The following is a 55,187-nucleotide window of genomic DNA, read 5'->3' as shown; positions in this document are numbered from 1 at the left end:
CGCTCGGCGTCGGCATCGACGTCAAGGTCTACGGCACCAAGGAACTGGAGGAGCTCGGCCTGCTGGAGGAGTTCCGGGCGATATCCGTCGACGCCAAGGACTCGATCTTCTACAACAAGTACGGCCAGGAGATCTACGCCGAACTGTGCGGCGTGCACATGGGCTACCTCCACGAGCAGCGCTTCGTCCACCGCGGCCGACTGCAGATGCTGCTGTACCGCACGGTGCTGGAGCGCCTCGGCGAGGACGCCGTGGTGCTGGGCCTGCGCTGCACCGGCTACACCAACCACGACGACCGGGTCACCCTCGACCTGGAGGACCTGGACGGCAACGCCTCGCAGGTCACCGCCGACCTCGCGGTGGCCGCCGACGGCATCAAGTCCGCGCTCCGCCGGCAGATGCACCCGGACCACGCGGAGCCCGTCTACTCCGGCATCACCATGTGGCGCGGCACCACCCTGATGGAGCCCTTCGGCAGCGGCGGCACCATCCTGCACATCGGCGCGCCGCAGCACTCCAGCATGATCGTCTACCCGATCGCGAACGACTGGGAGGGCACCGGCAAGGTCCTGGTCAACTGGGTGGTCGAGGCGACCCGCAGCGAGTCCGTCGAGGACTGGAACCAGCTCGGCGGCATCGAGGAGATCCTCCCCTACTACGAGAGTTGCGACGTCGTGCACCTGGACGTCCGGGAGATGCTCCGCGAGGCGCGCGAGGTCTACCTCTTCCCGCTGATCCGCCACGAGCCGCTCGACACCTGGACCGACGGCCGGGTCCTGCTGATCGGCGACGCCGCGCACGCCATGTACCCGCGCGGCGGCAACGGCGCCTGCCAGGCGATCGTCGACGGCGGCGCGCTCGCCGAGAAGCTCGCCACGATCCCCGACGTACCCACCGCCCTCGCGGCCTTCGAGGAGCAGCGGCTGCAGGCCGTCAACGGCATCGTGATGGCCCACCGCGGCGAGGGCTACGAGGTGATCCGCCGCATGGTCGAGGACCGCACCGGCGGCGAGCGGTTCACCGACATCGAGGACGTCCTGCCGCTCGCCGAGGCCGACGCCATCTTCAGCAAGTACCACGCGCTGGTCGGCCAGCCCCGCCCCGGCCACGAGGCCGGCGACACCACCGGGTTCCGCACCGAGCACGCGTACCGCTGACCCCCCGGGGTCCCGCTGACCGGCGGCCGGCCCGTTGCCGTCATCGACGGGTCGGCCGCCCCCACCCCGCTTCGAAGGAGCCCTCCCATGAGCACCGTCGCGTACGCCGACGACACCGTCCGGGCGGAGATCCTCGCCGTGGAGGAGCGGCGCCGCGCCGCCCTCCTCGCCGTCGACGTCCCCGCCCTCGACGAGCTGTTCGACGCCACCATCGTCCACACCCACGCCCCCGGGGTGACCCACGACAAGGCGCAGCTGCTGGAGCACGTCGCCACCCGCAAGGCCTACCTGGACATCGCCCGCGGCCCCCTGACGATCCGCCTGGTCGGCGAGGTGGCGATCGTCACCGGCCGGATCCGCAACCGGCTCGACAGCCCGGACGGCACCGAGCGCGTCCTCCAGGGCCAGGTCGTCCAGGTGCTGCGCCGCTGCGAGGACGGCGCCTGGCGCTACCTCAGCTTCCAGATGACCCCGGACGGCGAGCACGTGTGGCCCGCCACCGACGCCGAGAAGGCGTCCATCGCCGCCACCACGATCGAGCAGAAGGGCTGACCGGCATGAAGCTCGCACGGTTCCACCTCCCCACCGGTCCGGTCCGCCTCGGCCGGGTCGACGGCGACCTGGTCACCGACCTCTCCGAGGAGTTCGGCACCTCGCTGCGCGCCCTGCTGCCCGAGTTGCCCGCCCTGCGGCAGCGGATCGAGGCGGCGCGCGGCCCGCGGCACCACCTGTCGGAGGTCGTGCTGGACGCGCCCGTCGACGACCCGCAGAAGTTCCTCGGCATCGGCATGAACTACCGCGAGCACGCGGAGGAGGCGCGGCAGGCGGGCATCCCCGTCCCGACCAGCCAGCTGTGGTTCAACAAGCAGGTCTCCTGCATCGCCGGCCCGACCGACGACATCGTGAAGCCGGACCTCTCCGAGCAGCTGGACTACGAGATCGAGCTCGGCGTCGTCATCGGCCGGCGCTGCAAGAACGTCTCCGCCGAGGACGCCCCCTCGGTGATCGCCGGCTACCTGGTGGCCAACGACGTGTCGGTCCGCGACTGGCTGCAGAAGCGCTCGCCCACCTTCACCCTCGGCAAGTCCTTCGACACCCACGGCCCGATCGGCCCCTGGCTCACCACCGCCGACGAGGTGCCCGACCCGCACGCGCTGCGGATGACCCTGAGCGTCAACGGCGAGGTCCGGCAGGACTGGCCCACCAACGACATGATCTACAACATCTACGAGCAGATCGCCTACCTGACGCAGGTGTTCACGCTGATGCCCGGCGACGTCCTGGCCACCGGCACGCCGTCCGGCATCGGCGCACCGACCGGGAACTTCCTGCGCGTCGGTGACCTGGTGCACGCCGAGATCGAGGGCCTCGGCGCCCTGGAGAACCGCATCGTCGCGGAGGGCTGAGCCGTGCCCGAGCGGACCAGCATCGACCTGCCGGGCTTCCGGCACGTCAACCCGATCCCGGCCGCCGCCCGGATCGGCCCCTTCCTCGCCTCCGGTGCCCTCACCGGCCGCGACCCGCTGACCCGGGCCATGCCGCCGACCCTGGACGAGCAGTGCGCCAACCTCTTCGCGCACGTCCGCGCCCTCATGGCCGCCGCCGGCGGCAGCCCCGACCACATCCTCCGGATGACCTTCCACCTGGCCGACCCGGGCGACCGCAAGGCGCTCAACCGCGAGTGGCTGGCCATGTTCCCCGACCCCGCGCACCGACCCGCCCGCCAGGCGGTCGCCGCGCACCTCGACGGCTCCGCACGGATCCACTGCGACCTGCTCGCCGTCCTGCCCGACGACCCGGCCGTGTGACGCAGGAGGACCACCCATGCCCCGGCAGCCCGCCACCGACTTCGAAGCACCCCGCGCCATCAAGCGGATGCTGTTCTCCGCCTGGGCCCTGCTGGACTCGCTCGGCCCGGAGTTGCGCGCCGCGATGCACATCCCCGCGATGGACGACCCGCGCCGCCTCGACTGGGACTTCATCCCCAAGCCCGACCGCACCGGCGTCCCGCTGAGCAAGCTCGACGCCCACCAGCGCACCCTCGCCCACACCCTGCTCAAGTCCGGCCTCAGCACGCGCGGCTACAGCCAGGTGCTGGCCGTCATGGCCACCGAAAACATCCTGCGCGAACTCGACGTCATCGAGCGCGAGTTCGGCGTCTTCGCCGGTGACTTCCGGAGCCCCGACGCGTACTGGATCACCGTCTTCGGACGCCCCGGCTTCGAGGACACCTGGGGGTGGCGGATCATCGGCCACCACCTCTCCCTGAGCTTCACGATCGTGGCGCAGCGGTACCTGACCATCACCCCGATGGCGATGGGCGCGATGCCGATCCCGGCCGGCGTCCTCGACCCGCTCGGCGAACACGGCCGACGGGCCTTCGAGATCCTGCACGACCTGACCCCCGACCTGCGGGCCCGGGCGATCGTCCACGACACCGCCCCCGCCGACTTCGTCACCCGCCAGGTGCCGCTGGTCGGCGCCGAGGAGTGGTCCGACCCGGTCGACCTCGGCATCGTCGGCTACACCATCACCGACGAGGACCGCCGCCGGCTCCGCTTCGTCAAGGCCGCGCCCAGCGGGGTCAGCGGCGCCGACCTCGACGGCAGCCAACTGGCCGCCGTCCGTGAGCTGTTGCTGCGCTACGTGGAGACCGGCCCGGAGGAGATCACCGCCCGGTACCGGGAGGCCGTCCTGCGCGAACACCCCTCCACCCTGCACTTCGCCTGGGCCGGCGGCACCAGCCCCGACACCGCCCACTACTACCGGATCTCCACCGCCGGACTGCTGGTCGAGGCGGACAACGCGGTCGCCGCCGGCCAGCACGTCCACACCGTCTGGCGCGACCTCACCAACGACCTCGGCCACGACCTCCTGCTCGACCACTACGCCCGGCACGGCGCCAACGGCGAGCACCTCAACCGCCGGCTGACCTCCAACCGGCCCACCCCCGACAGCCCCCTGACCACCGACGCCTGGTACCCGCCGCAGGCGTACGCGCCCCACCGCCCCCGAGGAGCCTCATGACCCAGCGTCCGGCCCGCAAGCCCCGGAAGCCGCACACCGCGCACGTCGTCCGCACCGAACGCCTCACCCCCCACATGCAGCGCGTCGTCCTCGGCGGCGACGGCCTCGCCGAGTTCACCGCCGGCGCGTACACCGACCACTACATCAAGATCCTCTTCGCCCCGGCCGGGGTCAGCTACCCCGAGCCCTTCGACCTGGAACGCATCCGCGAGGACCTCCCCCGCGAGCAGTGGCCCGTCACCCGCACCTACACCGTCCGCGCCTGGAACCCCGAACAGCGCGAACTCACCGTCGACTTCGTCATCCACGGCGACGAAGGACTCGCCGGCCCCTGGGCCGCCCGCACCCGGCCCGGCGACCCCGTCCGCTTCCTCGGCCCCGGCGGCGGCTACACCCCCGACCCCACCGCCGACTGGCACCTGCTCGCCGGCGACGAGAGCGCCCTGCCCGCCATCGCCGCCGCCCTCGAAGCCCTCCCCACCGACGCCCACGTCCACGCCTTCGTCGAGGTCGCCGGCCCCGAGGAGGAACAGAAACTCGCCACGACCGCCGAGGTCACCTGGCTGCACCGCGGCGACCGACCCGCCGGCGAACTCCTCGTCCAGGCCGTCCGCACCCTCCAGCACCCCGAAGGCCGGATGCACGCCTTCGTCCACGGCGAGGCCGGCACCGTCAAGGACCTCCGCGCCCACCTCCGCGTCGACCTCGCCGTCCCCCGCGAGGACCTCTCCATCTCCGGCTACTGGCGCCTCGGCCACAACGAGGACGGCTGGCAGGCCTCCAAGCGCGACTGGAACGCCCAGGTCGAAGCCGAACAAGAGAGCCCGGCACCCTGAGCGCCTCCGGGCAACGGACTGAACGCCGCCGGCGGCGCACGCCGACGCGGGGTCGGGGTACGCCGCCGTGGGCGGGACGGGGCCGGTCACTTGGGATCGCGGTTGAACACCGCCTGCGACCAGCGGTAGCCGAGGACGGTCAGGCCCAGGCACCACAGCAGGGCGATCCACCAGTTGTTGCCGATCTCCGTGCCCAGCAGCAGGCCGCGCAGGGTCTCGATGGCCGGGGTGAACGGCTGGTACTGGGCGACCGGCTGGAACCAGCCCGGCATGGAGTGGACCGGGACGAAGGTGCTGGAGATCAGCGGCAGGAAGATCAGCGGCATGGCGGTGTTGCTCGCGGCCTCGGCGTTGGGGCTGATCAGGCCCATGCCGACGGCGATCCAGGTCAGTGCCAGGGCGAACAGGACGAGCAGCCCGAAGGCGGCGAGCCACTCCAGCGCCGTGGCGTCGACCGAGCGGAAACCGATCGCGACGCCGACGGCACCGAGCACGACCACACTGGCGACGGCCTGCAGGACGCTGCCGACGACGTGCCCGATCAGGACCGACCCGCGGTGGATCGCCATGGTCCGGAAGCGGGCGATGATGCCTTCGCTCATGTCGGTGGCAACCGAGACCGCGGTGCCGATGGTGGTGCTGCCGATGGTCATCAGCAGGATGCCCGGGACGAGGTAGGCGATGTACGCGGAGCGATCGCCGCCGCCGATGCCCGCACTCATGGTGTCGCCGAAGATGTAGACGAAGAGCAGGAGCAGCATGACGGGTGTCAGCAGCAGGTTCAGGGTGAGTGACGGGTAGCGGCGCGCGTGCAGCAGGTTGCGTCGGAGCATCGTGGACGAGTCGCGCACGGCGAGGGACAGGGAGCTCATCGGGCAGCCTCCTCGGGCTGGGTCTGGGTGGTGGGGCCGCCGGTCAGGGCGAAGAACACGTCGTCGAGGTCGGGGGTGTGCACGGTGAGCTCGTCGGCCTGGACGCCCGCCGCGTCCAGCCGGTCGAGGATCGCGCGCAGGTCGCGCTGGCTTCCGTCGCTGGGGAGTTGGAGCGCCAGTGCCTCGGCGTACTCGGCGGCGTCGGGCAGCGCGGTGGCGGCCGAGCGGTACGCCGCCGGGTCGAGGAAGCGGAGCCGGACGTGTCCGCCGGGGATCAGCCGCTTCAACTCCTCGGCGGTGCCCTCGGCGACGATCCGGCCGTCGTTCAACACCGCGATGCGGTCGGCGAGTTCGTCGGCCTCCTCCAGGTACTGGGTGGTGAGGAAGACGGTCACGCCGTCGGCGACCAGTTCGCGGATGATCCCCCACATGGTGTGGCGGGAGCGCGGGTCGAGGCCGGTGGTCGGTTCGTCGAGGAAGATGATCCGCGGGCTGCCGACCAGGGTCATCGCGATGTCCAGGCGGCGCTTCATGCCGCCGGAGTAGGTGGAGGCGGGCTTCTTCGCTGCCTCCACCAGGTCGAAGCGCTCCAGCAGTCGGGCGACGACCTGCTGCCCCTCCCGCTTGGACAGGTGGTGCAGGGAGGCCATCAGCAGCATGTTCTCCTCGCCGGTGATCAGCCCGTCCACGGCGGAGAACTGGCCGGTGACGCCGATCGCGGCCCGTACGGCCTGCGGCGAGCCGGCCAGGTCGTGGCCCGCGACCTGGGCCGTCCCCTCGTCCGCGCCGACCAGGGTGGAGAGGATCTTCACGGTGGTGGTCTTGCCGGCACCGTTCTGCCCGAGCAGGGCGAACACGGAACCGGCCGGGATCCGCAGGTCGATCCCGTCGAGGACGACCTTGTCGCCGTACGACTTGCGCAGGCCGGAGGCGGTGATGGCGGCGGGCGGCTGCGGGCCGCCCTGCTCGCGCGGCGCGGGCATCACAGACGAAGGCATGGGGGTTCTCCCGTTTCCGAGGTGGTGGTGGGCAGTGCTCAGAGGCTGCGGGCGGTGATGTCGCCGCGCGTGGTGGTGGCGCGGATCCGCAGCTCGGCGTCGCCGTCGCTGCGCAGGGAGTTGCTGATCCGGCCGAGGGTGGTACCGGCGTCCAGGGCGGCGGACGCTCCCGCGGCGGCGGCGACCGTGATGTCGCCGCTCAGGGTGGAGAGCACGACCGTGCCGCGCACGGCCTCCGCGATCCGGATGTCGCCCCGGGTCGTGGAGATCTCCGCCGGGCCGGCAAGCCGGCCGACCTCCACGTCCCCGTCGACGGCGGCGAGGCGGACGGCCGCGGCCTCGTCGATCGCGATCCGGCGGTACGCTCCCTCGACGGCGACCTCGCCGATCCGGCCGGTGCTGCTGAACTCGCAGGCGGCGGAACGCAGTTCGATGCCGGAGTCGGCGGGAAGCAGGACGGTGACGTCCAGCGCCCCGGTGGGGCCGACGAGCGAGGCGTCCGACTGCGGGAGGTGGATCCGCAGGATCCCGTCGGCGTACGTGACGACGGCCTGCTCGGCGGCCCGGACGTCCCGCTTCCGGCCGGGGTCGGCCGGCCGGACCTCCACCACGGTGTCGGCGCGGTCACCGGCGACCAGCTGGAGACGGCCGGCGGGGATCTCGACGACGGCGGCGACCGGGGCGGGGGTGGCGAACTTCTGCATGACGAGCTCCTTGGGCTTCGCTGTTTCTGATGATGGAAACGCTACGTTGCTTTTCACGATGCGGCAATCAACTCGACGCGATGAATCGCTATCACTGCAGTTCAGGGCAGAGAATATGTTGCAATGGGCGGCGAAGTAACGCAACGTCAGTCGATGGAGCGTTGCAATGGATGGCGAGTGAACGCTACGCGGACGACGGCCCGCAGCCGAGCCGGTCGGCGATCACGGCCAGCACCTGCCGCAGGTCGCGGGACATCCGGGTCCGCAGGCCCACCTCGGCGATCCCGGCGGTGAACCCCGGATGCCCGGGCCGGACCCGGTGGACGCGGTGGACCACCCGGGTGCCGACGGGACAGACCTCGACCGAGTGCACGCCGGCGTACCAGCTCTGCACCGCCAGCCGCGACCGGAGCCGGTCCACCTCGATCTCCACCGGCTCCACCGAACCGGCGAGTTCGGCGCGGTAGCAGCCGGCGGCGGCCCCGGGCACCAGTGTCATCGCGCCCTGCCGCGCCGCCGGAGCCCGGGCCAGGACCAGCAGGTTGTCGTCGCCGACCCGCCCCTCGGCGACGGCGAGCAACAGCGCGGCGACGGCGTCGGGCGGCGCGGGGAGCGTCCCGTCGACCTCCCAGCGGGCGGGCAGCGTGTCGAGTACGGCGAGCAGAGCGGGAGTTGCGGGTGCGGAGTCCATGCCGGAGAGCCTGGCCCCGGCGCACGGACCGGAACAGCCGGCACCGCGCCGCCCGGGACAGCGCCCGCACCGCCCACGCCTTGGCGCAGCCGCGCCCCGCCCGGTTCGCCCGACCGGTCATCGGCTGTCCCGGGACGGGACGGGACAGCTCCGCGCCGCCAGGAACGGGACCGTCACCCTGCGCGGGACGGCTCGGAGGCCGAAGTCGAACTCCTGGTGTGCCAGGATCTGCTGCTGTGACTAGCGACCCTCTTGCCGGCCTGGACGATGTGCCCTGGGTTGAACTGCAGCACTCCTACGGCAAGGCCGACGACGTCCCCGGACATCTCCGGGCGATGCAGGCCGGGGACTGGGAGGGCCAGTACCCGCCGAGCGCGCAGCTCGCGAACCACATCGTGCACCAGGGCACGCGATCGCAGGCTGCGGTGCACACCGTTCCGTTTCTCGTGCGGATGGCGCTCGACCCGAGACTGGTCAACAGGTACCGGTTCGTCCGCCTGCTGGTCGCCATCGCGATCGGGCTGGACAACAACTACCTGCCGAACAGCTACGACCCCAGGCAGGACCGCGACAACCTGGCAGACCTGCGAGGTGAAGCCGAAGACTGGGCCCAATGGATCGCCGAAGCCACGGACGACGATCAGCGCAAGCAGCGCGAGGGGAGCTGGGAGCAGGCACTCATCGACGCCGAGGCGATCGTGCTGTCCTACAACGCCGTTCGGGAGGCGCTTCCCGCCCTCGCCGTCCTACTGACCTCGGACAGCCCTGAGCTGCGCGCCGAGACGGCGAAGCTGTTCGCGTGGTTCCCCGAGTCCGCGGCGACCTCGATTCCGCTGCTGAAGGCGTTCGTCGCCGATGAAGCCTCGCCGGGTGCTGCGGCAACGGGCTTGGTCGCCCTCGGGCTGCTCGGCGATCCGGCGGCCGTCCCCTTCATCCAGGACTACCTGGACAGCCCTGTCGTCGAGTTGCGCTGGGCCTCCGCCTTCGCACTGACGCAGCTCGGCATCGCAGGCCCGGCCGTCGTCGACGTGCTGATCCAGGTCGTCGCCCGGCCGCCGGAGAGGGCTGAGACCATGTCGTTCCTGAGTGGCTCCTACCGCAGCCTCGCGGCGATGGCCCTGGCCGAGACGTCCGGGGCCACGACGCTGCGGGCGGTGGAGGCCATGCTCGCGGGTCTGGCTGACTGCAGGGGCGTCGAGACGTACTACGACAGGTACTACACGGCGCAGAGGCTGTTCACGTCGGTCTTTCCGGGCGAACCCGCCGAAGCGCCGCAGTCCTTCGGAGACCTGAGCGACATGCAGCAGCGGGTCGTGCGGTTCATCGCCGACCAGAACGCCGACGGCTGGCCCACCGGCGGAATGGACGCTCTGCGCCGGTGGAAGGTGCCGACCGGGCGCTCCGAGCTGCGCGTATACGTCGGGAGTGTCTAGCCGACCGACAGGCCGACATCCGATGTCGGGTGCCGTGAGGCCAAATCGGCTGACGGGCGGCGGGGCGGTGGCAGCATGGTCGCCGGACACGTGCCGCAGGTGGGACCGGGCCGCCCGGCTCACGTCGCGGCGGACCCGGGCGCGGAGCTGGTCTCGGATCCGGCCGATCGCCCCGGCCTCAGCCCAGCAGGCCATGAACCCGAAGACGGTGCGCCAGGGAGGTGCTCAGGACACCCGGGCCAGACCCGAACGTGCCGCCGGCACCAGGTAGTCGAGGGCGTGCGCGGCCGCGAGGTCCAGCGCCGCCGCGAACTGCGGTGCGGCCGCCTCCCGGTCGCCCGCAGTCAGGCAGGACTCCCCGTACGCGAGGTGGCTCCGGGCCAGCCAGTGCGGCTCGCCGATCCGCTGGAGGATCCCGACGGCGTCGGCGTGCCCGGCGGCCGCCTCCGCGGACCGGCCGAGCCGGCGCAGGGCGACGGCGGCGTCCGTGAGGCTCACCGCCTCGAACACCGCGTGCCGGGTGGTCCGGTTGATCCCGGTGGACCGCTCGGCGAACGCCAGGGCGCCCTCCGCATCGCCCTCGCCGAGGGCCGCCCAGCCGAGCACGTCCAGGCACATCCGCTCGGTCTGCCCGTCCAGTCCCCGCGCGGTGCCGATCGCCTGCGTGACGGCCTCGCGCGCCTCCGCGAACCTGCCCAACTGCACCAGGGCCTGACCCAGGCCGCCGAGCACCCGGACGCGCACCGCGACCGCGTCCGGCGGAACCAACTCATCGGCCTGCCGCAGGAGTTCCACGGCCTCCGCCGCACGGTCGACATACACCAGGCTCTCCGCCAGCTGGTGAAGGGCCATCACCTCGCCGATCGTGTCGCCCTCCGCGGCCATCAGCCCGCGGGCCGACCGCAGTTCGGCCACCGCCTCGGCCGGCCGACCGACCCGCATCAGCGTGACGCCCAGCAAGTACCGGTGCGAGGCAAGCATCCGGCGGTCGCCCAGCCGCTCCGCGGCGGGCAGGCTGAGCTCCAGCCCGCGGCGCTGCTGCGCCACGCCGCCGCGGCGCGCGTTGGAGATCGTGCCGAGCTGGGCCAGGCCGACCGCCATGGCGTCGATCCGCAGCTCCACGGCGAGGGCGAACGCCGCGGTGAGGTTGACCCACTCGGCGTCCACCCAGTCGAGTGCCCGGTCGTGGTCCGCGAAGCCGGGGAGCGCGGGCGGCGGCTGGGTCACGGCGACCGGCAGCGGGACGAGGACCTCGGTCAGCGCCTTCGCGGCGAGCAGGCCGCTCAGGTAGTAGTCGCCGAGCCGGGCGACCGCCGACCCGGGATCGGCCTCCTCACCGTCCGGGGTGGCGTCCGCGCGGGCGGCCTGGCGCAGCAGGTCGTGCATCCGGTAGCGGCCCGCCGCCGGCTCCTGGAGCAGGTGGACGTCGACCAGGTCCTCCAGCAGGGAGCGGGCGTTGCCCAGCGGGATCCCGGCCAGGGCGGCCGCACCGTACGCGTCGATGTCCTCGCCCGGCACCAGGCCGAGCAGCCGGAACATCCTGCGCTGCGCCGCGTCCAGCTGGCGCAGCGACATCGCGAACACGTCCGAGACCGCCAACTCCCCCTCACGCAGGCGCTCCACCAGGGTGTCGACGGTCCACGCCGGGCGGTGCCGCAGGCGGGCGGCCGCGACCCGGACGGCCAGCGGCAGGTTGCCGCACCGGCGCAGCACCTCGCCGACGTCACCGGGCCGGCTGCCGCCGGCGGACTCCACGAACAGCTCCGCCGCCTCCCCGGCCGACAGGACGTCCAGCGAGACCGGCCGGACGCCGTCCAGCTCCACCATCCGGCGGCGGCTGGTGACCACGGCGAAGCAGCGGCCCGCGCCGGGCAGCAGGTCGCGCACCTGGGCGGCGTCGGCGGCGTTGTCCAGCAGCACCAGCGCCCGCCGGGTCGACAGCTCCGACCGCCAGAGCGCGGCGCGCTCGGCGACCGCCTCGGGGATCCGGCCCGGCGGCAGCCCGAGGGCGGACAGCAGCACCCGCAGCGCCTCTGCGGGCTCCAGCGGCTCCCGTCCGGGGGTGAAGCCGTGCAGGTCCAGGTAGAGCTGTCCGCCGGGGAAGTCGGCGGTCAGCCGGTGCGCGGCGTGCACCGCCAGCGCGGTCTTGCCCACCCCACCCATGCCGTCGACCGCCACCACCGACGACTCCCGTGCGGCGGCCAGGAGTTCGTCCAGCGCCTCGCGCCGGCCGACGAACGGGGTCACGTCGTGCGGGAGTTCGTTGCGCACCGGCGGAGCGGCGGGCGCGCTCGGCTCCACCGGCCCGCTCCGGGCCCGTTCCCACACCTCGCGCAGCGGCCGGGGGTCGCGGCCGGCCACCCGGCACAGCGCCACCACCGTGGGCCACGGCGGGACGGTCTGCCCGGAGAAGTACCGCGACAGCGAGGAGCTGCTGCCCCGGACGTCCCGGGCCAGCTCGCGCAGACTGCGCCCCGTCAGATCGCGCAGCTGCCGCAGCTGCTCCGCCAACTCCTCGGCCATCCCCGCCCGCCCCTCGTCCGGTCGACGCCCCGATCGTAGGCGTTGCGATCTTCGACGGGCGCAGCCGGACCCCCGGGCATCGAGGCGGCGGACGTCAGGGCGCGGGCGGCGCTTCGCCGTGCAGGCTGGGCAGGTTGACGACGATCGCCTCTGGGTGGAGCGGGCGATCACCACCACGGCCTCGTGCTCGGGGTCGGGGTTCTCCTCGCGGTGCGGGACGAACGGCGGGACGAAGATGTAGTCGCACGGCCCGGTGCACAGCCTGACCTCTACCGGTTCGCCGGAGGAGTGGTCGAGGAAGACGAACTCGGGGTGGCCGCTGATCACGTGGATCGCGGTCTCCGACTCGCCGTGGTGGTGGTCGGAGGAGGCGGTGGCGGGGGCGACGTGGGTCTGGCCCATCCAGAGCTCGCAGGAAGGACTCCGCCCATGACCGCCGTCGACGAACGGCCGCCCGCCACCGCGCCGGCCGAGCTGCTCCGCTGCACCCTGCGCCGGCACGCCGCCGGCGTGGTGGTGATCGCCGCGCCGGGGCCGGGCGGTCTCACCGTCACCTCGTTCACCTCGGTGAGCCTCGATCCCGCGCTGGTCTCCTTCTACCTGTCGACCACGGCGTCCACGGCGCCCGCGGCGGACGCGTTCACCGTGCACCTCCTGCACCGGGGGCAGGAGGAGCTGGCGCGGGCCTTCGCCCGCAGCGGCGTCGACCGGTTCGCCGGCGTCCCGTGGACCGCCGGCCCGCACGGCACCCCGCTGCTGGAGGGCGTCGCCGCCCGCCTGACGGCCCGCCGGGTCGGCCTGCACCCGGTCGGCGACCACCTGCTGGTGGTGGGCGAGGTGGTGGCGGCCGACGCCGAGGGCGGCGAACCGCTGGTGCACCACGACGGCGGGTTCGGCGGCTTCGCGCCCGGCGCCGGGGAGGGTCCGTGGCGCTGAGCGTGCACTGGTTCCTGCCGACCACCGGCGACAGCCGCCAGGTGGTCGGCGGGGGCCACGGCTCGACCCCGGGGGTGGCCGGCTCCGACCGGCCGCCGTCCCTCGGCTACCTCGGGCAGATCTCGCGGGCGGCCGAACAGCTCGGCTTCGCCGGGGCACTCACCCCGACCGGGCCCTGGTGCGAGGACGCCTGGCTGACCACCGCGATGCTGACCGGCCTGACCGAGCGGCTGACCTTCCTGGTGGCGTTCCGGCCCGGCCTGGTCTCCCCGACGCTGGCCGCCCAGATGGCGACCACGTACCAGAACCTCTCGGGCGGACGGCTGGCGCTCAACGTGGTCACCGGCGGCGAATCGCCGGAGCAGCGCGCGTACGGGGACTTCCTCGACAAGGACGGGCGCTACGCGCGCACCGACGAGTTCCTGTCGGTGACCGGGCGGCTGTGGCGCGGCGAGCGGGTCGACCACGACGGCCCGCACCTGCGGGTCGAGGGGGCCCGGCTGAAGCGGCTGCCCGACCCGGTGCCGGAGGTGTACTTCGGCGGTTCGTCGCCGGCGGCGGAGCAGGTCGCCGCCCGGCACGCGGACGTCTACCTCACCTGGGGCGAGCCGCCCGACCGGGTCGCGGAGAAGATCGACCGGATCCGGACGCTGGCCGCCGCGCACGGGCGTCGGCCGCGGTTCGGCATCCGGCTGCACACCATCACCCGCGACACCTCCGCCGAGGCCTGGTCGGAGGCCGACCGGCTGCTCGCCGGGATGGACCCGGCACGGATCCGCGACACCCAGCAGGCCCTGGCGCTGAGCGAGTCGGAGGGCCAGCGGCGGATGCGCGAGCTGCACGGCGGCGAGGTCGGGCGCCTCGAGGTGTACCCGAACCTGTGGGCCAGCTTCGGCCTGGTCCGGGGCGGCGCCGGAACCGCCCTGGTCGGCAGCCACACCGAGGTCGCCGACCGGATCGAGGAGCACCACCGGCTGGGCGTCGACGAGTTCATCCTCTCCGGCGTGCCCCACCTCGAGGAGGCCTACCGGGTCGGCGAGGGCCTGCTACCCGTCCTCACCGCCCGCGGCCTCCTGACGGCGGACTCCCTTACACCGCAGTTGACCTGATCGCACATCAGTCGATTAGCCCGCCTGTCGAGGCACCGGTTTCCAACTGCTCGACGTCTCGCCGCCGGAAGGACGACGGGCAGGCCGACTGGCCGGCGCCTGTCGCTCAGGCACGTGCTCACGATCGCAGGACAGCCGATGGGCGTGAACCCATTTCCGCAGGTCTCAGGCGCGGGTGGAGACCGACATCACGAGTTCAGGTTCAGCACTGCTCGGCCTCGTGGACGGCGTGCGGTCCCGCATCGGTGGCCCTGCGGGTGCCGGTTGCCACCCATCGGCAATGTTCAGCCCTGACTGCCCCTTGGAGATGGCTCGGGGAGAGAGACGCAAGTAGGCGGTCAGCTGCTGCTTGTCCAGGTCAACCCGCAGGTCCAATACTGACTTCGGCACATCAGGGTGACCAGATGACGGCGAGCCGGCCGCGGGCTCTGTTGCTCATTTCCGTTCATCTTCGTATCAGTCACTATCGTGGCGGCATGACCTCTCCCGTGAGATTCCAGATCGCCGTGGACGCCGCCGACCCGCACCGCCTGGCCGACTTCTGGGCCGCGGCCCTCGGCTGGGCCGTCGAGGACCACGAACCCGCCGTCCGCGCCGCGCTCGAGGCCGGGTACGCCGACGACACCGACGTCGTCACCCACAACGGCCGGCTCGCCTGGTCCGTCGCCGCGGCCGCCGTACTGCCGGGCAGCACCCGCGAGGACTCGGGCCGCCGCCTGCTGTTCCAGACCGTGCCCGAGGCGAAGGCCGGCAAGAACCGGCTGCACCTGGACCTCAACGTCGGCCGCGACCGCCTCGACGCCGAGATCGAGCGGCTCACCGCCCTGGGCGCCACCGTCCTGTACCGGGTCGACGAGCCCGCCGGGTTCCACGTGACGCTCCAGGACCCGGAGGGCAACGAGTTCTGCATGCAGTGAGCACGGTGTCGGGTGGGCGCCGATCGGGGAGCGGCACCAGCGTGGCGCGGGCGGGCAGCAAGAACTCGCCGAGGCCGGCGGACCCGGCAGCTGGTGGAGCACGGCACTGCGACACGCCCACCCGCTCCCGGCCACATCCTGACTTCGGCTCGTCAGAGTGTGGGCGGGTTGTCGAGGGTCAGACCGGTGCCGGCTATGAAGCCGTCGAGGGTTTCTGGCCGGTACTGCAGGCGCTTGAGTCGGTTGCGGACGAGGGCTTCGAGTCGGTCCAGGGCGACCACCGCCAGGTTGGCGAGGCTGCGCTTGACGTGTACCCAGACCCATTCGACAGGGTTCAGGTCGGGCGAGTAGGCGGGCAGCAGGAAGACCGTCAGCCAGGTGCGTTGGGCGATCAACTCGCGCATGGCGTGGGAGATGTGGGTGTTCAGGCGGTTCCAGACCAGCACGATCGGCGCTTTGACGAGGTGGTGGACACCGTCGACCAGGGCGATGAAGTCGCACTCGCCCATGCTGCGGCGCTTGCCTCTGCCCGCAGGGTTGGCGAGGACGCGGTGGCACAGTCGGGTGCGCGAGCCCGGCCGCATGGCAATCAACCCGGCCACGGACAGGCGTCCCGAGCGGCGGCCGCTGACGGTCACGACCGGGGTGCGGCCTCGTCGGCCCCAGGTACGGGCTTTGGGTGGTCGGCGTGTGAAGCCTGCTTCGTCCCCGAAGCAGATGTAGCCGCCGCAGGCCGCCCGGGCCCTTTTACCTCCGCCCAGGTCGCCTCCGTAAGTTGTTGTCCGGCTCGGGAGGGCCGGGTGTGGCTCAGGTCGCCTTGTCTTCAGTGAACCTCTTTCATCCTGAGCCTTCGCAGGTGAGAAGGGTGTGGACGGCGGAGACGAGGAGGCCGATGCGGTTGGTCGAGCAGCGGGCTTTTCGGAAGATTCGCCAGGACTTGAGTCGGGCGAAGGCGCGTTCACCCGGCGCTCGGAGGCGGGCGTGGTCGCGGTTGTACTGCTGGTAGTGCTCGGGGAGTTCGTGATGCCGGTAGTACGGAGTGCGGACGGTGGCGCCGGCACCCTGGTAGGGGCGGTCCGCCAGGACCAGGATCTCGCGGGTCAGGCAGGCCTGGACGACGCCGTGCGCGCGGGCCGCGGTCAGGTCGCGGGTGCGGCCGGGCAGAGCGCGAGAGAACCACAGCGGTGTGCCGTCGGGTGTGGCAACGACCTGCACGTTCATCCCGTGCTTGCGGGGTTTCTGCGAGTAGTACGGCTCGTCCGCGGCGATCCGGCCGGTCGGGATCAGGGTGCCGTCGACGATCACGAAGTCGCCCTCGCCCAGGCCGACCAGTGCCTCGCGCAGGCCCGGTGCCCACGTGGCCAGGAGCTCGAGGGTCTCGTCGACGTACCGCCAGGCGGTCGCCTCCGACACCCCGAAGCCTGCTGCGACCTGCGCGAGGGTCTCGTTCTTCCGCAGATGCGCCAGGGTGAGCAGGGCCTGGTTGAAGCAGCTCAAGCGCCGCCAACGCGAACGCAGTTCACGCCTTCGGGCGTAGATCAGCCATGAGACGTGCTCAACGAGCTCGTGCGGGACGTCGAGCATGGCAGGATACGGGACCAAGCGAGGCTCCTCGGGCGAAGCGCGGTGCGTAGAGAACACCAGCGCAACGACCAGGGGCCTCGCCTGTTACCCCACCCCTCCTGACCAGCCATTTCGCCCTGCCGGGACAGGATGAAAGACGTTCAGTCGCTGCCCCTCGACCGAAGGGGATCCCGCGCGATCGGCAGTTTCATCTCAAGCCGACGTGGTGTCGATCTAGGGTCTGTCGCGAAAGTGGATCAAGGTCGTGGATGATCACTCGCCGTGGGGCGTGGTGATCTGACGAACGGCCAGTGGGCGCGGCTGGAGCCGTTGTTGCCGCAGGGCAAGAAGCCTGGGCGTCCGCCGACGTGGACACGGCGGCAGCTGATCGACGGCATACGGTGGCGGACCCGGACCGGGGCGCCGTGGCGCGACCTGCCGGAGCGATACGGGCCCTGGGACCGGGCCTACGACCTGTTCCGCCGTTGGCAGCGCGACGGCACTTGGAGGCGCATCTTCGCGCAATTGCAGGCCGTGGCCGATGCGAAGGGCCTGATCAGGTGGGACGTCAGCGTGGACTCCACAATCGCTCGGGCCCATCAGCACGCCGCGGGGGCGCGTAAAAAGGGGCTTCCCAGAAAGAGCCTCCCGGCGGTGTCTTCAGCGAACCGGACGACCACGGACTCGGGCGGTCGCGCGGCGGGCTGACCACCAAACTGCACCTGGCCGTGGAGCAGGGGCAGAAGCCGCTGTCGCTGCTTGTCACGGCCGGCCAGCGTCACGACAGCCCGCAGTTCCAGCCGGTCCTGGAGGGCATCCGGGTACCCCGTCCGGGTCCGGGTCGGCCGCGCACGAAGCCGGACAGGGTTCGTGCAGATAAGGCGTACGGCTCCCGCGCCAACCGGTCCTACCTGCGCAGACGCGGGATCGGCTGCACGATCCCGGAGAAGGCCGACCAGGTCCGCAACCGCAAGAAGCTCGGTTCCCGCGGCGGGCGCCCGCCCAAGTTCGACAAGGACGACTACAAGGAGCGACACGCGGTGGAGTGCGGGATCAATCGCCTGAAACGCCACCGAGCCGTGGCCACGAGGTATGACAAGCTCGCCGTCCGCTACGAAGCGACCGTGCTGATCGCCGCCATCAACGAATGGCTGTGACAAGCCTGAGCGGGCGCGGAAAGTCCCGCAGAAAACCTTTCGAGGACGCCACTACTGACCTGCCATCCTGGTCAGATGCTGCTCAAACTGACCGGCTCCAGCTGTTCGGGCAAGACCACGCTCGCCTGCGCCGTGGGCGAGCGGCTGGAGCGGGTCGCCGTGCACGACTTCGACGAGCTCGGCGTACCGGAAGGCGCCGACCGCCGGTGGCGCAACCGCATGACCGAGATGTGGGTGCGTCGCGCGCTGGAGTACCAGGACCGCGGCGTCGACCTCCTGTTGACCGGGCAGTCTCCGATGGGAGAGGTCCTGGCCAGCCCTTCCGCCCCGCTGCTGGACGGAATCGCAGTGTGTCTGGTCGACGTGTCCGACGAGGTCCGGCGCGACAGGCTCACCATGCGCGACTCGGGCCGATGGGACGCTCCGGCGGTTGACGCCTTCCTCGGCTGGGCCGCCTGGCACCGCCAGCACGCCGAGGATCCCCGATACCGGCCCGACGTCATCATCGACGACAGCTGGCACCGCATGGCCTGGCACCGCTGGACCGGGTGGACGGCCGACGATCGGCGATGGCGCACCCACCTGCTCGACACCACGAATCAGCCCGTCGCGGAATCCGTAGACCAGGTTGAGCAATGGGTGACCGAACAGCGCGACGCGCTCCGATCCGACTGTCTCCCCCTGTCGCGCGGCTGGTCAGACCAGATAGCCACCCGGGCCGACCACGACTCTTGATCCACTTTCGCAACAGACCCTAGAAGGCCCGAAGCCCTGCCAGCACCCGGCCGGTCGATCAGCAGCGGGTCGCCTGGCGGTGCTGGCGCGACAGTGCGCGATGGCCGCCGATCAGCAGCCCGCCGCCGCGTCCGGGCGTGGCGGAGGCCGGCCAGGGTCCGGCGAGCGGCCGGGGGTCCACCGGGTCGCCGGTCTGCTGCGGCACCTCGGACGGGCGGGGAGGACGGGCAGTGTGGTCACTACGCGACGCTCCTGGTCAGGACGGGGTTGGACGGCTGCTCGGCGGGGCCGGGCAGCGGCTGGGCGGGGCCGGACGGTGACGGAGCGGGGCGGATCGGGGCCCGGTCGGTGGCGGCCGGGGGCGCGACGATCGTGGGGTCCAGGACGAGGTGTCGGATGCCGAGCGGCTCGGTGAGTGCTCTCAGGGCCGGCTCGGTGAGTTCGGCCGTCTCCTGGCCTGCGCCGAGCAGGGCGTGCAGGGCCTCGGCGGTGCTGAAGGCGACCGCGCAGCGGCTGCCGTCGCGGCGGCGGAACACCCGCAGGACCTGGACCGGCCCCGCGCTTCGCACCGGCACGTGGCACAGCGCGTGGTCGCAGGTTGCGGCCGGCGTTCCGTGCTCGTCAGTGGTCATCGCACACTCCCCGGTGGTTTCCGTCGATGCGTGGTCAGTCGGCGTAGTGCATGGCGTACCGGCAGTGGGCGGCCGCGGCGCGGCGGTCCGGTCCGTCGGCGGGCCGCGGTTCCTCGTCGGGCTCGACCGCGGGGGCCTGCGCCGCGCGGTCCTCGGGGGCCGTGCCGCGGAGCAGCTGGAGGAGTGCCGTGTCCTGGCGCGGCGCCCGCGGTGCGCGGGTCGGCGACGGGGCGAGGAGCTGGTGGTCGGTCATGGTGGATCGCTTCCTTCCGGTCGGGCGAGGGCCGGGGTCGGTCCCGCTCGTGTCTCCAGTCCAAGCCCTCCGGGGGTCGGTCGCACCGGTCCTTGACGCAGGGGCTACGCGGATCGGGCCCGCTTTGACGGGGCCCTGACGCGGGACGCCGACGCGGGACGGCCGGACGGGTGAAACGGCGGGGTCGGGCAGCGTCGCGAGCCGCCGGAGGAGGGTCGGCCGTCAACGAGGCGCATGGATCGGGGCGGTCCGCGTCAAGGAGGTGTCAGGACCGGCCCGCGCCCGGCGACGGACGGGCAGGCTCGCCCCATCGCCTCCGGGCAGCGCCCTCCCTTCCCGCGTCGCTGCCCGGGGGCCTCTGCCGTCACCGCCCGGCCCCGCCGACTCTCCGCGGGCCGGCCGATCGCGAGGAGCTGTACACATGGGCGTCGGCAACGTCGTCGGTCTTCTGGTCGCCGCCGCGCTGGTGGGTTACCTGATCCTCTCCGTGAAGTACCCGGACAGGTTCTGACGCCTGCCGCCGCCGGGACGTCGCCCACGCGGCTCCCGGCGGGCGGCGCCGTCACATGCGGGATCCGCCTCTCACGGGTCGTCCCGTCCACGGCTGTCGGACGGTCTTCGATGTGGTCACGCCGGGGCCGTCCGGCGTACGGCTCACGGCCCTTCGGCGAGGAGCGCCGCCCGTCCCGGGTCGGCGTCCCACGTCCTCGGGCGCCAGGGCGAGCGCCGGCGCTCCATCAGCCGCTGCAACTCGGGCTTGGGCACCACCAGGACGGGGCAGACCGCTCGCGCGGTGCAGTGGGCGGTCACCGCCGGGCGCATGCCCCGGCGCAGCCGTCCCGCCTGCGTCGCTCCGAGGACCAGGAGGTCGGCCGGATCGTCGGCGAGGGCGGTGAGCGCCCGTCCCGGCTCGCCCCGGACCAGTTCCGCGCGCATCCGGACTCCGGTCGGAACACCCGCGAACGCCTCGTCGAGGACGGTCTCCAGGCGCTCCAGGGCGGCGCTGCGGACCGCGTCGAGCAGCGGCGGGCAGGGCGAGCGGCGGTAGCCGAACTCGCCGCCCGGGGGCTCCCAGGCGTGGACGACGAGCACCTCGACCGCTCGACTGCGGGCCTCGGCGACCGCCCGGTGCAGCGCGGCGATGCTGCCGAGCGATCCGCTGACGCCGACCACGATCCGGGGCTCGCGCCCCGACTGCCACTCTGTGCCCGCGTGCGGTAGGTCCACCGCTGTTCTCCTTCTCCGTCGGGTTCCCTCCAGGAGAACCCGGCGGCCGGCGGCCTCCTCGTTCCTTGACGACTCCCTCACGCCGCGGAGTGCGATCCGAGCGGAATCCTGATGCCCGCCGGGCGTGGTCAGCGTGCGCCGCCGGTCGGCGGGTCGTACATCGGTGGCCGGTGCGCGGCCTTGCTCAGCAACCGGTCGCGGTGGCGCCTGGCGGGCAGGTGGGCGACCAGGCTGCCGAGCGCGAACAGCGCCAGCACCACGGCACCGGCCGGACGGGTGTCCGCGCAGGCGATCGCGAGGACGGCGAAGAGGGCTGCGAGGACGAGCAGCATCGCGGGCTGGTGGCGGTCGCGGATCTCCTCGGGCGAGGGCTGCGGCATCCGCTCGGGGGCGGGCCGGACGGGGCCGTGGCCCGGCGGCCAGCCCGGCGGCGTCCACAGCGGGGCGCCGTGGTCGGGGTCCCGGTGGGTCCACGGCACGGGTGTGTCGAGGCCGCGCAGGAGGACCGGGCTGCGCATCCAGTCGCCGCGCGGGCGGGCCAGCGGGTCGGGATCCAGCACCGCCATCAACTCGGTGCCGAACCGGGACCGGCGGAACGAGGCCGACCGGTAGCCGTACAGCCAGCACACCCACCGCACCTCGGCGTCACTGCCACTGCAGCCGTCGCCGAACAGGTACGGTCGCAGGACCACCACGGGCCGGCCGTCGAGTGCCTGTGCCAACTCGGTGAGGTGCACCGCGCACCGGCCTCCCGTCCTCGCTCGTCCCGGGGGCCATGAGACCACCCGGTCGGGTGCGGACGCCCCGGTCTTGACGCTTTCCTGACACGGCGTTACCCGAGACGTCACTGCCGCCGCGACGGGTGCTCAGCGGTATTCGCGCAGCCGGGGGCGGACGCCGGCCAGGACCAGGACCAGTGCGGCCGCGACAGCGCCTGCACCCGCCGCCGCAGCGGCGGGGCCGAGGTCGGCGTCCCCGTCCGCGACGGCCCTGGTGAAGGCTTGCTGGTTGACCGTCAGGACGTCGTCCAGGGCACGGGCGAGGCGGTCGAAGTCGGCGTTCGACTGGCCGGGGGCATTGCCGGTGTTGAAGGTGACCGCGTCCTTCACCCTCCCCTGGGCGCGCAGGTCGCGGAGTTGCCGGTCGTCCTTCTCGTACTGCTGGAAGGCGGTCAGCGCGCGCTCGGCGGCCTGCTGCTCCCCGGCGAAGGTGATGTTGGACAGTTCGGTGCCGAGGAATCCGCCGAACGGGACGGTCCGCGGGTCGGCCCGGTGCCGGTCGGCGGCGTCGGCCAGGCGGGCGTCGTAGTCCGCCAGGGTCGCGCCGTCGAGGCGGGCGACGGTCTGGGTCTTGTTCGAGGAAGCTCTGCTCGTACGCGGCGGCGCGCGCCGGGTCGGTGAGGTAGCGGCTCTCGTCCGCGTTCATGTCGTACGCGGCGGCCCGGGCCCGGCTGAGGGCGATGACGGAGTCGTAGGCGTTGCTCTTGGCGACCTTCAGGTGGTCCTCCGCCCGGGCGGCCAGGGCGGTTCCCGCGGTGAGGCCGGCGACCAGGAGCAGGGTGGCGGCGGCCAGCGGCGGGTTGACCAGGCGCCGGAAGCGGACGGTCAGGGTGCGTTGCAGGACGGCCAGCGCGGCCAGGGCGAGCGTGCCGGTGCCGAGCATCCACCACCGGCCGGAGGCCAGTGCGCTCCGCCGGCCGAGGTAGGCGCGGTCCACCGTCGTGGAGTTGGCCGCGACGACCCGGTCGGCGGCGGGGAGCAGCTGCTGCCGGAGCAGGTCGGTCGCCTGCCGGTACGTCTCCAGCGCCTCGGGGGCGGGTCGCCCCGCGGGGGCGTGCGCCTGTTCCTCGAGGAGCTGGGCGCGGGCCACCAGCGCTTCGTAGTGGCCGATTTCGCCGAGGACGGTCTGCACGGCCTGCCGGCCGGCGGGGTCGTCGGCCGCTGCCTCGGCGGCGCGCTGCAGGTCGGTGTCGGCCTGGTTGCGGCGCTGCTCGTAGGTGTCGAGGGTCTGCCGGCGCAGGGCTGTGCAGTCGGGGTCGGCGCCCAGCAGCAGCACGTTGGCGGCCTGGGCGTCCATGTCGTTGAGCGCGAAGTACAGGTCGGCGGCGCGGACGGCCTGCGGGGCGGCGTCGTGCCCGATCTCGTCCATGCCGCTCCGGGCGCCGGCCAGTACCACGGCAGTTGCGGCGGCGCAGCCGAGCAGGGTGATCACGCCGGTCCCGGCGAGTGCGCGGACCAGGCGCGGGGTGTTCCACCAGGCGCGGGTCAGCGGCCCGGATTTCCGGGAGACGCGCGGCCCTGCGGCCGGGCTGTCGGCACCGGGGTCCGCCGTGTCCGGCGGACCGTCGGTCTTCCTCGGTGCGGTGACTCTGCCCGGTGTACCCGCCATGGCCGCGCGTCTCCCTCCCCTTCCACCTGGCCGCCGATGGTTGACGGTGAAGGTTTCCACCGGCGTGGACACGGCCGTGCTCCCCCACGAGTCCGGCCGTGTCCTCGTGGCTGACGCTATGCCCGGCCGGCTGCCGTCCGGCCGGTCCCTGACGCGTCCTTGACGCTCAAGGGGCCCGTCCTGACGTGCCGTTGACGCCTCACGGTTCGAAGCGGTAGCCGATGCCCGGTTCGGTGATCAGGTGGCGGGGTCGGGTGGGGTCGGGTTCGAGCTTGCGGCGCAGGCCCGCGAGGTAGACCCGCAGGTAGTTGCCGTGGTTCTCGGCGTCGGGGCCCCAGATCTCGCGGAGCAGCTGCTTGCCGGGCACCAGGCGGCCCGGTGAGGCGAGCAGGAGCCGCAGGATCTTCCACTCGGTCGGGGTGAGTCGCAGCGGGCCGTCGGGGCCGGTGACGACGGAGGCGGCGAGGTCGACGGTGTGGCCGCCGAGGGCGATCCGCGGCGGTGCGGCCTCACCGGCGGGACGCCGCAGGACGGCCCGCAGCCGGGCGAGCAGCTCCTCCATGACGAAGGGTTTGGTGAGGTAGTCGTCGGCGCCGGCGTCCAGGGCGTCGACCTTTTCGCGGGCGTCGGTGCGGCCGGAGAGCACGATGATCGGGACGGCGCTCCAGGCCCGCAGCCCGCGGATGATGTCCATCCCGTCGAGGTCGGGCAGTCCGAGGTCGAGGAGCACCAGGTCGGGCGGTGTCCGACCGGCGGACTCCAGCGCTTCGGTGCCGGTGGCGGCGGTGAGCACCGAGTAGCGCCGCGCGTGCAGGTTGATCTTCAGGGCGCGCAGCATCTGCGGTTCGTCGTCGACGACCAGGACCTGGGTCACTCCCCCGCCTCCTCGCCACCACCGGGCAGCTCGGGCAGCTCGGGCAGCTCGGGCGCGGGCAGGTCGGCGGCGGGCAGGGTGAGCAGCATGGTGGTGCCGCCGCCGGGGGTGTCCTCGACCTCCAGGGTGCCGCCCATGGCCTCGGCGAGGCCGCGGGAGAGGGCGAGGCCCAGGCCGACGCCGGTGGTGTTGTCGGTGTCGCCGAGGCGTTGGAACGGCAGGAAGACCCGGTCGCGGTCGCCGGGCGGGATGCCGGGGCCGCGGTCGATCACGCGGACCTCCACCCGGTCGAGGTGGTGGCTGGCGGTGACCAGGACGGGTGCACCGGGGGCGTTGTACCGGCAGGCGTTGGTGATGACGTTGGCGAGTACCCGTTCGAGCAACGGCGGGTCGACCAGGACCGGTGGCACGGTGTCGAGGTCGAGCGGCTGGATCGGCGCGAAGGTGTCCGGCAGGGAGTCGAGGGCGCGCGGCAGTACCTCGTCGAGGTGCACGGGTTCGAGGTGCAGGGTGAGGGCGCCGGCCTGCAGGCGGCTCATGTCGAGCAGGTTGTCGACCAGCCGGGTGAGCTTGGCCAGGGACTCGTCGGCGGTGGCGAGGAGTTCGTCGCGGTCCTCGTCGGAGAACTCGACGTCGGGGCTGCGCAGTGAGCCGACGGAGGCGAGCGCGACGGCGAGCGGGGTGCGCAGGTCGTGGCTGACGGCGGCGAGCAGCGCGGTGCGCATCCGGTCGGCCGCCTTGATCGGCTCGATCTCGGCGGCGACGGTGGCGAGGCGGTCGCGTTCGAGGGCGGCGGCGATGTGGGCGGCGAACGCGGTCAGCACCCGCTGGTCGGCGGCGGGCAGGCGGCGTCCGGCGAGGATCAGCACATCCCCCTTGCCCACGGGGAGTTCGGTGACGGTCCGGTCCGGGGCCGGGTCTCCGTCCGCGTCGCTGCGGGCGACGGTGTCGCCGCCGGCGGCGTCGAGCAGGGCGACGGAGTCGAGTGCGAAGGCGGTACGGGTCTTCTCCAGCAGCGCGGGCAGGGCGTCGGCGCCGCGCAGCACGCTCCCGGCGAGGGTGGAGAGGGTCTCGGCCTCGGCGGTGGCCCTGGCCGCCCGCCGGGTGAGGCGGGTGGCCCGGTCGACCACCGTGGAGACGGTGAGGGCGACGACGGCGAAGACCAGTAGCGCGACGACGTTGTTGGGTTCGCCGATGGTGAAGGTGTGGACGGGCGGGATGAAGTAGTAGTTGAGCAGCAGGGACGCGACCAGCGAGGCGAGCAGCGCCGAGGTGGCTCCGCCCAGCAGGGCGACGCCGACGACGCCGAGTTGGAAGATCAGCGCGTCCGTCGTCAGGTTCACCTGGGAGTGGAACTGGGACAGGACGACGGTCAGCAGGGTCGGCACCGCCACCCCGGCCAGGTAGCCGGCGACGGTGCGTCGGGTGGAGTGCCGCCGCCCCAGCGACGGGAGCCGGCCGCGGCCGGTGAACGCGTGGGTGACCATGTGGACGTCGATGTCCTCGGAGCCGTCCACGGTGGTCTGACCGGTGCCGGGGCCGGTGAGGAAGCGGTTGATCCGGCCGCGCCGGCTGGTGCCGAGCACCAGCTGGGTGGCGTCGTGGGCGCGGGCGAAGACCAGCAGGGCGCTCGGCACGTCGTCGCCGACCACCACGTGGTAGCTGCCGCCGAGGCTCTCCACCAGCTGGCGCTGCTCGGCCAGTGCGCCCGGGGAGGCGCCGGCCAGTCCGTCGCTGCGGCTGACGTGGACGGCCAGCAGTTCCCCTCCGCCGCTGCGGTCGGCGATCCTGGCCGCGCGCCGGACGAGGGTCTCGCCCTCGGGGCCGCCGGTGAGCGCGACCACGACCCGTTCGCGGGTCTCCCAGACCCGGTCGATGTTGTGGCTGGCCCGGTAGTCGCGCAGGCCTTCGTCGACCCGGCCCGCCACCCACAGCAGCGCGAGTTCTCGCAGGGCGGTCAGATTGCCGACCCGGAAGTAGTTGGAGAGCGCGGCGTCCACCTTCTCCGCCTGGTAGACGTTGCCGTGCGCCATCCGGCGGCGCAGGGCCTGGGGGGCCATGTCGACGAGTTCGAGCTGGTCGGCGCGCCGGACCACCTCGTCGGGGACGGTCTCGCGCTGCGGAATGCCGGTGATCTTCTGGACGACGTCGTTGAGCGACTCCAGGTGCTGCACGTTCACCGTGGTGATCACGTCGATCCCGGCGGCGAGCAACTCCTCGACGTCCTGCCAGCGCTTGGCGTTGCGCCCGCCGGGGATGTTGGTGTGCGCCAGCTCGTCCACCAGGACGACGCGCGGCCGGCGGGCGAGCACCGCGTCCAGGTCCATCTCCTGGAAGTCCGTCCCCCGGTAGTCCCGGGTCAGCCGGGGTACCTGTTCCAGGCCCTGGAGCATGGTCTCGGTGTGCCGGCGGCCGTGGCACTCGATGTAGCCGACCACCACGTCGGCACCGCGTTCCCGTCTGCGCCGGGCCTCGTCGAGCATCCGGTACGTCTTGCCGACGCCGGGGGCCGAACCGAGGTACACCCTCAACTGCCCGCGGCGGACGGCGGTGCCGGGGGCGAGGTCACGGGACATGGGCGCTGCTCTTTCTCGACGGAGGGCGGACGGTGGCAGAGGTGTCGTGGTCGGCGCCCTGACGGTGCGCGACGTGCCGCTCGGCGAACGGCGGATGCGGCGGACCGACCCGGGCGGGGAGTCCGCTCCCACGCCCGGGTCGGTCCGGTGTCAGGTGTCGCCGGTCACTTGGTCTCGCCGACGGCCTTGTTGAGCAGGACGACGTTGACGCCCTGCTGTCCGAGGAAGCCCAGCGACGGGCCCTCGGTGTACTTCTCGATCAGCTTGTTCAGGGTGTCGGCCGGGATCCCGCGTGCCGTGGCCACCCGTTGGACCTGTTCCTTCGCGTAGGCGACGGAGATGTGCGGGTCGAGTCCGGAGCCGGAGGCGGTGACCGCGTCGGCCGGGACGGTGGCCGGGTCGACGCCGTCGAAGGCGGCGATCGCGGCGCGGCGGTCCTGGACCGCCTTCGTCAGCTTCTCGTCGTTCGGTCCGAGGTTGGAGGCGCCGGAGGCCTTGGGGTCGTAGGAGCCGGCGGAGAAGCGCGGCTGGAACCATTTCGGGTCGGGCTTGGCCTCCTCGTCGGCGTCGTCGGGGTTCTGCTTCGGGAGGTCGAAGTTCTGGCCGAGGAGGCTGGAACCGACCTCCTTGCCGTCGGAGGTGACGATCGAGCCGTTGGCCTTGTCGGCGAAGGCGACCTGGCTGATGCCGGTGACCAGCAGCGGGTAGGCAATGCCGAGGATCACGGTCATCACCAGCAGCATCCGCAGCGCGGTGAGGTGGGTGCGCAGAATGGTGGGCATGGGTCTCGTCCCTCAGCTCAGACCGGGAATGAACTGGACGATCAGGTCGATCGCCTTGATGCCGACGAACGGGACGACCAGGCCGCCGAGTCCGTAGATCCCGATGTTCCGGGCCAGCAGCGAACCGGCGTCGGTGGGGCGGTACGTGACGCCGCGCAGGGCGAGCGGGATCAGGCCGACGATGACCAGGGCGTTGAAGACGATCGCCGAGGTGATCGCGGACTGCGGGCTGTGCAGGCCCATGATGTTCAACCGGCTCAGGCCCGGGTACACGCCGGCGAACATCGCCGGGATGATCGCGAAGTACTTGGCGACGTCGTTGGCGATCGAGAAGGTGGTCAACGCCCCTCGGGTGATGAGGAGTTGCTTGCCGATCTCGACGATCTCGATCAGCTTGGTCGGGTTGGAGTCGAGGTCCACCATGTTGCCGGCCTCCTTGGCCGCCATGGTGCCGGTGTTCATGGCGACGCCGACGTCGGCCTGGGCCAGGGCGGGGGCGTCGTTGGTGCCGTCGCCGGTCATCGCGACCAGCTTGCCGCCCTCCTGCTCCTTGCGGATCAGGGCCATCTTGTCCTCGGGGGTGGCCTCGGCGAGGAAGTCGTCGACGCCCGCCTCCTCCGCGATCGCCTTGGCGGTCAGCGGGTTGTCACCCGTGATCATGACGGTCCTGATGCCCATGCGCCGCAGCTCCTCGAAGCGTTCGCGCATGCCCTCCTTGACCACGTCCTTCAGGTGGATCACGCCGAGGACCCTGGCCGGACCGGAGCCGGGCATCGTGGCGACCACCAGCGGCGTGCCACCGGCGGCGGAGATCCTGTCGACCAGCTGCGCCACATCCGCACCGACGCTTCCGCCGTTGTCCGTGACCCAGTCGGACACCGAGCCCGCCGCGCCCTTGCGCACCTGCCGGCCGTCCACGTCGACACCCGACATGCGGGTCTGCGCGGTGAACGGCACCCAGGTGGCGTGCGCCAACTCGCCCTGCGCCCGCTCGCGCAGACCGTGGTCCGTCTTCGCGAGGACGACGATCGAGCGGCCCTCGGGGGTCTCGTCCGCCAGCGACGACAGCTGCGCCGCGTCCGCCAGTTCCTCCACGGAGACACCTGCGGCGGGCTGGAACTCGGTAGCCTGCCGGTTGCCGAGGGTGATGGTGCCGGTCTTGTCGAGCAGCAGGGTGTTGACGTCGCCCGCGGCCTCGACCGCACGGCCGGACATGGCGAGCACGTTGCGCTGGACCAGACGGTCCATGCCGGCGATGCCGATCGCCGAGAGCAGCGCGCCGATGGTGGTCGGGATCAGCGCGACGATCAGCGCGACCAGGACGATCATCGACTGCGGGGCGCCGGCGTAGGTCGCCATCGGCTGCAGGGTCACCACGGCGATCAGGAAGACGATCGTGAGGGACGCCAGCAGGATGTTGAGGGCGATCTCGTTCGGGGTCTTCTGCCTCGCGGCGCCCTCGACCAGGGCGATCATCCGGTCGATGAAGGTCTTGCCGGGCTCCGAGGAGATCCTGACCACGATCCGGTCGGACAGCACCTTCGTGCCACCGGTGACCGCACTGCGGTCGCCGCCGGACTCGCGGATCACCGGCGCGGACTCGCCGGTGATCGCCGACTCGTCGACGCTCGCGACGCCCTCGACCACGTCGCCGTCACCGGGGATGACCTGCCCGGCCTCGACCACCACGTGGTCGCCCAGGCGCAGCGCGGTGCCCGCGACCTCCTCCTCGGCCTGCGAGGCGGGCCAGTCGGTGAGTCGGCGGGCCACCGACTCGGTCTTGGTCTTGCGCAGGGTGTCGGCCTGGGCCTTGCCCCGGCCCTCCGCCACGGCCTCGGCCAGGTTGGCGAAGACGGTGGTCAGCCAGAGCCAGACGGTGATCGCCCAGGCGAACACGCTCGGGTCGGCGATCGCGGCGACCGTGGTGACGACGGAGCCGACCTCCACGACGAACATGACCGGGTTCTTGACCATCACCCGGGGGTCGAGCTTCCTCACCGCGTCGGGCAGGGACGCGACGATCAGCTTCGGATCGAGCAGCCCGGACTGCACTCTGTGCGGTGCGGCACCGTGCTCGGCGGGTGCGGGGGTAAGAGTGCTGGACATCAGTGGAGACCTTCTGCGATCGGCCCGAGGGCCAGGGCCGGGAAGTAGGTGAGGCCGACGACTATCAGCACGACACCGGAGAGCAGGCCGACGAACAGCGGCTTGTGGGTGGGCAGCGTGCCCGCGCTCGCCGGGACGGGCTGCTGCCGGGCGAGCGAGCCGGCCAGCGCGAGGACGAACACCATCGGGAGGAACCGGCCGAGGACCATCGCCAGGCCCAGCGCCGTGTCGTACCAGGCGGTGTTGACGGTGATGCCGGCGAACGCCGAGCCGTTGTTGTTGCTCGCCGAGGTGAACGCGTACAGCACCTCGGAGAAGCCGTGCGCACCGGAGTTGAGCATCCCGGCCCGCTCGCCCGGCAGGGCCATGGCCGTACCGGTGCCGATCAGCACCAGCGCCGGGGTGGTCAGGATGTAGAGGGAGGCGAACTTCATCTCCCGGCCGCCGAGCTTCTTGCCCAGGTACTCGGGGGTGCGGCCGACCATCAGGCCCGCCACGAACACCGCGACGACCGCCAGGATCAGCATGCCGTACAGGCCCGAGCCGGTGCCGCCCGGTGCGATCTCGCCGAGCATCATGTTGAAGACCGTCAGCCCGCCGCCGAACGGCGTGAACGAGTCGTGGAAGGAGTTCACCGCACCGGTCGAGGTCAGCGTCGTGGACGCCGCGAAGAGCGAACCGGCCGCGATGCCGAAGCGCTGCTCCTTGCCCTCCACCGCACCACCGGCGGCGTTCAGCGCCGTACCGGAGTGCTGGAACTCGGCCAGCGTGATCAGCGCCACGGACGCCACCCAGAACAGGCCCATCACGGCGACGATCGCGTAGCCCTGACGGTGGTCGCCGACCATCCGGCCGAAGGTCCGCGGCAGGGCGAACGGGATGACCAGCAGCAGGAAGATCTCCAGCCAGTTGCTGAAGCCGGTCGGGTTCTCGAAGGGGTGCGCCGAGTTGGCGTTGAAGAAGCCGCCGCCGTTGGTACCGAGCTCCTTGATCACCTCCTGCGAGGCCACCGGCCCGCCGGGAACCGCCTGGGTGCCACCGGACAGGGTCGCGACCTCGTGGAAGCCGTGGAAGTTCTGCACCACGCCGTTGGCCACCAGCACCAGCGCGAACACGATCGCCATCGGCAGCAGCAGGCGCAGCACGATCCGGGTCAGGTCGACCCAGAAGTTGCCCACCCGGTCGGTGCGGTTGCGGGTGAAGCCGCGGATCAGTGCGGCGACGACCGCGATGCCGACGGCCGCGGAGACGAAGTTCTGCACCGCCAGGCCCGCCATCTGCACCAGGTGGCCCATCGCGGCCTCGCCGCTGTACGACTGCCAGTTGGTGTTGGTGGTGAACGAGATCGCGGTGTTCCACGCCTGGTGCGGGGCCATCTCCGGCACGCCCAGCGACAGCAGCAGGTACGTCTGGAGGCGGATCAGCCCGTACAGGAACAGCACCGACAGGGCCGAGAAGGCCAGCACCGAGCGCAGGTAGACGGGCCAGCGCTGGTCGGCGTCGCCGTCGACGCCGACCACCCTGTACAGGCCGCGTTCGGCTCTCAGGTGCTTGGCGGAGGTCAGGAGCTCGGCGATCCAGTCGCCGAGCGGGCGGTAGCAGAGGGCCAGGGCGCCGACCAGGGCGAGGGCCTGCAGCCACCCCGTGAGAGTGGAGCTCATGATCAGAACTTCTCCGGGAAGATCAGCGCGACGACGAGATAGCCGACGAGCGCGACGGCGACGACGAGACCTGCGATGTTCTCGGCGCTCACAGCTTCTCCACCCCCTTGGCGATCAGGGCGATGACGGCGAACACGGCGACCGTGACACCGACGAACACAAGATCGAGCATGACTGTCGCTCCACCAACTGGTCAGGTACGTGGCCGCGAGGCCCTACCTCCCTCGCGGCACCGGCGGCAGGCCGGCGAGAGCAGCACATCAGCGGATCCGGCCACTTCGGCGGCCCCTGACACCGTCCATACGGGCGGGTCCGTTTTATTGACGCGGCCTTGACGGCTGCGTCGTTCACCCGAGACCTCGGCCCGGCCCGGACGCCCCGCCGGAGCGTGTCGAGTCGCTGCCGTTCGTGCCGGGCGCAAGGATCGCGTCAACGGTTGCCCTGCCGGAACCCGCGACCACACCCGGGCTGCTACACCGGACTGCAGGAGGTGCGTCATGCGCAGATACCTCGTCCACCTCGTCCCGTCGGGTCCGTTCTCCCTGCTCCTGGCCGCCGGCGCGCCGTTGGCCCTGAGCGCCGTCCTGCTGCCCTTCCGGGACAGTCCGGCCAACACCGACATCGCCCTGCTGCTCGTCGTGGTGGTGGTCGCGGCGGCCGCGTTCGGCCACCGGCTGGCCGGCGCCGTCGCGGCGGTGAGCGCCGCCGTCTGGTTCGACTTCTTCTTCACGCGGCCGTACCAGCAGTTCGCCATCGACAAGTCGTCCGACATCACCACCGCCGTACTGCTGCTTGCGGTGGGTCTGGCGGTCTCCCAGCTGGCGGCGCGGGCCCGCCGCTTCCGCGTGGTCGCGATCACCGACGCCGGCTACCTGGCCAGGATCCACGACACCGCCGTGCTGGCCCGTTCCGCCAACTCGGCGCTGACCGTGGTGGACCACGTCCGCGACGAGCTGGTCGACCTGCTCCAGCTGCGCGGCTGCCGTTTCGAGTACGGCTCGCTGCTCGGCCACCCGCCGAGCCTGCAGCACGACGGCACCGTCCGGACGGAGGGCCGCACCTGGGACGCCGACGTGCTCGGGCTGCCGGAGCGCGGCGTGGAGCTGCGGATGTTCGGCAACGGGAAGTACGTCGGCCGCTTCATGCTCGAACCCACGCCGGGCACCGTGCCCTCCCGGCAGGCACGGCTCGTCGCCGTCACCCTCGCCGACCACGCGGGCGCCGCGCTGGACAGCCTCACCCGACCGGTCAAGGCCGCCTGACCACCCCGCCCGACCACCCGCCGGAACACTCGTCGGAACACCCTGTGACCGCCCACCCCGGGTGGGTCACGGGGAGCCGAGGGCGGCGTCCTCCCGGTCCAGGTCGTGCTGCAGACGGCGGCGGGTGGTGTCGCTGATCCGGTGGCCGTCGTACAGGCGGTGCAGTTCGGCGCTCTGGACGGCGATCACCTCGTGGCGCAGCTGGCGGTAGGCGGCGTCCGCGGTGCTGCCGTCCGGGCCTTCCGGGCTGCGGTCGAGGCGGGCGAGCAGGGCGCGCCGGACCCGGTCGAGGGCGGTTTCGGGGGCGGCCTCGATGGCCGCCAGCTGCTCGACGTGGTCGAGGGCGGCGTGGTTGAGGGCGTCGCGGGCTTCGTCCTCCTCGCGCGCGGTGTGCTCGGGTTCGAGCGCCAGGCCGGAGCGGTTGACCACGGCGGCCAGGGTGAAGCCCTGGACGACCAGGGTGAACACCACCACCGCGGTGGTCAGCACCAGGACCAGCGGCCGCCCGGCGAGCTCGGCCCCGTCGTCCGCGACCAGCGGGATCGACAGCGCGGCGGCGAGGGGCATCACCCCGCGGGTGCCTGCCCAGGTCACCACTCCGGCGACCCGCCACGACAAGCCGCCGCGGCCCTGTCCCGGTCCGATCGCGCGGGTCAGCGGCAGCGTGGAGAGCACCCGCACGGCGATCAGCACGGCCGCCAGGGCGAGCGCCTGGAGCGGCCACCAGCCGGTGCCGGCCGGCAGGTCGCGGACCAGGGTCGGCAGCTCCAGGCCGACGATGCTGAACACGACGCTCTCCAGGAGGAACACCACCACCGCGTACACCGCGCCCACCTGCAGCCGGATGTGGGCGTCGGTCAGCCGGTGGCCGGACCGGCCGAGCAGCACGCCGGCGACCACCACCGCCGTGACGCCGGAGGTGTGGGCGGACTCCGCCAGCACGTACGCCGCGTACGGGGTGACCAGGGCGATCACCGTCTCCAGCACCGGGTCGGTGGTGCGGCGCCGGACCAGCCACACCAGGCCCGCGACGGCCGCGCCGACCAGGCTTCCACCGCCGCCGAGCAGCAGGAACTCCCCCGCCGCCACCGGTACGCTCACCGCCGCGCCGACGGCCACCGCGATGCCGACCGCCACCTTGAACAGCACCAGCGAGGTGGCGTCGTTGAACAGGCTCTCCGCCTGGACCAGGACCTGCACCCGCCCCGGCAGCGCCAGCCGCCGACCGAGCGCGGTGACGGCGACCGGGTCCGTACTCGCGAGCACCGCGCCCAGGACGAACGCCATCTCGGGCGACAGCCCGGTCAGGGCGACGGCGGCGTAGCCCACGGCGGCGGCGGACGCGAAGACCAGGCCGAAGGAGAGGATGGTCACCGGTCGCCACACCGTGCGCAGATCGCGCAGCGACAGCTCCTCGGCAGAGGCGTACAGCAGCGGGGGCAGGACCACCAGGGCGATGGCCTGGGGCGGGACGTGCAGCGCCGGAACGCCGGGTACCAGCGCCACCAGGATGCCGGCCAGGACCAGCAGGGACGGTGCGGGCACCCGCAGCCGGCGGGCGAAGGTGGCCACCGCGGTGGCCAGCACCACCAGGACGAGAACGATCCCGACTACGCGCATCGGCGGAAGAACCCCATCACGACGAGCGGGGGCGCCGCCGCCCGATCGCCGCGGTCGTCCCCCGAGCCGACCAGACTTCCCGGCACACCTGGTGCCAGCCTATCGGGGCGCCGGCTCGGGCGTCAGAGGCGGCAGAGGTCCGGCCGGCGTCAGGACTCCGTTCGGAACTGCGCCCCGGGAGTCAGGGAGCCGTCAAGAACGGGCTGTTCCCGCTGCGGAGCGGGTTCGCTCGGTCAGGGCCGCGCCGGAAGCCGTGACCGCCCCGCCCCGCCGCCGGCGGGGCCGCAGATGCCAACGAACGGGCCGTCCGCGCGGGGTACGGACGGCCCGTCAGGAGCGGCGGCGGGCTACTTGGCTCCCGCGCCCTCGACGACGGTCAGCGGGGCGCCGTCCTGCGGTTCCGCCTGCCCGGCGGCGGCCTTCGCACGGCGGATGCCGGGGATGGCGAGGGTGACCAGGGCGGCGGCCACGGCCGCGCCCGCGCCGATCATGAACGCGGTACGGAAGCCGCTCTCGGACGGCAGCGCGTGGCCGTGGAAGTCGACGGTCATGTGGGCCAGCACCACGCCGATGACGGCGGAGGAGCTGGAGGTGCCGATGGAGCGCATCAGGGTGTTCAGGCCGTTGGCGGCGGCGGTCTCGGCGACCGGAACGGCGCCCATGATCAGCGCGGGCATGGCCGCGTAGGCGAACGCGATGCCGCCGCTGATCAGGCAGGAGAAGACCAGGACACCCCAGGCGTGGCCCATCAGGCCGAGCGCGGCGAGGTAGCCGGCCGCGATGATCACCGCGCCGACCAGCAGCGAGACCTTGGGGCCCTTGGCCTTGGAGAGCTTGGCGGAGAACGGGGAGACCAGCATCATCACCAGGCCGGCGGGGGCCATCCACAGGCCGGCGGCGACCATCGACTGGCCGAGGCCGTAGCCGGTGGCGGTGGGCATCTGCAGCAGCTGCGGGGAGACCAGGCTCATCGCGTACATCGCGAAGCCGACCACCACGGAGGCCAGGTTGGTCATCAGCACCTGGCGGCGGGCGCTGGTGCGCAGGTCGACCAGCGGCTGCTCGGTGCGCAGCTCCCACCAGCCCCAGACCGGGAGCACGATCACGGCGGCGGCGAGCATCCCGAGGGTGCCGCTCGAACCCCAACCCCAGTCGCTGCCCTTGGAGATGGCGAGCAGCAGGGCGACCAGTCCGGCGGTGAGGCCGATGGCGCCGACGATGTCGAAGCGCCCGCCGGAGCGGACCGGGGACTCGGGGACGAGCGCCACGACGGCGGCGGCGACCAGCGCACCGAGCCCGGCGGAGATCCAGAAGAGCGCGTGCCAGCTGGCGTGCTGGGCGATGACGGCGGACAGCGGCAGGCCGAACGCGCCGCCGATGCCGAGCGAGGAGCTCATCAGCGCCATCGAGGAGCCGAGCTTCTGCGGGGGCAGTTCGTCGCGCATGATGCTGATGCCGAGCGGGATGACGCCCGCGCCGACGCCCTGCAGGGCCCGGCCGACCACCATCGGGGCGAGCGCGTCGCTGAAGCCGCAGATCAGCGAGCCGACGACCAGCAGGGTGAGGCTGACCAGCAGGATCCGGCGCTTGCCGTACATGTCGCCGAGCCGGCCGAGCACCGGGGTGGCGACGGCGCCGGCCAGCAGGGTGGCGGTGATCGCCCAGGACGCGTTGGCCGCCGAGGTGTGCAGCAGGTTGGGCAGGTCGGGGATCAGCGGGACGACCAGGGTCTGCATCAGCGAGACCACGATGCCCGCGCCGGCGAGCACTCCGACGACGGGGCCGGTGCGTGCCTGACTCATGGGGTTCTTCTCATCTCTCTAGCTCCATATGCATGATGCATATAATGTGTACCATACATATCAAGCCCCGACGAGATATGCTGCCGAACAAGTGACGCACGGGACGGCGGAGAACGGAGGAGCATGCGCCGCGACAAGGAACTCGCCCTGATCGAGCGGGAAATGATGCTGCTCAACCGCCACCAGGTGCTCGCCACCGCCCGCACCTCCAGCGGCCCCGACAGCCTGGAACGCAGCGCCTACACCCTGCTCAGCCGGATCGAGACCGAGGGCCCGCTCACCATCGGCCAACTCGCCGAGGCCTTCGGACTGGACACCTCCACCGTCAACCGGCAGACCGCCGCGATGCTCCGCTCCGGCCTGGTCGACCGGATCCCCGACCCGGACGGCGGAATGGCCCGCAAGCTGCAGATCACCGCCGAGGGGCTGCGCCGCCTGCACCAGGACCGCGACTGGTCGATCTCGGGCCTGTCCAGGGTCGTCACCGACTGGACGGCCGACGACCTGGCCGCGTTCGCCGAGATACTGGAGCGCTTCAACCGGGACATCGAGAAGATCCAGGGCCGCCCCTGGCCCCGCGCCTGACCCGCGTACGCCTGCTCTCCCGATCGATCGCCGGTCCCCACCGCCCAGACCTCCCCTGCGACAGACCGCCCCTCCCGCTCGGGGGCCCGGGTCTGACCGTGGTCCGCCGCGTGGACGAGACAACATGCCTCCGAAAGAGCGCTCCTGACGATTGATCACGGGACGATGGAGATCCGCACGGATGTGCGGCAAACCGGTGAGAGGCTGGATTGCTGCCACGTCGAGGAGTGGGGGGACCGCATGGGGGTGCTGACCGCGCCGGATGCCGCCGGGGAGGGTGGAGACCGGTTCGACTGGTTCTGCGAGACCGTGTCCAGCGCTGTGATGCCCGTCATGATCAGTACCCGCCACGCGGCCGGCTTCCGGGCGGGCATCACGGACCTGGATCTCGGCGTGGTGCGGTTGACTGCCCTGACCTGCTCACCGGTGCACTCGCGGCGCACCTTGACCCATGTCCGTCGTGGCGATCCCGAGCACCTGCAGCTGGCGCTCCTCACGCAAGGCGCTGTCAGGATCTCCCAGCGGGGCAACGAGTCGGTGGTCGCGGGGGGACTCGTGCTCACCGACACCTCACGGCCGAGTGAGGGCGCATGCACGGGCGGACAGGTCGAGTCGGTCGTCCTGCAGATTCCCCGCCAGGCCCTGGCACTGAGGTCGGACCGGGTGGACCGCCTCCTCGCACGGAGCCTGGCGGCAGACGTGGGGTCAGGGGCGATCCTCGCGGACTTCCTGAAGTCGCTGCTGGCACGCGGCCCCCACTGTCGCCCGGAGGAGCTGCGCGCAGTGGGGTCCGTCGCCCTCGACCTGGCCACCGCGTTTCTCGCGGGGCAGCTCGGTGACCCTGGTGAGGCGCCTGCCGAGGCCCGTGCGCAGGAGACGCTGCAGCGGATCCACCGCTTCATCGAGACCAACCTCGGCGACCCGGGCCTGACTCCGCAGATGATCGCCGACCGGCACAACCTGTCCCGGCGGAGTCTTTACGCCCTCTTCGCCGACCAGCCCCTGACCGTCGCGGCACACATCCGCCGAAGCCGGCTGGAGCGCGCCCGCACCGACCTCGCATCCCGGGAACCGAGCGGTCAGCCCGTTCAGACGATCGCGGCCCGCTGGGGCTTCTCCAGCGCTACCGGGTTCAGCCGGGCGTTCCGCGAAGCCTACGGAATCACCCCTACCGAACACCGTGCGCTCACCCCGGCCGCCCCACGGCACGCAGAGCACAGGAACTCCGCACGCCATGAACACCACCGCACGCTCCTCGCGTCTACATTCTCCGCTGGGACAGCGCCACAGCGTGAGTCGGGGAAGCCGGTCGCCCCGGCCTGAGCGGGGCACCGGCGGCTACTCATGGTGTGAGTACCGATGGGTGACAATTCACCAGGGGAGACATCGCATGGCTGGAAAGATCAGCAAGCTCGCGGCCGCGGCGGCTGCGGCGACGGCGCTCGTGACGCTCGCGGGGAGCCCGGCGAGCGCGGCCGACACGGCGCACAACACGCGGAGCGTGTTTCTGGACGGCGAACCGAGCGGGGCAAACGTCAGCGCGTGCACCACCAGGAGCATGTACCTGGCCAGCGGCACCTACACGTGGACGCAGATCTTCGGGGGCACCCGCACGCCCACCCGCGACCTCTACCTGGCCACGGGCACCTACACGTGGAGGGACTGCATCGTCCCCCACAACGGCCACTACGAGCAGACGTCCAGCCTGTCCAAGCCCGGTTCGGAGACGGCGTACCTCATCGACCCGAGCTTCCTCCAGCCGGCGGGCACGTACACCTTCGGCTCCCTGCTCGACCCGCACTTCTGATCGACCGCCAGGGCATTGCCCCGATCCGCGCGTGCACCGGTCACCGGCGATCTGACGCCGCATCCGGACAGCCTCGGGGCAACAACGCACTCGGACGTCGCCCGGTGTATGGCCAGAGGCACCAGCGGGTAGAACACAGGCAGGAAGAGGACCCGGCCGGCATTCCCCCCACGGAATACACGACCGGGCCCAGGTAAGGCACCCGGGCCGCCCCTGCGCTCCCCCCACGGAGCAGGCAGAGGCGGCCCGCTCGCTTGCGCACTCACCGACACGCACGGTACATGCCATCTCGACGGAGCGCTACCACGCCACCCGTCGATCGTCGGCAGTCGGGGCGGCACCGGCACGGCCACGGCCACCTCCACCAAGCCGCAGTGGTACACCACCTGCTCGATCAGCTGATATCGCACACCCACCGCGAGCAGGGCCACCACGACCCCGCCCACGTGGATGGTTCTGCGGGCTTCAGCTCTCCTGCGCGGCGGCGGCCTTGGCCTCGATCTCGCCGACGAGTCCCTCGATCAGGGTCTTGATCTCGTCGCGGATCAGGCGGACGGCCTCGACGCCCTGACCGGCCGGGTCCTCCAGCTTCCAGTCCAGGTACTTCTTGCCCGGAAAGTACGGGCACGCGTCGCCGCAGCCCATGGTGATGACGTAGTCGGAGGCCTGGACGGCCTCGGTGGTGAGGATCTTCGGCTTCCGGTCGGAGATGTCGATGCCGAGCTCGGCCATCGCGGCGACGGCGGACGGGTTGACCTGGTCGCCGGGCACGGAGCCGGCGGAGCGAACCTCGACGCGGTCGCCGGCGAGGTGGGTGAGGAAGCCCGCGGCCATCTGGGAGCGGCCGGCGTTGTGGATGCAGACGAACAGCACGGAGGCGAGCGGCACGGTGGTCATCGGGGGTTCCTTCGTCGTGCTCGGCGGGAGGGGCTCGCCAGGGAGCCTCGGCGGCCGGTAACGTATCACCCCATGGTGATGTCAGTCGACAGTGATGTGTTGAAGGTCTTGGCCGACCCGCTGCGGATGCAGATCGTCCGGCTCCTCGCCCGCGAGGCGCTGTGCACGACCCACCTGGTCGCGGAGACCGGGGCCCGGCAGACCAACCTGTCGAACCACCTCAAGACCCTGAAGGACGCCGGGCTCGTGGACACCGAGCCGTGCGGGCGCTTCACCTACTACTCCCTCAAGCCGGAGGCCCTGGAGGTCCTGGCCGGAGAACTCGCGGGGCTGGCCGCCACCGCCCGCGAGGCGGCGGGCCGCAAGCGCGCCTGCTGACCCAATACCCCAGCCCCCACCGGCGGCCTGCCCCGCCCTGTACGAGGAGTGTGCTTGAGCGCCACAGACGCGGCGAGATCCGAGACCGAGCCCGTGAACGACGGCGACCAGGTCGAAGTGCCGCCGGCGGTCGAGCCGCCCGCAGTGCCGCTGCTGAACCGGGTCGCGGCCGAGCTCGTCGGCACTGCGGCGCTGGTCGCGGTCGTGGTCGGCTCCGGGATCCAGGCCACCGAGCTGACGCAGGACGTCGGCCTGCAACTGCTGGCCAACTCGCTCGCCACCGTCTTCGGCCTCGGGGTGCTGATCCTGCTGCTCGGTCCGGTCTCCGGCGCGCACTTCAACCCGGTCGTGACGCTGGCCGAGTGGTGGTCCGGCCGCAAGAACCCCCAGGGCCTCGGGCCCCGCGAGGTCGCCGCGTACGTCCCGGCGCAGATCGCCGGCGCCGTCGCGGGCTCGATCCTCGCGGACGCGATGTTCGGCAAGGCGCTGGTGCAGTGGTCGACGCACGACCGCTCGGCCGGGCACCTGCTGCTCGGCGAGGTCGTCGCCACCGCCGGCCTGGTGCTGCTGGTCTTCGGCCTCGGCAGGAGCGGCCTGCTCAGGTTCGCGCCCGTCGCCGTCGCCTCCTACATCGGCGCCGCCTACTGGTTCACCTCCTCCACCTCCTTCGCCAACCCGGCCGTCACCATCGGCCGCGCGTTCACCGACACCTTCGCCGGCATCGCCCCCGCCTCGGTCCCCGGGTTCATCGGCGTGCAGGTGGTCGGCGGCGCGGTCGGCCTGGCCCTGGTCGCGCTGATCTTCACCCACCGGCGCGGCGGCACCGCGCAGCAGTAGGCGGCCCACCAACAGCGAGGAGGCCCCGCCCGGATTCGGGCGGGGCCTCCTGCATGCCGGGACCGCGGCTCAGTCGAGACCGGCGGCGGGGCTGCGGCGCTCGATCAGGACGGTGTCGCGCCAGACGCCGCGGTGGCGGGCGATGCGCTCGCGGGTGCCGATGACACGGAAGCCGGCGCGGTCGTGCAGGGCGAGGCTGGCGGTGTTCTCGGGGAAGACCGCGGACTGGATCGTCCAGATCCCGGCCGCCTCGGTGGAGGCGATCAGGGCGTCCAGCAGCAGGCGGGCGACGCCGCGGCCGCGGGCGTCGGGGTGGACGTAGACGGAGTGCTCGACCACGCCGGCGTAGGCGGGACGGGACGAGACCGCGCTCACCGCGGCCCAGCCGAGCACCGCGCCGTCGGGGCCGAGGGCGACGTGCCGGTGGTCGGGCAGGCGGGCGGCGTCGAAGGCCGCCCAGGCCGGCGCCTCGGTCTCGAAGGTCGCGTTGCCCTCCTCGATCCCGGCCCGGTAGATCGCGAGGACCTGGGCGGCATGCTCGGGCAGCATCGGGCCGAGCAGGGGAACGGCCACGGGCACCGGGGCTCCTTCGGGTCGGCGGTGTCGGGGTGCGGGTCAGCGGCCGAGGTCGAGCAGGGCGGCCATGCCGGCCACTACGGACGGCTCCACCCGGTAGTAGACCCAGGTGCCGCGCCGCTCGGAGCTGAGCAGCCCGGCTTCGCGGAGCTTCTTCAGGTGGTGGGAGACGGTGGGCTGGGAGACTCCGACGTCCTGGATGTCGCACACGCATGCCTCGCCGCCCTCGTGCGCGGCGACCTTGGAGAACAGCCGCAGCCGCACCGGGTCCGCGAGGGCCTTGAACATCGCCGCCATCCGCACCGCGTCCGCCTCGGACAGCTCGGCGGACGTCAGCGGCGGGCAGCACGCGGCCGTCTCCGGCTCCAGGACCGTCAACTCCAGATTCGACATCTGTCTATGTTGACATCCGTCGAACCAGGGTGGCAAGGTCGGAACCGCAACGACATCGACAACTGTCGAATCAGGCGGGTCGCCCGTACCGCCCACCGCGAAGGAGACACCACCGCCATGAGCTCCCGCACCGACCTTCCCGTCCTCGTCATCGGCGCTGGCCCGATCGGCCTGGCCGCCGCCGCCCACCTGATCGGGCGCGGGCTCGAGCCGCTGGTGATCGAGGCCGGACCCACCGCCGCCACCGCGGTGCGCTCCTGGTCCCACGTGCGGCTGTTCTCCCCCTGGGCCGAGGTCGTCGACCCCGCCGCCGAGAAGCTCCTCACCCCCACCGGCTGGACCCGCCCCGAGGGCACCGCGTACCCGTCCGGCGGCGACTGGGCCGAGCAGTACCTCCAACCGCTCGCCGACGCCCTCGGCGACAAGGTCCGCTACAACACCCGGGTCACCGGCGTCGCCCGCGCCGGACGCGACCGCATCGTCGACGCCGACCGCGACGAGCAGCCGTTCACCGTCCACGTCGAGCACACCGACGGCACCGAGGCGCGCCTCCTGGTCCGCGCCGTCGTCGACGCCTCCGGCACCTGGTCCACCCCCAACCCGCTCGGCGCCAACGGCCTGCCCGCGCTCGGCGAACGCGCCGCGAGCGGCCGCATCTCCTACCGCATCCCCGACCTCAAGGACCCCGCAGCCCGGCAGCAGCACGTCGGCAAGCGCACCGCCGTGGTCGGCACCGGCGCCTCCGCCTTCACCGCACTCGCCCACCTCGCGCAGCTCGCCGAGACCGAGCCAGGCACCCACGCCGTCTGGATCCTGCGCCGCGGCATCACCGGCTCCACCTACGGCGGCGGCGAGGCCGACCAGCTCCCCGCCCGCGGCGCCCTCGGCCTCGCCGCCAAGAAGGCCGTCGACGACGGCCACGCCACCGCCCTCACCGGATTCCGCACCGCCTCGGTCGAGCAGGTCGACGGCGGCCAGGTCGTGCTGGTCTCCGAGGACGGCCGCCGCAGCGAGCCCGTCGACCAGGTCGTCGTCCTCACCGGCCTGCGCCCCGACCTCTCCTTCCTCACCGAACTCCGCCTCGGCCTCGACGACCGCCTCCAGGCCCCGACCGAGCTCGCCCCGCTCATCGACCCCAACCAGCACTCCTGCGGCACCGTCTACCCGCACGGCGCGAACGAGCTCGCCCACCCGGAGAAGGACGTGTTCCTGGTCGGCATGAAGTCCTACGGCCGTGCCCCCACCTTCCTCGCCATGACCGGCTACGAGCAGGTCCGCTCCGTCGCCGCCCACCTCGCCGGCGACCTCGAAGCCGCCGCCCGCGTCGAACTCACCCTCCCCGAAACCGGCGTCTGCGGCGGCGCCGGCCTCTACGACCAGCCCGACACCACCCAGAACGGCGGCGGCTGCTGCTCGGCCCCAGCGGCACCCCCGCTCCTCACCCTCGGCGCCCCCGCCACGGGCGGATCCTGCTCCGCCGCCGGCGGCTGCTGATCCGACAAGCCGACAGGGCCCACGATCTGAACACCCGGTCGCGGGCCCTCGCCGTGCCGCAGTCCGGTCAATGACCGACCGTGCACAAGGCCCGTGCTTCAAGAACCCGGCCGAGCCCCACCTGCCAGAGCGCCGGTCCTGGCGCAAGTACAAGGTGCGCGTCTCCACCGAGGCCGTCACCGGCGCCGTCACCGGCCCATGTCCAGTTCTCGTACCCTGCTGCTCGGCCGCTACGACCGGGCCCGAGACCTGCCGCACGCCGGACACAGCGCCGCCCTCGTCCAGGCTGTCGCACAGGATCCGGGCCAGCGGCCGGCCCCGCCGAGGGGCCGCATCCGTCGCGGGGCTGAACGTTTCAGGCGGGCCTCACTCGACGCAGCGTGCTCCAGGGTGACCTGACGGCGATTCCGGCGAAGCGGCATCCAACGCGGGAAGCCCCAGCACCGGCATGTATTACGGACAGTCACTATCTGGAGCGCTTCATGGGGCTTGAATCCGGTGCGATCGGGCGTAGCGTGGACAGTCAGTAGCGGAGTCCGTGATGAGTGCCTGGGTGTGCGGCCGGTCCAGCACCGCCTCCGCCGTCGGGGCGATGGCGGCGTGGCGGGCGGGGGGCGGACCGGCCCGGGGGCCACCGCCGGGTGTGGTGGTTCGGCCCTTCGATCCCAACTCGCACGGACGGTGGTTTCTCATGCGTATACCCCGAATCCTTGCGGCATCCGTGGCGTTCTCCGGTGCGATCGTGCTGGGGATCGGGCCGGCGCTCGCGGACAGTCCGCACTTCATCAAGTCCTCGGCCTCCATCACGAGCAGCGGCGATCTGACCGTGAGCTTCAAGGAGGCCGGTCTCGGCAACAACCAGCTGATCCACTATGTGGCCAGTGCCGACGCGACAGCCGACTACGGCTGCGTCAACGGCGGCGGGAACCACCCGCAGGCCACGAACAAGGAGACCGTCAGCGGGCCGGTCACCGCGGAGGACACGTTCAGCTCCGGCCGGAACGGCACCATCTCCCAGTCCCTGACCCTGCACCCGCCGGGTCCGGGCAACTTCACCTGCCCGGGCGGCCAGACCCTGGTCCTGGCTGACGTCACCTACACCAACGCCAGCCTCACCGACACCACCAATGGCGTCGCGGCAAACATCCCCGGCACCTTCAGCAAGGTCTTCGTCACCTTCCGCAAGTAGCCCCGTTGTCCAGCCGTCAGGGCGAACACCTGCCTGACGGCCCCCGTCGCGGGACCGTCCGTCCCTGAGCGACGGACGGCCCGCGGCACCGCTGCGCGCCGCGCCAGGGGAGCGTCGGGGCGGCACGCAGCCGGCAGCAGGGTGAATGACGGCCCTTGCGGATGCGACACCCTCCGGTCGGCCACCTCGTGGCCGACACGCGATACCGGCCGGCCGTCTCGCGTGGACGTGCTGACGGCAGAGGAGGTCGGTGGATGGGTGAGTCGTTCTTCCACGCCGGTGGCATCTACCGGTACGGCGCGGACGGCGACGTGTTCGTCGTCGTGTACGTCGGGCGGGCGCCGGACGGCTTCGCACACCCCGATGACACCGGGGAGGCCGCCTTCGGCTGGCGCCGCAGCACCGCCCCGGACGGCGCCCCCGCGCCTCTCGGCGCCTACACCACGGCCGACTTCAGCAGCTGGCAGGAGATCGACGACGCCGAGCTCGCCGACGCTCTCGGCGACACACCGGTACCCGACCGCCCCGCCCGGGCCGCAATGCCGCGCAGGCAACGACCGTGCTGACGGCAGGGCGACCTGCGCGCACTCCCGGTGCAGGACGGGCCGAGAGTGCAGCCCGTTTGCGGTCACCGTGACGGCCCCCGCCCGCAGTGGCTGCGGGCGGGGGCCGCCGTGGTGGTACGGGTCGGGTCAGAGGGCCTTGCCGTTGACGTACAGCGTGGCGGGGCCGTTGGGGGTCCTGGCGCCGGCCTCGACGGTGCCGTAGGTGATCGCGCCCTCGGTGATCGCCCCGTCGGTGGTGGTGCCGGGGGTGATGCCGCCGTCGACCACGGCGCCGTCGGTGACGGGGCCGTCGGTGACCGCGCCGGGCGTGATGACGTTGCTGAGGGCCGTGATCTTGTCGGCGTTGGAGCTGCGGAGGCAGTCGTCCGGGTTCTCGCCCGGAGCGGCGTCCCACGCGCCCCAGGCGACGCTGGTCACAGGGGCGAACGTGTAGTCCCCGAACGCGTAGTCGCCGAAGGCGTAGTCACCGAACGACCAGGTCCCGAAGGCGTAGTCGCCGAAGGACCAGTCGCCGAAGGCCGGGGCGCTCCAGTCGGCGGTGCCGGTCTCGTACGTCGGCTCGCCCTTCCAGCCCTTGAGGATGAACCCGGTGTACTGGTTGGCCTTGCGGGCGTCGACGTCGATGTCGTAGCCGAGCGTGCCGGTGACGGTCCCGGCGCGGCTGCCGGTCCGGGTGCCGTTGCGGTAGGCGTCGCGGCTGCCGTCACGGGTACCGGTCCGGGAGCCCGTCCGGGAGCCGTTGCGCTCGCCGTCGCGCACCCCGTCGCGGTGGAACTTCTTGGTGCCGCTGCCGTTGGTGAAGGTACAGGTCAGGTCCTGCGAGACGACCTGGGTCGCCGCCTGGGTGGCGGCCTGCGTCGCGGACTGGGTGCCGGGCTGGGTGCCCGCCTGCGTCCCGGCCTGGGTGGCGGCCTGCGACAGCGACTGGATCGTCGGCTGCTTGGCCGTGAAGGCGAGGCTCTTGCTGTCGACGGCCTTCTGCAGGGCCGCGTTGTTGTAGCCGAGGGCCGTCTGGACGTCGCCCTTGCCGACGAAGCCGGCACCGGTCGCCGCGTCGAAGCTGACCGACGCCGAGGCGGGGGTGGCCCCGAGGGCGATCGCCACCACGGAGACGGCGGCGCCGCCGGCAAGCTTGCTGCACATGTGCATGTAATCGAATCTTTCGTCGTGTCGAAATTCGAACACAATGGCCGGCCTCGAGGCGCCATCGCGCCCCTCCCCCGAGTTCCCGGCCAACGGCCGCGGCAGGACCCGCGCCGCGAGAACAATTTGTCCGGAGCGCACCGCCCAAGTGCAGCGCAAACCAGCTTTCGTGACCATCTCATGGCGGAGCGTCAGCTCATTTGGGGAGTATTTCTGAATCCCCTGACACAGGGGACGCATCAGCCATAGGCCGGCGCACTCTGACGCCCGATCCTGGAATCAAGATTCGGCGCCCCGCTCAATTATTGCCGCGTACATGGGGAATTCCTCTGGGCGGCCCGACCCCCTTCGTGGACAAGCTCGCCGGCCACGAGATCGCCGTCGCCGAGGGCCCGCCCGCCGAGGCCACCGACGTCGTCGACCTCATGGACGTACTGAAGCGCAGCCCGGAGGGTGAAGGAAGACAGTTCCGCCAGAGCCTGTCGACGGACGGCTTCAGGGACCGCACTCGACACCGACGACCTCCGTGGCCGCTGTGCGACTCGACATCACACGGTGCGGAACGGAGGTCGTCGCCACGTCCCGAAGATGCCGGGAATCCGGCGGGTGGCTGCATCCCTTCCGCAGGTGGCCGCGCGGCTAGATACCGCCGTGCTGCTTCAGGGCGCGCCTGCTCTGGGCGAACAGCATGCCGACATTGACGCTCTTGCGGCAGACCACGACGGCGACGACGTCTTCCTCGCCCTCCATCCGCAGGAACAGGTGGGTCAGGTTGTCGCTGTTGACGAGGATCTCCTGGAAGTAGTGCCGGTCCGACACCACACCGCGGCGTTCCTTGAAGACACCCTCGATCATCGCGACGTTCCGGCCCTGGAACAGGTCGAGGGTGGCGGCCGCGAGCAGGTCGAGCACCTCCGACGGGTGCGAGTCCACGGTCTCCACGGCCAGCAGCATGCCGGTGGCCATGTCGATGACACCCGCCGCCAGGCACTCGGGTACGTCCGCCCGGAGGATCTTGACGAGTGCCGACACGCGGTCGGACATGCTGGTTCCCTGCGTGCTCATTGTGCTCCTCGTGTCGGGCCCGGACGGGTGCCGTCCGGGCCGCCGGTGTTGGTCAGGCGTGTGTGGTCGGCGTGCCGTCGGCGGTCAGCAGGTGGTCGATCCGCTGTACGGCCTGCTCGCACTCGTGGTCCAACTGCGCCAGGTCCACGTCCGCGCGGCCCAGCAGTGTCAGCACGCCCATGTCGCCGACCGGGTGCACCACGATGTAGCCGCCGTCGCTGTAGCGTGCGGCGCTCCAGCGCAGTTGGTCCCTCCCGGTCGCGGCTCCCGCCCGGGCGGCCAGACCGAGGGCCGCGGCCGAGAGGGCGGCCAGGCACTCCCCGTCGACTCCGTCGCCGGTGTCTGCGGCGACGAGCAGGCCGTCCACCGCCGAGACCACCACGCCGGTGACACCGGCGACCCGGTCGCGCAACTCCCCCATCCGGGCGATCAGTTCGCTGCTCTTCTTGCTCACAATTCTCCTGTCGATCAACGAACCGCCCACGACGACGTCGGCCGGCGGCCAGAGAAGAGCAGGACCGTGACGGCGTCACTGTGCCCAGTCGGCCGGCCCGGTGCGGCGGGCGGAGACAGGCCGCAGCGGAAGGACGTCGTTGATCCTGCTGGCACCGCGCCGGCGCAGCGGAAGCCGGCCCAGCGCCCTGTCGGGCGGGGGCCAGTCCGCCGGCGCGCTGTCGCCCGGGCTCGGTGCGAGGACCTCGATCAGCCCCTCGCCGGCCATCCGGGAGAGCTCCGTGGTCACGGCGAACAGGCCGCGCCCGAGCAGGACGGCGATGTCGCGGGCCGTGTGCCGGCCGTCGGCGTGGCGCAGGAGATCAGCCCTGGCGTCCGACAGCTCCGTGTCCCGGGCGGCGGGTGTGGAGCGCACCCGGTCGGTGATCGGCGACAGCGGATTCCGCAGCGACGCAAGGGCGGCCAGGCGCCGCCCGGTCTCCCCCAGCAGCCAGTCGCGGTCGATCCCCTGCGGGGCGGACAGCTCGGGCGGCTCGCCGTCCACGGTCTGGGTACTGCCGTCGATCCGGCCCACAGCCATGGCGAAGGCCGCATCCGCGGCGGACATCATGCACACCACCTGGAGTTCGTTCGGGCCCACCAGAGAGCGGGAGAGCAGAACCGGGCCGAGCCCGCCCTCGGCGGCCGCATCGCGCCGACACGACGCCCAGTCGTTCTTGCCCACCCGGCCGGAAGTCAGCAGCATCGAGGCGGCATCCGGCGAACCCGGCGAGGACACGGCCGTGACGGCCCCACACGCCAGGTGGACGACTCCACCCGGATCACCCGCGACAGCCACGGTGCAGGACCGGGTCTCCCCCGAAATGAGGGTCAACGCCCTGACAAGCCCACCCACCCCGCCGTCCGACACGACTGCCGGCAGCCGAGAACGTCCCACAGGCCCCTCACCCGCCACCAGTACACCCTCCCAGGCGCGATGTCCTCGAAACGACCTGACGCGAGTCCGTACGGCGCATCAGCGCACCACAGGGACCGGAGACGCCAATGATTTACGCGCCACCCAGGACCGCTTTCCAAATTCAGGAAATCGCAATATCGGCCCAGCAGTCAAGTCAATCGCACAGTCGGCCAATTCGGGCAGATTCTTCCATTGTCGAAAATGATCTGACCAATATGATCGCAATGGAGATCGCCGGCCCGCCGAGGTCGGTTGTGGGTTCGGCCGTCGGCCTCAGGGGATGATGACGACCTTGCCGCGGATGCGGCCGGCTTCACTGAGGCGGTGGACGTCCGCGAGGTCGGCCAAGGGGTATGAGGCGCTGATGTCGAGAGTGATCTCACCCGCGTCGATGAGGTCCACGAGCGCCGCCAGATGCGCCACATCGTTGCGGGCGACCATGTGCATCGCCCTCACCCCGGCGTCGGCGAGCGGTTCGACGGGGGTTGCGATCGAGACGATCTGCCCGCCCGGCCGCACCGCCGATGCCAGAGCGGCGGCATCGTGCGGGTCCAGCGGAACGAGGTTGAGCAGGGTGTCCACCGGGCCGTCGAGCGCGGCGGCGACCGGCCCGGCGGCGTAGTCGATCACGTGGTCCGCCCCTTGTCGCCGCACTGCCTGGTCGCTGCGTGCGCCGGCCGTGGCGATCACCTCGGCTCCGGCGTACTTGGCGAGCTGTGTGACGAAGCCGCCGACCCCGCCGCCCGCACCGTTGACCAGCACTCGCTGGCCGGCCGTCACCTTCCCGTGCTCGAACACCGCCTGCCAGGCTGTCAGGCCGGCCACGGGGAGGGCCGCGGCGTGCGCGAGAGGAACGGACGTCGGCGCTGCCACCAGCAGCGCACCCGGTGCCCGAACGTATTCGGCGGCCGCGCCGGCATCCTCCAGCCGCCCGACGACTCGATCGCCGACGGCGAACCCCTCGGTCCCCGGGCCGACCTCGGCAACTGTGCCGGCGACATCCCAGCCCAGCGTGTAGGGGAGATCCACGGGCAGGAACGCCTGCAGCAGCCCGGCGCGCAACGCGGCCTCGGTGGGATTGAACGAAGTCGCCGCGACGCGGACGAGCACTTCCCCGGAGCCGGGTCGGGGCCGCGGAGCATCCTCGTAGCTGATCACGGACGCGTCGCCGAACGCGTGGATTCGCGAGGCCTTCATCTTCATGCCGTGAAACCTACGGCCGCCCGCGGAGACGATCCATGCGCCAGGGTGCCCTGTTCATGCGCGTTCGTCTCGCGCATACGCTCGCCCCATGGATGTGCTCAGCGATGTGATCACGGTGGCACGGACCGGCAGGCCGCGGTCGGCGTACGTGCGGTGGCACGCCCCGTGGAGGCAGCAGTTCGCGACCGTACCGGGCTCGGCAGGCTTCCAGGTGATCCTGGAGGGCCGCTCCTGGCTCCTGTCGCCGCACGCGGCGCCGGTCGAACTGGGTGCGGGCGATGTGCTGTTCCTGCCGCACGGCACCGGGCACACCCTGGCCGACAGTCCCTCAACCGCGGTCGCATCCCCTGCCTGCACCCCCGCCTGCACCCCTGGCGACCCCGAGCTGCCCGGGCCCTACACCTCGGACAGCGTCGACCTGCTCGGCCAGGGCGGTCCGGCCACCGTGGTGCTCTGCGGCGCCTACCAGCTCGACCCGTCCCGAACCCACCCCCTGCTGCTGACCTTGCCCGACCTCATCCACCTTCCCGCAGAGCCGGGTCGCCACCCCGAGCTGCACGCGGCGGTGCAGCTCCTGGCTTCCGAGGTGGGCAATCCGCGCCTGGGCACCGCCGCCACCGTCCCCGCGATCCTGGACACGCTCCTGATGTACATCCTGCGCATCTGGTTTGCCGAACAGCCCACCCACGGCAGCGTCACCGGCTGGGCCGCGGCACTCAACGACCCGGCGGTCACCGCCGCCCTCCACGCCGTCCACCGCGACCCGGCAGCCCCCTGGACCGTGGCGGAACTCGCCGCAGAAGCGGGCCTCTCCCGGGCAACGTTCGCGAGGCGCTTCACCTTGATGATCGGTCAACCGCCCCTCGGCTACCTGACCTGGTGGCGGATGACCACGGCAGCCCGCCTACTGCGGGCGACGGAAGCGCCCTTGAGATCCATCGCCGCCCAGGTCGGATACACCTCCGAGTTCGCCTTCGCCAACGCATTCAAGCGCGCGCACGGGCTGGCCCCCGGCGCATACCGGCGGATGAGCTGAATCGGCTGCAAGGACCATGAGCCCGTTCACCTGCACGCGGCCGGGCACAGGCTTCCGACGCGGACCGGTGCGGCCGGCAGGCCCCGGGGGGCCGCCGGATCGCGTCCTGGAGAAGGCCGGCCGGGGTCAGGCCTTCTTGACCACGCTCGACTTGAGCTGCATGGGTCCGAATCCGTCGATCTTGCAGTCGATGTCGTGGCCGTCGACGCCGTCGACGAGGCGGATGTTGCGGACCTTGGTGCCGGCCTTGATTCCCGAGGCGCTGCCCTTGACCTTGAGTGCCTTGACGACGGTCACGGTGTCGCCGTCGCTGAGGACATTGCCGACCGCGTCCTTGATCACTCGTTCACCCGTCGCGCCGGTGTCGGCCGCTTCTTCGGCGGGCGCCCATTCATGGCCGCACTCGGGGCAGATCATGAGGGTGTCCATCTCGTAGGTGTACTCGCTGGAACACTTCGGGCAGGCAGGGAGATTGTCGGTCATACCGTCACAATATCCGAGTCACGCCACGTCCCCTGCTGCCGCGTTCGGCCGGCCCGCACGGTGCAGGTGCTGCCGGGCACGGGCGATCGCGTCGGGGGTGGCGGCGAACACGCGGTGCTCGGTGTGGAGGGTGTCGAGGACGCCGAGGGCGTCCAGCGTCTTGAGGTGGTCCTCCTGCACGCCGGAGACCAGGACGAGGATGCCCCGTCGTTCCAGTTCGGTGATGGCGTCGCCGAGGACCAGGGCGCCGGTGGCGTCGATCGCGCTGATCCGGGACAGGCGCAGGATGACGGCTTTGACGTCGGTGGTCTCGGCGAGTTCCAGCAGGAAGCGGTGGGCGCCGGCGAAGAAGACGGGCCCGTCGATGCGGTAGGCGACGATGTGCTCGGCGAGCAGCGCCTGCTCCTCGGCGTGGTGGTCGGCCGGGGGGAGTCCCTCGTGCAGGGGCACCCTGGTCAGCGCGGCGGAGCGGGCGACCTGGCGCAGGGCCAGGGCGCCGGCGACCAGGAGGCCGACGACGACGGCGGTGACCAGGTCGAAGGCGAGCGTCGCTCCGGCGGTCAGGACCAGGACCGCGGCCTCGCCGCGGCCGCTGCGGGCCAGGGCCCGCAGCGAGGCGACCTCGACCATGCGCACCGCGGTGGCGATCAGTACACCGGCGAGAGCGGCGAGCGGAATGCCGGACACGAGCGGGGCCGCGGCGAACACGACCAGGGCCAGCGCGGCGGCATGGACGAGTGCGGCGAGCCGGGAGGCGGCTCCCGAGCGGACGTTGACGGCGGTGCGGGCGATGGCGCCGGTCGCGGCGACGCCTCCGAACAGCGGGGCGAGGAGGTTCGCGACGCCCTGGCCGAACAGTTCGCGGTCGCTGTCGTGCCGCTCCGAGACGCTCATCGCATCTGCGGCCGTGGCCGACATCAGCGACTCGAGCGCCGCCAGGGCCGCCACCGCCAGCGCGGCACTCGCCAGCTGCGGGATCTCGCCGATGTGCAGGAAGGCGAGCGAGGGCGCGGGCAACCCCGCGGGCAGGTGCCCGATCGTGGCCACGTCCAGGCCGGCCAGACCGGCGACGACGGTGGCGGCGACCACCGCCAGGAGCGAGAACGGGATGCCCGGGCGCAGCCGGGCGCCGATCAGCATCACCGCCGCCACGCCGGCCGCGAGGGCGGCACTCGCCAGGTGTGGTCCGGTGGCGAAGGCGGCGACGGCGTCCCAGGCGCCGATCACGACGTTCTCCGCCCCGGAGGGCCGCACTCCGAGAGCGGCGGGCACCTGCTGGAGGCCGATCACTCCGGCGATGCCGAGGGTGAAACCTTCCACCACCGGCGCCGGTACGTAGGCCATGAACCGGCCGGCCCCGCCGAGCGCGGCGGCGACCAGCAGGACGCCCGCGAGCAGTCCGACCGTCAGAACGCCCGCGCTGCCGTACCGGTGGACGATCGGGACCAGGACGACGGTCATCGCACCGGTCGGACCGCTCACCTGGAGGTTGGAGCCGCCGAAGAACGCCGCCAGCGCGCCCGCCACCACCGCGGTCGCCAGTCCGGCCTGGGCCCCCGCTCCGGAGGCCACGCCGAAGCCGAGGGCCAGCGGCAGCGCGACGATCGCCACCGTCAGCCCGGCCAGCATGTCCTTGCGCGGCGAGCGGGCCATCGTCGCCAGGACGTCCCGGGTCGGCAGCACCGCCCGCAGCCGCGCACCCGTTCGCCGGACGAGAACCGCAAGGACGGAGCTGGCCGTGAGGTCCGCGGAAGTCCCGCTCATGCCCGGTGCGCCTGGTGGTCGGGCTCGCGCAGCTCGGCGAGCAGCGCCTCCTGGTCGGTGATCATCTCGGTGAGGATCCGGCGGGCGGCGCGCAGCAGGTCCACCACGTCCGGCGTGCTCAGCGCGTACACGACGGTGTTGCCCTCCCGAGTCGCCGTCACCAGCTGGGCCCGGCGCAGCACGCCGAGTTGCTGGGAGAGGTTGGAGGGCTCGACATCGATGGCGGCCAGCAGCTCGCGCACCGGGCACGGCCCGTCCTGGAGCAGCTCCAGGACCCGGATCCGGACCGGGTGACCCAGTGTGCGGAAGAACTCCGCCTTTGCCTGGTAGAGCGGGACCGCCATCACTCAGTCCTCTTCCTCTTCGTCCACCGAGTGCGTGAGCGCGATGCCGTGGCGGGCGCCACTCCCGCACCGGCACCTCCCGACGACCGGCCGAACCGGACCGCCTGATTCACAGATAAAGCATCTCTGAATGTGAAGAATTCTTCAACTCGCGATCATTGCAAGTCGACGCCGGGCCGGAACCGTTCAATCACGGCCTGTACCGATCGGCAGGACACGTCACATCGCCGCGATCCGTAGCCTCACGAACACGATCGGTCGACCGCCACCACGGCAGCGGGCCGGCATCCACGTGCACCGACCAACAGCAGGGAGCAGCGAACCGTGAACGAAGTCGACCAGGCACTCAAGGACGTGATGGCCATCGACGGCGCGCTCGGCGTGGCGCTCGTCGACCTCGAGAGCGGCATGGCCCTGGGCACCCGCACGACGCTCTCCACCCTCGACCCGGCCCTCGCCGCCGCAGGCCACACCGACATCGTCCGCGCCACCCAGCAAGCCCTTGCCGCCACCGGCCTCGACACCGAGACGATCGAGGACATCCTCACCACCCTCACCGCCCAGTACCACCTCATCCGACCGCTCCGCCGGAGCAACGGCGGCCGCCTGTTCCTCTCCCTCGTCCTCGACCGCGCCCGGGCCAACCTCGCCATGGCCCGCCACCACCTGCACCTCGTCGAAGCCGGCCTCGACGTGTAGGAGACGCGCCGGCCACGAAGCACCGCGGCCGCCACCGGCGAACCGAAAGCGCACCGCGGCCGCCCTCGGCAACTCCCGGCCCTCCTTCACCCGCGGTGCCGCCCCGCGCAGCCCCCGCCGCTTCCGGGTCCTCGCATTGAGCGCGGGAGTGAATGCGGGGCCCACCAGGGTCGGAGACGGCAGCAGGAGGTTTCCCCCGGCCGACAGGAAGGGGATCTGTTCGGGGGCGAACAGATCGCCGTCCCGCCACCACCACCCACGGTGAGCGGGCCCGAGGACAGGAGCACCGATGAGCACGATCTTCCCGCCTGCCGAGTTGAAGGCGGCGCCGACGTACCGGCAGGACGGCAACGAAAGGATCGTCGGCATCTCGCTGGAGTGGACCGTCGGCGAGAACGACGGGTCCGGGCAGCCGGGTGACTGGGAGGACGGCAGCAAGGGCGGACGGTACCCGCGCCAGTACGAGGTCCAGGTCGACGACGGCCGGATCGAGCAGACCGTCGTCATCGGCTTCAACAAGCTTCCGAGCTGGGGCTCGTACTGGAACCTGGCCCGCACCCACTGGATGAGCCTCGGTACGCAGGCCGCCGGCCGCCACACGGTCCGCGTCCGGGCGAAGCTGGACGGCGGGTGGAGCGAGTGGACCGCCGGCGCCGAGGTCGACCTCGATGCCGCGACCGCCTACCGCAACCCGTACTCCGAGAGCGGCTCCCCGGCCCGCACCGAGGAGGCGGACCCGCGGCACGGCACCGCCTACCGTCCCCGGTCGCGCACCTACCGCGCGCTGGTCGTCAGGGAGGACGACCCGGTCTGCAAGGCCGCCTACGACCAGGTCGACAACCCCGGCGAATGGCGCGGCGTGGTCCCGAACGTGACGGACGATAACAGGGCCTGGAACAGCGAGGACCGGTACCTCGAATACCGCAAGTACTTCGCCCCCGACGCACCCGTCATCCCCTCGGCCGGCCGCGACTCCTTCCGTGGCCTGGCACTGCGGCCCAGCCAGGTCGGCGGCGCCGACTGGCCGGTGGACCACCTCGACACCTCCGGCGGGGAGCTGACCCTCACCTACGGCTACACCGCCCCGCACACCGGCTGGACCTGGTCCCACCAGTGGTTCGTCACCCGCGACGGCTGGCAGCCCGAGGACGGCGTCAGCTGGGACGCCCTGGACCCGGTGCCATTCCTCGTCGACCTCTACGGCGGCGACGGCGTCCCGACCGAAGACCCGTTCGTGGAGTTCGAGACCCGCGTCGTCCACGCCGTCCCGCGCAAGTCCGGCCGTCACGCCCTGGTCAACATCTGGGGCGGCCACGGCGGCACCGGCGGCTGGGGCGAGTACTTCGTCTCCGTCTGCGACGTCCACTTCGACTGAGCCGCAGCCCGGGCCGGGAGGCCGCGCCCCCGGGGCCCCCCCCCCCCCCGGGGGGCGCGCCCCCCGCGCCCCCCCCCCCGCCCCCGGGGTCGGGCCCGGGG

56 protein-coding genes (1 of these 56 running past the window's edge) are annotated in these 55,187 nt (G+C 72.1%); 25 read left to right on the top strand and 31 right to left on the bottom strand.

Annotated features, from left to right (window positions below; genetic code table 11):
* The 6 genes from ACGFX4_RS19050 to ACGFX4_RS19025 all read left to right on the top strand — a co-directional run.
* Window positions 1–1,157 carry the 3' portion of an FAD-dependent monooxygenase gene (locus ACGFX4_RS19050; protein ID WP_393075460.1) on the top strand. The gene continues 124 nt to the left of window position 1, outside the view, so 1,157 of the gene's 1,281 nt are visible here — the last part of the coding sequence; the start codon falls outside the window, past its left edge; it ends in the stop codon at window positions 1,155–1,157.
* An 87-nt stretch (window positions 1,158–1,244) separates the two neighbouring features.
* Window positions 1,245–1,709, top strand: a complete 465-nt coding sequence (locus ACGFX4_RS19045) for a nuclear transport factor 2 family protein (protein WP_393075458.1) — start codon at window positions 1,245–1,247, stop codon at window positions 1,707–1,709.
* Between the two features lie 5 nt (window positions 1,710–1,714).
* Window positions 1,715–2,563 (top strand): fumarylacetoacetate hydrolase family protein, encoded by an 849-nt coding sequence (locus ACGFX4_RS19040; protein WP_393075456.1) that lies wholly within the window; start codon window positions 1,715–1,717, stop codon window positions 2,561–2,563.
* A gap of 3 nt (window positions 2,564–2,566) precedes the next feature.
* Window positions 2,567–2,965 (top strand): RidA family protein, encoded by a 399-nt coding sequence (locus tag ACGFX4_RS19035; protein ID WP_393075454.1) that lies wholly within the window; start codon window positions 2,567–2,569, stop codon window positions 2,963–2,965.
* A gap of 16 nt (window positions 2,966–2,981) precedes the next feature.
* Window positions 2,982–4,184: a DUF3500 domain-containing protein gene (locus ACGFX4_RS19030; RefSeq protein ID WP_393075450.1), complete on the top strand. Its 1,203-nt coding sequence runs from the start codon at window positions 2,982–2,984 to the stop codon at window positions 4,182–4,184.
* Window positions 4,181–5,020: a siderophore-interacting protein gene (locus ACGFX4_RS19025; protein ID WP_393075449.1), complete on the top strand. Its 840-nt coding sequence runs from the start codon at window positions 4,181–4,183 to the stop codon at window positions 5,018–5,020. Before ACGFX4_RS19030 ends, ACGFX4_RS19025 begins: the two co-directional genes overlap by 4 nt.
* Before the next feature lie 86 nt (window positions 5,021–5,106).
* Here the strand turns inward: ACGFX4_RS19025 and ACGFX4_RS19020 are convergent, their stop codons facing one another.
* The 4 genes from ACGFX4_RS19020 to ACGFX4_RS19005 form a co-directional block, all read right to left on the bottom strand.
* Window positions 5,107–5,892, bottom strand: a complete 786-nt coding sequence (locus ACGFX4_RS19020; protein WP_393075446.1) for an ABC transporter permease — start codon at window positions 5,890–5,892, stop codon at window positions 5,107–5,109.
* Window positions 5,889–6,890: an ATP-binding cassette domain-containing protein gene (locus ACGFX4_RS19015; protein WP_393075443.1), complete on the bottom strand. Its 1,002-nt coding sequence runs from the start codon at window positions 6,888–6,890 to the stop codon at window positions 5,889–5,891. Before ACGFX4_RS19015 ends, ACGFX4_RS19020 begins: the two co-directional genes overlap by 4 nt.
* 38 nt (window positions 6,891–6,928) lie before the next feature.
* On the bottom strand, window positions 6,929–7,594 hold the full coding sequence (locus ACGFX4_RS19010; RefSeq protein ID WP_393075441.1) for a DUF4097 family beta strand repeat-containing protein: 666 nt from the start codon (window positions 7,592–7,594) through the stop codon (window positions 6,929–6,931).
* A 184-nt stretch (window positions 7,595–7,778) separates the two neighbouring features.
* A complete protein-coding gene (locus tag ACGFX4_RS19005; protein WP_393075439.1) occupies window positions 7,779–8,285 on the bottom strand; it encodes a hypothetical protein in 507 nt (168 codons plus the stop codon).
* Between the two features lie 236 nt (window positions 8,286–8,521).
* On the opposite strand from ACGFX4_RS19005, the gene ACGFX4_RS19000 reads away from it, so the two are divergent.
* Window positions 8,522–9,718, top strand: a complete 1,197-nt coding sequence (locus ACGFX4_RS19000; RefSeq protein WP_393075436.1) for a HEAT repeat domain-containing protein — start codon at window positions 8,522–8,524, stop codon at window positions 9,716–9,718.
* Between the two features lie 225 nt (window positions 9,719–9,943).
* Here the strand turns inward: ACGFX4_RS19000 and ACGFX4_RS18995 are convergent, their stop codons facing one another.
* On the bottom strand, window positions 9,944–12,643 hold the full coding sequence (locus ACGFX4_RS18995) for a helix-turn-helix domain-containing protein (RefSeq protein ID WP_393075433.1): 2,700 nt from the start codon (window positions 12,641–12,643) through the stop codon (window positions 9,944–9,946).
* Window positions 12,644–12,670: 27 nt separating this feature from the next.
* On the opposite strand from ACGFX4_RS18995, the gene ACGFX4_RS18990 reads away from it, so the two are divergent.
* From ACGFX4_RS18990 to ACGFX4_RS18980, 3 genes are all read left to right on the top strand, one after another.
* Window positions 12,671–13,177 carry a flavin reductase family protein gene (locus ACGFX4_RS18990; protein WP_393075430.1) on the top strand — a complete coding sequence of 169 codons (507 nt, stop codon included), beginning with the start codon at window positions 12,671–12,673 and terminating at the stop codon, window positions 13,175–13,177.
* On the top strand, window positions 13,168–14,286 hold the full coding sequence (locus ACGFX4_RS18985) for an LLM class flavin-dependent oxidoreductase (RefSeq protein ID WP_393075428.1): 1,119 nt from the start codon (window positions 13,168–13,170) through the stop codon (window positions 14,284–14,286). Before ACGFX4_RS18990 ends, ACGFX4_RS18985 begins: the two co-directional genes overlap by 10 nt.
* 476 nt (window positions 14,287–14,762) lie before the next feature.
* Window positions 14,763–15,203: a VOC family protein gene (locus ACGFX4_RS18980; RefSeq protein WP_393075425.1), complete on the top strand. Its 441-nt coding sequence runs from the start codon at window positions 14,763–14,765 to the stop codon at window positions 15,201–15,203.
* A gap of 152 nt (window positions 15,204–15,355) precedes the next feature.
* Here the strand turns inward: ACGFX4_RS18980 and ACGFX4_RS18975 are convergent, their stop codons facing one another.
* On the bottom strand, window positions 15,356–15,922 hold the full coding sequence (locus ACGFX4_RS18975) for a transposase (protein ID WP_393075692.1): 567 nt from the start codon (window positions 15,920–15,922) through the stop codon (window positions 15,356–15,358).
* Between the two features lie 118 nt (window positions 15,923–16,040).
* Window positions 16,041–16,787: a transposase family protein gene (locus tag ACGFX4_RS18970; protein WP_393075690.1), complete on the bottom strand. Its 747-nt coding sequence runs from the start codon at window positions 16,785–16,787 to the stop codon at window positions 16,041–16,043.
* Window positions 16,788–17,048: 261 nt separating this feature from the next.
* Here ACGFX4_RS18970 and ACGFX4_RS18965 point away from each other — a divergent pair.
* A protein-coding gene (locus tag ACGFX4_RS18965) for an IS5 family transposase (protein ID WP_393075422.1) occupies window positions 17,049–17,923 on the top strand; the annotation gives its coding sequence in 2 pieces (ribosomal slippage) (window positions 17,049–17,439 and window positions 17,439–17,923; 876 coding nt in all).
* A gap of 75 nt (window positions 17,924–17,998) precedes the next feature.
* Window positions 17,999–18,658: a hypothetical protein gene (locus ACGFX4_RS18960; protein WP_393075419.1), complete on the top strand. Its 660-nt coding sequence runs from the start codon at window positions 17,999–18,001 to the stop codon at window positions 18,656–18,658.
* 239 nt (window positions 18,659–18,897) lie between these two features.
* On the opposite strand, the gene ACGFX4_RS18955 is transcribed toward ACGFX4_RS18960, so the two are convergent.
* Both ACGFX4_RS18955 and ACGFX4_RS18950 read right to left on the bottom strand, forming a co-directional pair.
* Window positions 18,898–19,290, bottom strand: a complete 393-nt coding sequence (locus tag ACGFX4_RS18955; protein ID WP_393075416.1) for an SAV_915 family protein — start codon at window positions 19,288–19,290, stop codon at window positions 18,898–18,900.
* 34 nt (window positions 19,291–19,324) lie between these two features.
* Entirely contained in the window at window positions 19,325–19,543 is a 219-nt protein-coding gene (locus tag ACGFX4_RS18950; RefSeq protein ID WP_393075413.1) for a hypothetical protein, read from the bottom strand.
* A gap of 421 nt (window positions 19,544–19,964) precedes the next feature.
* Between ACGFX4_RS18950 and ACGFX4_RS18945 the strand changes: the two genes are divergently transcribed.
* Window positions 19,965–20,054 carry a K(+)-transporting ATPase subunit F gene (locus tag ACGFX4_RS18945; protein ID WP_393075410.1) on the top strand — a complete coding sequence of 30 codons (90 nt, stop codon included), beginning with the start codon at window positions 19,965–19,967 and terminating at the stop codon, window positions 20,052–20,054.
* A 143-nt stretch (window positions 20,055–20,197) separates the two neighbouring features.
* Here the strand turns inward: ACGFX4_RS18945 and ACGFX4_RS18940 are convergent, their stop codons facing one another.
* From ACGFX4_RS18940 to kdpF, 9 genes are all read right to left on the bottom strand, one after another.
* The gene (locus tag ACGFX4_RS18940; protein ID WP_393075407.1) at window positions 20,198–20,770 is read right to left on the bottom strand and encodes a universal stress protein; all 573 of its coding nucleotides are present in this window, start codon (window positions 20,768–20,770) and stop codon (window positions 20,198–20,200) included.
* Between the two features lie 128 nt (window positions 20,771–20,898).
* Window positions 20,899–21,507: a hypothetical protein gene (locus tag ACGFX4_RS18935; RefSeq protein ID WP_393075404.1), complete on the bottom strand. Its 609-nt coding sequence runs from the start codon at window positions 21,505–21,507 to the stop codon at window positions 20,899–20,901.
* A 129-nt stretch (window positions 21,508–21,636) separates the two neighbouring features.
* Entirely contained in the window at window positions 21,637–21,879 is a 243-nt protein-coding gene (locus ACGFX4_RS18930) for a hypothetical protein (protein WP_393075401.1), read from the bottom strand.
* A 1,478-nt stretch (window positions 21,880–23,357) separates the two neighbouring features.
* Window positions 23,358–24,032 (bottom strand): response regulator, encoded by a 675-nt coding sequence (locus ACGFX4_RS18925; RefSeq protein ID WP_393075399.1) that lies wholly within the window; start codon window positions 24,030–24,032, stop codon window positions 23,358–23,360.
* Window positions 24,029–26,608, bottom strand: coding sequence for an ATP-binding protein (locus ACGFX4_RS18920; RefSeq protein ID WP_393075396.1), 2,580 nt, complete (start codon window positions 26,606–26,608; stop codon window positions 24,029–24,031). Before ACGFX4_RS18920 ends, ACGFX4_RS18925 begins: the two co-directional genes overlap by 4 nt.
* A gap of 164 nt (window positions 26,609–26,772) precedes the next feature.
* Entirely contained in the window at window positions 26,773–27,390 is a 618-nt protein-coding gene (gene kdpC / locus ACGFX4_RS18915; protein ID WP_393075393.1) for a potassium-transporting ATPase subunit KdpC, read from the bottom strand.
* A 12-nt stretch (window positions 27,391–27,402) separates the two neighbouring features.
* Entirely contained in the window at window positions 27,403–29,496 is a 2,094-nt protein-coding gene (gene kdpB / locus ACGFX4_RS18910) for a potassium-transporting ATPase subunit KdpB (RefSeq protein ID WP_393075390.1), read from the bottom strand.
* Window positions 29,496–31,157, bottom strand: a complete 1,662-nt coding sequence (gene kdpA / locus ACGFX4_RS18905) for a potassium-transporting ATPase subunit KdpA (RefSeq protein WP_393075387.1) — start codon at window positions 31,155–31,157, stop codon at window positions 29,496–29,498. The genes kdpB and kdpA overlap by 1 nt, the downstream gene beginning before the upstream one ends.
* A 2-nt stretch (window positions 31,158–31,159) precedes the next feature.
* A complete protein-coding gene (gene kdpF, locus ACGFX4_RS18900) occupies window positions 31,160–31,249 on the bottom strand; it encodes a K(+)-transporting ATPase subunit F (protein ID WP_045693083.1) in 90 nt (29 codons plus the stop codon).
* 405 nt (window positions 31,250–31,654) lie between these two features.
* Between kdpF and ACGFX4_RS18895 the strand changes: the two genes are divergently transcribed.
* Window positions 31,655–32,419 carry a DUF4118 domain-containing protein gene (locus tag ACGFX4_RS18895; protein ID WP_393075384.1) on the top strand — a complete coding sequence of 255 codons (765 nt, stop codon included), beginning with the start codon at window positions 31,655–31,657 and terminating at the stop codon, window positions 32,417–32,419.
* Window positions 32,420–32,485: 66 nt separating this feature from the next.
* On the opposite strand, the gene ACGFX4_RS18890 is transcribed toward ACGFX4_RS18895, so the two are convergent.
* Entirely contained in the window at window positions 32,486–34,039 is a 1,554-nt protein-coding gene (locus tag ACGFX4_RS18890; RefSeq protein ID WP_393075381.1) for a Na+/H+ antiporter, read from the bottom strand.
* Between the two features lie 347 nt (window positions 34,040–34,386).
* Complete coding sequence (locus ACGFX4_RS18885) at window positions 34,387–35,841, bottom strand: MFS transporter (protein WP_393075378.1); 1,455 nt, start codon at window positions 35,839–35,841, stop codon at window positions 34,387–34,389.
* 123 nt (window positions 35,842–35,964) lie between these two features.
* On the opposite strand from ACGFX4_RS18885, the gene ACGFX4_RS18880 reads away from it, so the two are divergent.
* From ACGFX4_RS18880 to ACGFX4_RS18870, 3 genes are all read left to right on the top strand, one after another.
* Entirely contained in the window at window positions 35,965–36,426 is a 462-nt protein-coding gene (locus ACGFX4_RS18880) for a MarR family winged helix-turn-helix transcriptional regulator (protein ID WP_393075375.1), read from the top strand.
* Window positions 36,427–36,591: 165 nt separating this feature from the next.
* Window positions 36,592–37,749: a helix-turn-helix domain-containing protein gene (locus ACGFX4_RS18875; RefSeq protein WP_393075372.1), complete on the top strand. Its 1,158-nt coding sequence runs from the start codon at window positions 36,592–36,594 to the stop codon at window positions 37,747–37,749.
* A gap of 67 nt (window positions 37,750–37,816) precedes the next feature.
* Window positions 37,817–38,233: a hypothetical protein gene (locus tag ACGFX4_RS18870; protein ID WP_393075369.1), complete on the top strand. Its 417-nt coding sequence runs from the start codon at window positions 37,817–37,819 to the stop codon at window positions 38,231–38,233.
* A 465-nt stretch (window positions 38,234–38,698) separates the two neighbouring features.
* Here the strand turns inward: ACGFX4_RS18870 and ACGFX4_RS18865 are convergent, their stop codons facing one another.
* A complete protein-coding gene (locus ACGFX4_RS18865) occupies window positions 38,699–39,130 on the bottom strand; it encodes an arsenate reductase ArsC (protein ID WP_393075366.1) in 432 nt (143 codons plus the stop codon).
* Window positions 39,131–39,202: 72 nt separating this feature from the next.
* Here ACGFX4_RS18865 and ACGFX4_RS18860 point away from each other — a divergent pair, with 72 nt between their 5' ends.
* Both ACGFX4_RS18860 and ACGFX4_RS18855 read left to right on the top strand, forming a co-directional pair.
* Complete coding sequence (locus ACGFX4_RS18860; RefSeq protein ID WP_393075363.1) at window positions 39,203–39,508, top strand: ArsR/SmtB family transcription factor; 306 nt, start codon at window positions 39,203–39,205, stop codon at window positions 39,506–39,508.
* Between the two features lie 93 nt (window positions 39,509–39,601).
* A complete protein-coding gene (locus tag ACGFX4_RS18855; RefSeq protein ID WP_393075688.1) occupies window positions 39,602–40,345 on the top strand; it encodes an aquaporin in 744 nt (247 codons plus the stop codon).
* A gap of 69 nt (window positions 40,346–40,414) precedes the next feature.
* Here the strand turns inward: ACGFX4_RS18855 and ACGFX4_RS18850 are convergent, their stop codons facing one another.
* The gene (locus ACGFX4_RS18850) at window positions 40,415–40,894 is read right to left on the bottom strand and encodes a GNAT family N-acetyltransferase (protein ID WP_393075686.1); all 480 of its coding nucleotides are present in this window, start codon (window positions 40,892–40,894) and stop codon (window positions 40,415–40,417) included.
* Between the two features lie 66 nt (window positions 40,895–40,960).
* Window positions 40,961–41,314, bottom strand: coding sequence for a metalloregulator ArsR/SmtB family transcription factor (locus tag ACGFX4_RS18845; RefSeq protein ID WP_393075360.1), 354 nt, complete (start codon window positions 41,312–41,314; stop codon window positions 40,961–40,963).
* Between the two features lie 117 nt (window positions 41,315–41,431).
* Between ACGFX4_RS18845 and ACGFX4_RS18840 the strand changes: the two genes are divergently transcribed.
* The 3 genes from ACGFX4_RS18840 to ACGFX4_RS18830 all read left to right on the top strand — a co-directional run bounded on the left by ACGFX4_RS18840 (window position 41,432) and on the right by ACGFX4_RS18830 (window position 44,563).
* Window positions 41,432–42,808, top strand: a complete 1,377-nt coding sequence (locus tag ACGFX4_RS18840) for an NAD(P)-binding domain-containing protein (RefSeq protein WP_393075357.1) — start codon at window positions 41,432–41,434, stop codon at window positions 42,806–42,808.
* A 691-nt stretch (window positions 42,809–43,499) separates the two neighbouring features.
* On the top strand, window positions 43,500–43,997 hold the full coding sequence (locus ACGFX4_RS18835) for a hypothetical protein (protein ID WP_393075355.1): 498 nt from the start codon (window positions 43,500–43,502) through the stop codon (window positions 43,995–43,997).
* 254 nt (window positions 43,998–44,251) lie between these two features.
* A complete protein-coding gene (locus ACGFX4_RS18830) occupies window positions 44,252–44,563 on the top strand; it encodes a hypothetical protein (protein ID WP_393075353.1) in 312 nt (103 codons plus the stop codon).
* A 126-nt stretch (window positions 44,564–44,689) separates the two neighbouring features.
* Here ACGFX4_RS18830 and ACGFX4_RS18825 read toward each other — a convergent pair whose 3' ends face one another.
* The 5 genes from ACGFX4_RS18825 to ACGFX4_RS18805 form a co-directional block, all read right to left on the bottom strand.
* Window positions 44,690–45,706: a hypothetical protein gene (locus tag ACGFX4_RS18825; protein WP_393075350.1), complete on the bottom strand. Its 1,017-nt coding sequence runs from the start codon at window positions 45,704–45,706 to the stop codon at window positions 44,690–44,692.
* A gap of 639 nt (window positions 45,707–46,345) precedes the next feature.
* Window positions 46,346–46,771, bottom strand: coding sequence for a hypothetical protein (locus ACGFX4_RS18820; protein WP_393075347.1), 426 nt, complete (start codon window positions 46,769–46,771; stop codon window positions 46,346–46,348).
* A 52-nt stretch (window positions 46,772–46,823) separates the two neighbouring features.
* Complete coding sequence (locus ACGFX4_RS18815) at window positions 46,824–47,225, bottom strand: roadblock/LC7 domain-containing protein (RefSeq protein ID WP_393075344.1); 402 nt, start codon at window positions 47,223–47,225, stop codon at window positions 46,824–46,826.
* A gap of 75 nt (window positions 47,226–47,300) precedes the next feature.
* Complete coding sequence (locus ACGFX4_RS18810) at window positions 47,301–47,969, bottom strand: hypothetical protein (RefSeq protein ID WP_393075341.1); 669 nt, start codon at window positions 47,967–47,969, stop codon at window positions 47,301–47,303.
* 486 nt (window positions 47,970–48,455) lie between these two features.
* Window positions 48,456–49,385, bottom strand: a complete 930-nt coding sequence (locus ACGFX4_RS18805) for an NADP-dependent oxidoreductase (protein WP_393075339.1) — start codon at window positions 49,383–49,385, stop codon at window positions 48,456–48,458.
* A gap of 88 nt (window positions 49,386–49,473) precedes the next feature.
* Between ACGFX4_RS18805 and ACGFX4_RS18800 the strand changes: the two genes are divergently transcribed.
* Entirely contained in the window at window positions 49,474–50,421 is a 948-nt protein-coding gene (locus ACGFX4_RS18800; RefSeq protein WP_393075336.1) for an AraC family transcriptional regulator, read from the top strand.
* A gap of 126 nt (window positions 50,422–50,547) precedes the next feature.
* Here the strand turns inward: ACGFX4_RS18800 and ACGFX4_RS18795 are convergent, their stop codons facing one another.
* The 3 genes from ACGFX4_RS18795 to ACGFX4_RS18785 are packed head-to-tail and all read right to left on the bottom strand — an operon-like array spanning window position 50,548 to window position 53,012.
* Entirely contained in the window at window positions 50,548–50,904 is a 357-nt protein-coding gene (locus tag ACGFX4_RS18795) for a zinc ribbon domain-containing protein YjdM (RefSeq protein WP_393075333.1), read from the bottom strand.
* 18 nt (window positions 50,905–50,922) lie between these two features.
* Complete coding sequence (locus tag ACGFX4_RS18790; protein WP_393075330.1) at window positions 50,923–52,668, bottom strand: SulP family inorganic anion transporter; 1,746 nt, start codon at window positions 52,666–52,668, stop codon at window positions 50,923–50,925.
* A complete protein-coding gene (locus ACGFX4_RS18785; protein WP_393075327.1) occupies window positions 52,665–53,012 on the bottom strand; it encodes an ArsR/SmtB family transcription factor in 348 nt (115 codons plus the stop codon). Before ACGFX4_RS18785 ends, ACGFX4_RS18790 begins: the two co-directional genes overlap by 4 nt.
* Window positions 53,013–53,369: 357 nt before the next feature.
* On the opposite strand from ACGFX4_RS18785, the gene ACGFX4_RS18780 reads away from it, so the two are divergent.
* Both ACGFX4_RS18780 and ACGFX4_RS18775 read left to right on the top strand, forming a co-directional pair.
* Entirely contained in the window at window positions 53,370–53,711 is a 342-nt protein-coding gene (locus tag ACGFX4_RS18780; RefSeq protein ID WP_393075684.1) for a hypothetical protein, read from the top strand.
* Between the two features lie 289 nt (window positions 53,712–54,000).
* On the top strand, window positions 54,001–55,086 hold the full coding sequence (locus ACGFX4_RS18775; RefSeq protein WP_393075324.1) for a lytic polysaccharide monooxygenase: 1,086 nt from the start codon (window positions 54,001–54,003) through the stop codon (window positions 55,084–55,086).
* Window positions 55,087–55,187: the final 101 nt, after the last annotated feature.

Origin of the sequence: Kitasatospora sp. NPDC048365 (assembly GCF_043200835.1) — a bacterium.
GTDB classification, from domain to species: Bacteria; Actinomycetota; Actinomycetes; order Streptomycetales; family Streptomycetaceae; genus Kitasatospora; species Kitasatospora terrestris.
The sequence above is the reverse complement of the archived record's forward strand: the minus strand, read 5'-3'. Positions and strand labels throughout refer to the sequence as shown.

Bases quoted from the DNA above. Each gene is read 5' to 3' on its own strand.
- ACGFX4_RS19045 (WP_393075458.1), top strand. From the start codon at position 1,245: ATGAGCACCGTCGCGTACGCCGACGACACCGTCCGGGCGGAGATCCTC.
- ACGFX4_RS19040 (WP_393075456.1), top strand. From the start codon at position 1,715: ATGAAGCTCGCACGGTTCCACCTCCCCACCGGTCCGGTCCGCCTCGGC.
- ACGFX4_RS19030 (WP_393075450.1), top strand. From the start codon at position 2,982: ATGCCCCGGCAGCCCGCCACCGACTTCGAAGCACCCCGCGCCATCAAG.
- ACGFX4_RS19025 (WP_393075449.1), top strand. From the start codon at position 4,181: ATGACCCAGCGTCCGGCCCGCAAGCCCCGGAAGCCGCACACCGCGCAC.
- ACGFX4_RS19020 (WP_393075446.1), bottom strand. From the start codon at position 5,892: ATGAGCTCCCTGTCCCTCGCCGTGCGCGACTCGTCCACGATGCTCCGA.
- ACGFX4_RS19015 (WP_393075443.1), bottom strand. From the start codon at position 6,890: ATGCCTTCGTCTGTGATGCCCGCGCCGCGCGAGCAGGGCGGCCCGCAG.
- ACGFX4_RS19010 (WP_393075441.1), bottom strand. From the start codon at position 7,594: ATGCAGAAGTTCGCCACCCCCGCCCCGGTCGCCGCCGTCGTCGAGATC.
- ACGFX4_RS19005 (WP_393075439.1), bottom strand. From the start codon at position 8,285: ATGGACTCCGCACCCGCAACTCCCGCTCTGCTCGCCGTACTCGACACG.
- ACGFX4_RS18995 (WP_393075433.1), bottom strand. From the start codon at position 12,643: ATGGGCCAGACCCACGTCGCCCCCGCCACCGCCTCCTCCGACCACCAC.
- ACGFX4_RS18990 (WP_393075430.1), top strand. From the start codon at position 12,671: ATGACCGCCGTCGACGAACGGCCGCCCGCCACCGCGCCGGCCGAGCTG.
- ACGFX4_RS18980 (WP_393075425.1), top strand. From the start codon at position 14,763: ATGACCTCTCCCGTGAGATTCCAGATCGCCGTGGACGCCGCCGACCCG.
- ACGFX4_RS18970 (WP_393075690.1), bottom strand. From the start codon at position 16,787: ATGCTCGACGTCCCGCACGAGCTCGTTGAGCACGTCTCATGGCTGATC.
- ACGFX4_RS18960 (WP_393075419.1), top strand. From the start codon at position 17,999: ATGCTGCTCAAACTGACCGGCTCCAGCTGTTCGGGCAAGACCACGCTC.
- ACGFX4_RS18955 (WP_393075416.1), bottom strand. From the start codon at position 19,290: ATGACCACTGACGAGCACGGAACGCCGGCCGCAACCTGCGACCACGCG.
- ACGFX4_RS18950 (WP_393075413.1), bottom strand. From the start codon at position 19,543: ATGACCGACCACCAGCTCCTCGCCCCGTCGCCGACCCGCGCACCGCGG.
- ACGFX4_RS18945 (WP_393075410.1), top strand. From the start codon at position 19,965: ATGGGCGTCGGCAACGTCGTCGGTCTTCTGGTCGCCGCCGCGCTGGTG.
- ACGFX4_RS18920 (WP_393075396.1), bottom strand. From the start codon at position 26,608: ATGTCCCGTGACCTCGCCCCCGGCACCGCCGTCCGCCGCGGGCAGTTG.
- kdpC (WP_393075393.1), bottom strand. From the start codon at position 27,390: ATGCCCACCATTCTGCGCACCCACCTCACCGCGCTGCGGATGCTGCTG.
- kdpB (WP_393075390.1), bottom strand. From the start codon at position 29,496: ATGTCCAGCACTCTTACCCCCGCACCCGCCGAGCACGGTGCCGCACCG.
- kdpA (WP_393075387.1), bottom strand. From the start codon at position 31,157: ATGAGCTCCACTCTCACGGGGTGGCTGCAGGCCCTCGCCCTGGTCGGC.
- ACGFX4_RS18895 (WP_393075384.1), top strand. From the start codon at position 31,655: ATGCGCAGATACCTCGTCCACCTCGTCCCGTCGGGTCCGTTCTCCCTG.
- ACGFX4_RS18890 (WP_393075381.1), bottom strand. From the start codon at position 34,039: ATGCGCGTAGTCGGGATCGTTCTCGTCCTGGTGGTGCTGGCCACCGCG.
- ACGFX4_RS18885 (WP_393075378.1), bottom strand. From the start codon at position 35,841: ATGAGTCAGGCACGCACCGGCCCCGTCGTCGGAGTGCTCGCCGGCGCG.
- ACGFX4_RS18880 (WP_393075375.1), top strand. From the start codon at position 35,965: ATGCGCCGCGACAAGGAACTCGCCCTGATCGAGCGGGAAATGATGCTG.
- ACGFX4_RS18875 (WP_393075372.1), top strand. From the start codon at position 36,592: ATGGAGATCCGCACGGATGTGCGGCAAACCGGTGAGAGGCTGGATTGC.
- ACGFX4_RS18870 (WP_393075369.1), top strand. From the start codon at position 37,817: ATGGCTGGAAAGATCAGCAAGCTCGCGGCCGCGGCGGCTGCGGCGACG.
- ACGFX4_RS18865 (WP_393075366.1), bottom strand. From the start codon at position 39,130: ATGACCACCGTGCCGCTCGCCTCCGTGCTGTTCGTCTGCATCCACAAC.
- ACGFX4_RS18860 (WP_393075363.1), top strand. From the start codon at position 39,203: ATGGTGATGTCAGTCGACAGTGATGTGTTGAAGGTCTTGGCCGACCCG.
- ACGFX4_RS18850 (WP_393075686.1), bottom strand. From the start codon at position 40,894: ATGCTGCCCGAGCATGCCGCCCAGGTCCTCGCGATCTACCGGGCCGGG.
- ACGFX4_RS18845 (WP_393075360.1), bottom strand. From the start codon at position 41,314: ATGTCGAATCTGGAGTTGACGGTCCTGGAGCCGGAGACGGCCGCGTGC.
- ACGFX4_RS18840 (WP_393075357.1), top strand. From the start codon at position 41,432: ATGAGCTCCCGCACCGACCTTCCCGTCCTCGTCATCGGCGCTGGCCCG.
- ACGFX4_RS18835 (WP_393075355.1), top strand. From the start codon at position 43,500: ATGCGTATACCCCGAATCCTTGCGGCATCCGTGGCGTTCTCCGGTGCG.
- ACGFX4_RS18830 (WP_393075353.1), top strand. From the start codon at position 44,252: ATGGGTGAGTCGTTCTTCCACGCCGGTGGCATCTACCGGTACGGCGCG.
- ACGFX4_RS18825 (WP_393075350.1), bottom strand. From the start codon at position 45,706: ATGTGCAGCAAGCTTGCCGGCGGCGCCGCCGTCTCCGTGGTGGCGATC.
- ACGFX4_RS18820 (WP_393075347.1), bottom strand. From the start codon at position 46,771: ATGAGCACGCAGGGAACCAGCATGTCCGACCGCGTGTCGGCACTCGTC.
- ACGFX4_RS18810 (WP_393075341.1), bottom strand. From the start codon at position 47,969: ATGCTGCTGACTTCCGGCCGGGTGGGCAAGAACGACTGGGCGTCGTGT.
- ACGFX4_RS18805 (WP_393075339.1), bottom strand. From the start codon at position 49,385: ATGAAGATGAAGGCCTCGCGAATCCACGCGTTCGGCGACGCGTCCGTG.
- ACGFX4_RS18800 (WP_393075336.1), top strand. From the start codon at position 49,474: ATGGATGTGCTCAGCGATGTGATCACGGTGGCACGGACCGGCAGGCCG.
- ACGFX4_RS18795 (WP_393075333.1), bottom strand. From the start codon at position 50,904: ATGACCGACAATCTCCCTGCCTGCCCGAAGTGTTCCAGCGAGTACACC.
- ACGFX4_RS18790 (WP_393075330.1), bottom strand. From the start codon at position 52,668: ATGAGCGGGACTTCCGCGGACCTCACGGCCAGCTCCGTCCTTGCGGTT.
- ACGFX4_RS18785 (WP_393075327.1), bottom strand. From the start codon at position 53,012: ATGGCGGTCCCGCTCTACCAGGCAAAGGCGGAGTTCTTCCGCACACTG.
- ACGFX4_RS18780 (WP_393075684.1), top strand. From the start codon at position 53,370: ATGGCCATCGACGGCGCGCTCGGCGTGGCGCTCGTCGACCTCGAGAGC.
- ACGFX4_RS18775 (WP_393075324.1), top strand. From the start codon at position 54,001: ATGAGCACGATCTTCCCGCCTGCCGAGTTGAAGGCGGCGCCGACGTAC.